The sequence below is a fragment of the Marinomonas sp. CT5 genome, assembly GCF_018336975.1.
Classification (GTDB): Bacteria; Pseudomonadota; Gammaproteobacteria; order Pseudomonadales; family Marinomonadaceae; genus Marinomonas.
Genome location: NZ_CP025572.1, coordinates 2,576,593 through 2,620,638, shown reverse-complemented (window position 1 = coordinate 2,620,638; position 44,046 = coordinate 2,576,593). Strand labels below are relative to the sequence as shown.

Annotated in this window: 45 protein-coding genes, 1 other RNA gene and 1 pseudogene (1 of these 47 only partly in view); 17 read left to right on the top strand and 30 right to left on the bottom strand. The window is 43.4% G+C overall.

All coding sequences use genetic code 11. The features are described 5' to 3' along the window. Nucleotides 1-201, top strand: a pseudogene (locus C0J08_RS12330) (IS110-like element ISSpi6 family transposase); the annotation flags it as partial. A 265-nt stretch (nucleotides 202-466) separates the two neighbouring features. Here C0J08_RS12330 and csrA read toward each other — a convergent pair. Then, on the bottom strand, nucleotides 467-679 hold the full coding sequence (gene csrA / locus C0J08_RS12325; protein ID WP_212652265.1) for a carbon storage regulator CsrA: 213 nt from the start codon (nucleotides 677-679) through the stop codon (nucleotides 467-469). A gap of 110 nt (nucleotides 680-789) precedes the next feature. Further along, the gene (locus tag C0J08_RS12320; protein WP_212652264.1) at nucleotides 790-1,440 is read right to left on the bottom strand and encodes a LexA family protein; all 651 of its coding nucleotides are present in this window, start codon (nucleotides 1,438-1,440) and stop codon (nucleotides 790-792) included. A gap of 83 nt (nucleotides 1,441-1,523) precedes the next feature. On the opposite strand from C0J08_RS12320, the gene C0J08_RS12315 reads away from it, so the two are divergent. Next, complete coding sequence (locus C0J08_RS12315; RefSeq protein WP_212652263.1) at nucleotides 1,524-1,721, top strand: helix-turn-helix domain-containing protein; 198 nt, start codon at nucleotides 1,524-1,526, stop codon at nucleotides 1,719-1,721. A 225-nt stretch (nucleotides 1,722-1,946) separates the two neighbouring features. Here C0J08_RS12315 and C0J08_RS12310 read toward each other — a convergent pair whose 3' ends face one another. Beyond that, nucleotides 1,947-2,162, bottom strand: a complete 216-nt coding sequence (locus C0J08_RS12310) for a DUF1127 domain-containing protein (protein WP_212652262.1) — start codon at nucleotides 2,160-2,162, stop codon at nucleotides 1,947-1,949. Nucleotides 2,163-2,604: 442 nt separating this feature from the next. On the opposite strand from C0J08_RS12310, the gene C0J08_RS12305 reads away from it, so the two are divergent. Continuing rightward, nucleotides 2,605-3,159 (top strand): YaeQ family protein, encoded by a 555-nt coding sequence (locus C0J08_RS12305; protein WP_212652261.1) that lies wholly within the window; start codon nucleotides 2,605-2,607, stop codon nucleotides 3,157-3,159. Between the two features lie 27 nt (nucleotides 3,160-3,186). Here the strand turns inward: C0J08_RS12305 and C0J08_RS12300 are convergent, their stop codons facing one another. Continuing rightward, complete coding sequence (locus tag C0J08_RS12300) at nucleotides 3,187-3,930, bottom strand: dienelactone hydrolase family protein (RefSeq protein ID WP_212652260.1); 744 nt, start codon at nucleotides 3,928-3,930, stop codon at nucleotides 3,187-3,189. A 119-nt stretch (nucleotides 3,931-4,049) separates the two neighbouring features. Between C0J08_RS12300 and C0J08_RS12295 the strand changes: the two genes are divergently transcribed. From C0J08_RS12295 to C0J08_RS12275, 5 genes are all read left to right on the top strand, one after another. Continuing rightward, the gene (locus tag C0J08_RS12295) at nucleotides 4,050-5,168 is read left to right on the top strand and encodes a tRNA-queuosine alpha-mannosyltransferase domain-containing protein (RefSeq protein ID WP_212652259.1); all 1,119 of its coding nucleotides are present in this window, start codon (nucleotides 4,050-4,052) and stop codon (nucleotides 5,166-5,168) included. 565 nt (nucleotides 5,169-5,733) lie between these two features. Next, nucleotides 5,734-7,053, top strand: coding sequence for a YjiH family protein (locus C0J08_RS12290; RefSeq protein ID WP_212652258.1), 1,320 nt, complete (start codon nucleotides 5,734-5,736; stop codon nucleotides 7,051-7,053). A gap of 161 nt (nucleotides 7,054-7,214) precedes the next feature. Further along, on the top strand, nucleotides 7,215-7,670 hold the full coding sequence (locus tag C0J08_RS12285; protein ID WP_212652257.1) for a carboxymuconolactone decarboxylase family protein: 456 nt from the start codon (nucleotides 7,215-7,217) through the stop codon (nucleotides 7,668-7,670). 39 nt (nucleotides 7,671-7,709) lie between these two features. Beyond that, nucleotides 7,710-8,486 carry a helix-turn-helix domain-containing protein gene (locus C0J08_RS12280; protein WP_212652256.1) on the top strand — a complete coding sequence of 259 codons (777 nt, stop codon included), beginning with the start codon at nucleotides 7,710-7,712 and terminating at the stop codon, nucleotides 8,484-8,486. 31 nt (nucleotides 8,487-8,517) lie between these two features. After that, nucleotides 8,518-9,276, top strand: a complete 759-nt coding sequence (locus C0J08_RS12275) for a hypothetical protein (protein ID WP_212652255.1) — start codon at nucleotides 8,518-8,520, stop codon at nucleotides 9,274-9,276. A gap of 47 nt (nucleotides 9,277-9,323) precedes the next feature. Here C0J08_RS12275 and C0J08_RS12270 read toward each other — a convergent pair whose 3' ends face one another. Both C0J08_RS12270 and C0J08_RS12265 read right to left on the bottom strand, forming a co-directional pair. Next, entirely contained in the window at nucleotides 9,324-9,857 is a 534-nt protein-coding gene (locus tag C0J08_RS12270; protein ID WP_249344268.1) for a glutathione peroxidase, read from the bottom strand. A 93-nt stretch (nucleotides 9,858-9,950) separates the two neighbouring features. Then, complete coding sequence (locus C0J08_RS12265; RefSeq protein ID WP_212652254.1) at nucleotides 9,951-11,264, bottom strand: alpha/beta fold hydrolase; 1,314 nt, start codon at nucleotides 11,262-11,264, stop codon at nucleotides 9,951-9,953. Nucleotides 11,265-11,580: 316 nt separating this feature from the next. Between C0J08_RS12265 and C0J08_RS12260 the strand changes: the two genes are divergently transcribed. Beyond that, nucleotides 11,581-12,138 (top strand): CBS domain-containing protein, encoded by a 558-nt coding sequence (locus C0J08_RS12260; protein WP_212652253.1) that lies wholly within the window; start codon nucleotides 11,581-11,583, stop codon nucleotides 12,136-12,138. 125 nt (nucleotides 12,139-12,263) lie between these two features. Here the strand turns inward: C0J08_RS12260 and C0J08_RS12255 are convergent, their stop codons facing one another. From C0J08_RS12255 to C0J08_RS12205, 11 genes are all read right to left on the bottom strand, one after another. Next, nucleotides 12,264-13,991 carry an ArnT family glycosyltransferase gene (locus C0J08_RS12255; protein WP_212652252.1) on the bottom strand — a complete coding sequence of 576 codons (1,728 nt, stop codon included), beginning with the start codon at nucleotides 13,989-13,991 and terminating at the stop codon, nucleotides 12,264-12,266. 332 nt (nucleotides 13,992-14,323) lie between these two features. Further along, complete coding sequence (locus C0J08_RS12250; RefSeq protein ID WP_212652251.1) at nucleotides 14,324-15,715, bottom strand: NAD-dependent succinate-semialdehyde dehydrogenase; 1,392 nt, start codon at nucleotides 15,713-15,715, stop codon at nucleotides 14,324-14,326. Nucleotides 15,716-15,727: 12 nt separating this feature from the next. Then, nucleotides 15,728-17,005: an ectoine hydrolase gene (doeA, locus tag C0J08_RS12245; RefSeq protein ID WP_212652250.1), complete on the bottom strand. Its 1,278-nt coding sequence runs from the start codon at nucleotides 17,003-17,005 to the stop codon at nucleotides 15,728-15,730. Then, nucleotides 17,002-18,261, bottom strand: coding sequence for an aspartate aminotransferase family protein (locus C0J08_RS12240; RefSeq protein ID WP_212652249.1), 1,260 nt, complete (start codon nucleotides 18,259-18,261; stop codon nucleotides 17,002-17,004). The genes doeA and C0J08_RS12240 overlap by 4 nt, the downstream gene beginning before the upstream one ends. Before the next feature lie 54 nt (nucleotides 18,262-18,315). After that, nucleotides 18,316-19,500 (bottom strand): N(2)-acetyl-L-2,4-diaminobutanoate deacetylase DoeB2, encoded by a 1,185-nt coding sequence (gene doeB2 / locus C0J08_RS12235; RefSeq protein ID WP_212652248.1) that lies wholly within the window; start codon nucleotides 19,498-19,500, stop codon nucleotides 18,316-18,318. A 523-nt stretch (nucleotides 19,501-20,023) separates the two neighbouring features. Beyond that, entirely contained in the window at nucleotides 20,024-20,719 is a 696-nt protein-coding gene (locus C0J08_RS12230; RefSeq protein WP_212652247.1) for a DUF4336 domain-containing protein, read from the bottom strand. A 156-nt stretch (nucleotides 20,720-20,875) separates the two neighbouring features. Next, nucleotides 20,876-21,361, bottom strand: a complete 486-nt coding sequence (locus C0J08_RS12225) for an acyl-CoA thioesterase (RefSeq protein ID WP_212652246.1) — start codon at nucleotides 21,359-21,361, stop codon at nucleotides 20,876-20,878. A 162-nt stretch (nucleotides 21,362-21,523) separates the two neighbouring features. Beyond that, on the bottom strand, nucleotides 21,524-22,060 hold the full coding sequence (locus C0J08_RS12220; RefSeq protein ID WP_212652245.1) for a nucleotidyltransferase family protein: 537 nt from the start codon (nucleotides 22,058-22,060) through the stop codon (nucleotides 21,524-21,526). After that, on the bottom strand, nucleotides 22,053-22,466 hold the full coding sequence (locus C0J08_RS12215; RefSeq protein ID WP_212652244.1) for a lysozyme inhibitor LprI family protein: 414 nt from the start codon (nucleotides 22,464-22,466) through the stop codon (nucleotides 22,053-22,055). Before C0J08_RS12215 ends, C0J08_RS12220 begins: the two co-directional genes overlap by 8 nt. A gap of 43 nt (nucleotides 22,467-22,509) precedes the next feature. Then, entirely contained in the window at nucleotides 22,510-22,860 is a 351-nt protein-coding gene (locus C0J08_RS12210) for a hypothetical protein (protein ID WP_212652243.1), read from the bottom strand. A 118-nt stretch (nucleotides 22,861-22,978) separates the two neighbouring features. Next, nucleotides 22,979-23,461, bottom strand: a complete 483-nt coding sequence (locus C0J08_RS12205; protein ID WP_212652242.1) for a DUF2867 domain-containing protein — start codon at nucleotides 23,459-23,461, stop codon at nucleotides 22,979-22,981. 312 nt (nucleotides 23,462-23,773) lie between these two features. Here C0J08_RS12205 and C0J08_RS12200 point away from each other — a divergent pair, with 312 nt between their 5' ends. Then, nucleotides 23,774-24,373 (top strand): hypothetical protein, encoded by a 600-nt coding sequence (locus C0J08_RS12200; protein ID WP_212652241.1) that lies wholly within the window; start codon nucleotides 23,774-23,776, stop codon nucleotides 24,371-24,373. A gap of 212 nt (nucleotides 24,374-24,585) precedes the next feature. On the opposite strand, the gene C0J08_RS12195 is transcribed toward C0J08_RS12200, so the two are convergent. From C0J08_RS12195 to C0J08_RS12175, 5 genes are all read right to left on the bottom strand, one after another. After that, nucleotides 24,586-25,026, bottom strand: a complete 441-nt coding sequence (locus tag C0J08_RS12195; protein ID WP_212652240.1) for a GNAT family N-acetyltransferase — start codon at nucleotides 25,024-25,026, stop codon at nucleotides 24,586-24,588. An 8-nt stretch (nucleotides 25,027-25,034) separates the two neighbouring features. Next, the gene (locus tag C0J08_RS12190) at nucleotides 25,035-25,517 is read right to left on the bottom strand and encodes a DUF2867 domain-containing protein (protein ID WP_212652239.1); all 483 of its coding nucleotides are present in this window, start codon (nucleotides 25,515-25,517) and stop codon (nucleotides 25,035-25,037) included. Nucleotides 25,518-25,580: 63 nt separating this feature from the next. Then, a complete protein-coding gene (locus C0J08_RS12185) occupies nucleotides 25,581-26,219 on the bottom strand; it encodes an ATP-binding cassette domain-containing protein (protein WP_212652238.1) in 639 nt (212 codons plus the stop codon). Then, nucleotides 26,207-27,943 (bottom strand): ABC transporter permease, encoded by a 1,737-nt coding sequence (locus C0J08_RS12180; protein ID WP_212652237.1) that lies wholly within the window; start codon nucleotides 27,941-27,943, stop codon nucleotides 26,207-26,209. The genes C0J08_RS12185 and C0J08_RS12180 overlap by 13 nt, the downstream gene beginning before the upstream one ends. A gap of 107 nt (nucleotides 27,944-28,050) precedes the next feature. Continuing rightward, nucleotides 28,051-29,274 (bottom strand): ABC transporter substrate-binding protein, encoded by a 1,224-nt coding sequence (locus C0J08_RS12175; protein WP_212652236.1) that lies wholly within the window; start codon nucleotides 29,272-29,274, stop codon nucleotides 28,051-28,053. A gap of 177 nt (nucleotides 29,275-29,451) precedes the next feature. On the opposite strand from C0J08_RS12175, the gene C0J08_RS12170 reads away from it, so the two are divergent. Genes C0J08_RS12170 through C0J08_RS12160 form a run of 3 tightly spaced genes read left to right on the top strand, consistent with a single transcriptional unit; the run spans nucleotide 29,452 to nucleotide 33,905 of the window. Continuing rightward, entirely contained in the window at nucleotides 29,452-30,594 is a 1,143-nt protein-coding gene (locus C0J08_RS12170) for a succinylglutamate desuccinylase/aspartoacylase family protein (RefSeq protein WP_212652235.1), read from the top strand. Nucleotides 30,595-30,624: 30 nt separating this feature from the next. Further along, nucleotides 30,625-32,931, top strand: a complete 2,307-nt coding sequence (locus tag C0J08_RS12165) for an ATP-dependent helicase (protein WP_249344266.1) — start codon at nucleotides 30,625-30,627, stop codon at nucleotides 32,929-32,931. A 17-nt stretch (nucleotides 32,932-32,948) separates the two neighbouring features. After that, nucleotides 32,949-33,905, top strand: a complete 957-nt coding sequence (locus tag C0J08_RS12160; RefSeq protein ID WP_212652234.1) for an isopenicillin N synthase family dioxygenase — start codon at nucleotides 32,949-32,951, stop codon at nucleotides 33,903-33,905. Nucleotides 33,906-34,005: 100 nt separating this feature from the next. Here C0J08_RS12160 and C0J08_RS12155 read toward each other — a convergent pair whose 3' ends face one another. From C0J08_RS12155 to C0J08_RS12135, 5 genes are all read right to left on the bottom strand, one after another. Next, nucleotides 34,006-34,764 carry an SDR family NAD(P)-dependent oxidoreductase gene (locus tag C0J08_RS12155; RefSeq protein WP_212652233.1) on the bottom strand — a complete coding sequence of 253 codons (759 nt, stop codon included), beginning with the start codon at nucleotides 34,762-34,764 and terminating at the stop codon, nucleotides 34,006-34,008. Nucleotides 34,765-34,902: 138 nt separating this feature from the next. Then, nucleotides 34,903-35,688: a class II glutamine amidotransferase gene (locus C0J08_RS12150; RefSeq protein ID WP_212652232.1), complete on the bottom strand. Its 786-nt coding sequence runs from the start codon at nucleotides 35,686-35,688 to the stop codon at nucleotides 34,903-34,905. Between the two features lie 77 nt (nucleotides 35,689-35,765). Further along, nucleotides 35,766-36,212, bottom strand: a complete 447-nt coding sequence (locus C0J08_RS12145; protein ID WP_502711630.1) for a methyl-accepting chemotaxis protein — start codon at nucleotides 36,210-36,212, stop codon at nucleotides 35,766-35,768. 33 nt (nucleotides 36,213-36,245) lie between these two features. Continuing rightward, nucleotides 36,246-36,650, bottom strand: a complete 405-nt coding sequence (gene hisI / locus C0J08_RS12140; protein WP_212652231.1) for a phosphoribosyl-AMP cyclohydrolase — start codon at nucleotides 36,648-36,650, stop codon at nucleotides 36,246-36,248. A gap of 28 nt (nucleotides 36,651-36,678) precedes the next feature. Then, nucleotides 36,679-37,557: a 6-carboxytetrahydropterin synthase gene (locus tag C0J08_RS12135; RefSeq protein ID WP_212652230.1), complete on the bottom strand. Its 879-nt coding sequence runs from the start codon at nucleotides 37,555-37,557 to the stop codon at nucleotides 36,679-36,681. A gap of 220 nt (nucleotides 37,558-37,777) precedes the next feature. Between C0J08_RS12135 and ffs the strand changes: the two genes are divergently transcribed. The 3 genes from ffs (at nucleotide 37,778) to C0J08_RS12120 (ending at nucleotide 39,621) form a co-directional block, all read left to right on the top strand. Further along, nucleotides 37,778-37,874: signal recognition particle sRNA small type (ffs, locus tag C0J08_RS12130), an RNA gene on the top strand. A 371-nt stretch (nucleotides 37,875-38,245) separates the two neighbouring features. Then, nucleotides 38,246-38,764, top strand: a complete 519-nt coding sequence (locus C0J08_RS12125) for an energy transducer TonB (RefSeq protein ID WP_212652229.1) — start codon at nucleotides 38,246-38,248, stop codon at nucleotides 38,762-38,764. A 497-nt stretch (nucleotides 38,765-39,261) separates the two neighbouring features. Further along, nucleotides 39,262-39,621 carry a hypothetical protein gene (locus tag C0J08_RS12120; protein WP_212652228.1) on the top strand — a complete coding sequence of 120 codons (360 nt, stop codon included), beginning with the start codon at nucleotides 39,262-39,264 and terminating at the stop codon, nucleotides 39,619-39,621. Between the two features lie 105 nt (nucleotides 39,622-39,726). Here the strand turns inward: C0J08_RS12120 and C0J08_RS12115 are convergent, their stop codons facing one another. Then, nucleotides 39,727-39,984: a hypothetical protein gene (locus C0J08_RS12115; protein ID WP_212652227.1), complete on the bottom strand. Its 258-nt coding sequence runs from the start codon at nucleotides 39,982-39,984 to the stop codon at nucleotides 39,727-39,729. 267 nt (nucleotides 39,985-40,251) lie between these two features. Here C0J08_RS12115 and C0J08_RS12110 point away from each other — a divergent pair, with 267 nt between their 5' ends. Next, nucleotides 40,252-41,271: an IS110 family RNA-guided transposase gene (locus tag C0J08_RS12110; RefSeq protein WP_212652226.1), complete on the top strand. Its 1,020-nt coding sequence runs from the start codon at nucleotides 40,252-40,254 to the stop codon at nucleotides 41,269-41,271. Nucleotides 41,272-41,626: 355 nt separating this feature from the next. On the opposite strand, the gene C0J08_RS12105 is transcribed toward C0J08_RS12110, so the two are convergent. Together C0J08_RS12105 and C0J08_RS12100 are read right to left on the bottom strand one after the other, a co-directional pair. Beyond that, the gene (locus C0J08_RS12105) at nucleotides 41,627-43,348 is read right to left on the bottom strand and encodes an OTU domain-containing protein (RefSeq protein WP_212652225.1); all 1,722 of its coding nucleotides are present in this window, start codon (nucleotides 43,346-43,348) and stop codon (nucleotides 41,627-41,629) included. A gap of 629 nt (nucleotides 43,349-43,977) precedes the next feature. Next, a protein-coding gene (locus tag C0J08_RS12100) for a methionine-R-sulfoxide reductase (RefSeq protein WP_212652224.1) crosses the window boundary here: on the bottom strand, nucleotides 43,978-44,046 show its 3' end. Its footprint extends 297 nt past the window's final position; the window shows 69 of its 366 coding nt (coding positions 298-366); the start codon falls outside the window, past its right edge; it ends in the stop codon at nucleotides 43,978-43,980.

Below are 44,046 nucleotides of genomic sequence, written 5' to 3'. Positions count from 1 at the left end.
ATCCCTCAGGACACTGTTTATTCATGGAATCAGAGCGATTTTATCGAGGTTAGATAAAGCCGAACTTGTTTTGGGAAGTGGATTGTTGCGTTGCGAGCAAAGAAACCTTTTAACATTGCCGTGGTGGCATTGGCGAATCAGTTAGTACGAATAGCTTGGTCAGTATTAAAGACACAACAAGCGTTTGAAATAAGAGTATAACCCGAGTTTGCAGATGATAAAAAAGATGACAGAACAGTCAGACCACTAGATTGAAGGCCTGACATAAAAAACAGCAGAAAATGCTATGGTTTTTTTGAAGACGATCTAACGCAGATCTCATCGTGGAGCGAGGCGAAGCCTAATATCGACTCCGAATACATTAACGCAAACCAACCTCGTTATCGAAAATATCATTTGTAATAATGAGGCGGACCATACATACATTTTGTAGGGATATTTCTTGAGGAGACTGTAATTAACATGATTACACTGGCTCAGTCTCTTCGAGAGAGTGGTTTTGTGTCTCTTTTGGTTTTTCTGCCTGAATGCGTTTGTAGATTTCTTCTCGATGAACACTGATTTTCTTTGGGGCTTTAATGCCAATGCGAATTTGAGTTCCTTGAATCCCTAATACTGTTACTTCAATATCGTCACCGATATTGATGGTTTCACCTGGGTGTCTAGTAATGACGAGCATAATTCCTATCCTTTGGTTGTGCTTTTTTTAAAATACAACTTATATTGTTGGTGTGTCAACAATGTAAGGTGTTTTTACGTTATCTCGTGGGGGAAGTTGTTGTATATAGTCTAAAGCAAAAATCGAGCTTGAGTGACAACTCCTATGATCTCAGGGGCGCTGCTAACCTCTATTGGTTTATAGTTCGGGTTTAGTGGGGTTAAATAGATTTGGCCTGCATCAATGAAAAGCTTTTTGAATGTGGCCTCATTGCTTCTGGCTAACTTTGCAATAACTAAATCGCCATTATTTGCCGAGAGACTCGGGTCAACTAAAATAAAGTATCCTTCTGGAATGCTAATACCTGAGCTTGCATTCATGCTATCCCCTGATACTTTTAGCCAGAAAGCAGAGACTGGGGTCGATTCTGGGGCGTCTAACCAATTTTCATATTCGATTGTTTTCGTATTGTGTTGAGACCATTTGGCTGCTTGTTCAAAGGTAACAATTGGTCGTAGGTTTGTCTGCTTTGAGCTTAGTTTACTATTGGTGTTGTGATAGTTAGATGGTGGTTCATTCACTTCTGAGATTGACCCCATGAGCAACCATTCTGGATTGCAGTGTAGCTCTTTGGCCAGATTAATTAACTTGCGTGGGTTTTGAGTTCTGCCATCTTCTATCTTCTGTAGCGACTGTTGGGTGATGCCAACGCGCTTCGCTAACTCAGCTTGAGTCAGTTTAAGGTCGATTCTTTTTTGTTTAACGCGGTCTGCAATAGTCATAAATGAATAATTACAACTTTATCTGTATTTGACAAACAATAAAAACTGTCATCAAATACAATTAAGGTTGTTAAGGAGGTCATATGTCAGCCATTGCAAAAGCAGTCGAAATTGTAGGAAGTCAAACGGCACTTGCACAAATTTTAGGTGTTAAACAAGCTCATGTTTGGAATTGGTTACATATTCATAAACGCTCTCCAGCAAGATATATACGCCGTATTTCGCAAGCAACTAAGGGACAAGTTAGCGAAAGTGACTTGTTGAAGGATCATGAGCTGTAGTGTATAGGTTCGTGTTCTACTTTTTTATTATGCGATTGTCCCACAAGGTGAATAATATCAGTGGGTATTAGTAATGACATGCTGCATTTGTTAGGAAATGAATAATGTTTCTGGTGGCTTTATAGGATAAAAAACGCCTTTCATTACCGAATAATGAAAGGCGTTGTTGGCCGTCCGGCCTAATAGTTTACCGTCACCTCAAAGCCATCTAAGGCGACGATCTTATTACCCGTCACTCGGCTGCTCTCCCGGTGGCATTGGTGTTTTCTCATGGCTTGGGCTTTCTAAGTCGTTTTTGCCAGACAAAGGGCGAATCTGTCCATTTTCGCGGTAAAAACCAATATCTTTTAAGTAATGATCATCAAGTTGACGAAACATTTGATGGGTGCGACGAGCTTCGAAGTATTCTTTAGCAGCGTTGAAAAGGGCGATAATACTCATAAGTTTTCTCCAAAATAATGATTTTGGCGGAACTTACGGGGTGATTTCTTACAGAGGTGACCGCGTAAATTCCGCGGTCAATGGTGTATTACACAGGCATTGAACGCGTGCACAAAGTTGTATTTACTCGAGATTTGCATCGAGTAATCATGGAAGAAGTAGAATGATTCAGCGTATATGTTGTCATTTTGCTTCTCCTTAACTTTGGGTTTTAATCGTTGCGTACTGCATTGTGTAATAATTGCTCGTTTGAGCGCCTTTATTGAGCCTTTTTTTTAGACTTATGTCAATAACTTATATAAAAATAACTTTTGTTTTTTTGAATTGATAAATGTCACTTTAATTCTTAATAAAACAATGATTTTGCATCGCTATTATTGTCACTTTTTGCTGTACAATTCCTCGCAATTTTCCTTTAGCTAATAATGTAGTAAGAGATCTCATGGCGATAAAAGCAACAGTTTATAAAGCATCGGTTCAAGTGTCTGATATGGATCGAAACCATTACCAGAGTTATGAATTAACCTTGGCATTACATCCATCGGAGACAGAAGAACGCATGATGGTGCGTTTGGCGGCATTTGCTTTATTGGCTGATGAAAAAGAAGGTGGCGAACAACTTAGTTTCACCAAAGGTATCAGCACTGAAGATGAACCTGATTTATGGCAGAAAAATTATTCAGACGAAATTTTGCTTTGGGTAGAACTTGGTCAGCCAGATGAGAAGCGTCTTCGTAAAGCCTGTGGTCGCGCTCAGCAGGTGGTTGTAGTGAACTACAACGACAAATCTGACATTTGGTATGAGCAAAATAAAGGTAAAAACAGCCGATTCGATAACATGCGAGTGTTGCAATTCCCTGAAGCACAAGTGGAAGCGCTGTCAAAAATCTGCGCACGTTCGATGCAATTGAATGTGACAATTCAAGACGGGGAAATGTGGATCTCTGGTGAGCTAGGCGAATGCGCTCTGACACCAACATGGCGAGATGAGCAATAAGTTCATCTCGCTTGTGATTGTGCTGAATTAAGCCTTGTGCAAAGTGCGCTGAAACAAGGCAACGGCTTTGTTATAGCATTCTAAGGCGAGGGCAGGGTCGTAGCGATCACCTTCGTCACGCATAAACGCATGTTGGCCGTTGAACTCATGCCATGTGAATAAACGGTCAGTATCGATCAATTGCTGATAAATTTTCTGGCGTCCCTCTGTTGGTACATGAGGATCTTGCTTACCCCATACCATGACCAACTCGGCTTGAATTTCCTTGGTGCGGGTAAAAGAATCGTTGCCTTCGTCGCAAGGAATCGTATTGGAATGAATGTCTGTAGCGTATAAACAGAAAGCCGCTTGGATCCGTGGATTCAGTGCTGCACGATACGCCAAATGACCACCTAAACACACACCCATGCTACCAAATTGCCCTGTGCAGTAATCTTGTGGTTCGAAATACTCCAGCATGGCTTGGGTATCACTGTCATGAGCTTCTAGGGTTTTAGTGAATTTGTCAGCGTTGCCTTTGTCTTTACCCGCATCATCATAGCCAAGCACTGTGCCGATCGGATTAAGTTCATGGAAAACTTCTGGCACGATGACCACAAAACCATGACCGGCCATAATGGCGGCAGATCGCGCAATGGGCGCGGTTTGTTGAAAGATTTCAGAATAAAAGAAGATACAAGGAAAGCGTCCTGCAGCCTGAGGGCGATAAACGGTGCAGCGCATAGTGCCTGTTGGCGTGTTAATATCTTGATCGTGACGTTGAATGATCATGTGTTTCCTTAAAGCAGTTCGTAATTTTCCTCCATGATATTCGACCCCATCCCGATGAGCCAGTCGCAAAGTTCAAATAAAGACAAAAGCCAAATATAACCAGTGAGTGAAAAGAATCAGTGCGAATTTTATTGATAAGTGCTTATGAAGCCAGCAGCCATAAAGCATGGGCCAATACCTTGATGAATGGCTTGGGACAACATGAGTGGAGCTATTTGTCACTTCCGCCCCGACATTTTGCTTGGCGTATTCGCGGTAATGCGATGAGTTTTGCCTTTGATCCGAAGTTTAAAGCGATCTTAGAGAAACCGTATGATCTGGTGATCGCCACATCAATGACTGACTGTGTTGGTTTAAAAGCGTTTTGCCCTGACTTGCAAAATTTGCCATGGCTGCTGTATTTCCATGAAAACCAATTTGCCTATCCCGCAAGTGATAAGCAGCAAGGCTTGATTGAAATTCAGATGGTCACTTTATACAGCGCGTTAGCGGCAGATTTGTGTATGTTTAATAGTGAATTTAATAAAGCTACATTCTTTATGGGGGCTCGTGCGTTATTAAAGAAGTTACCGGATTATGTTTCTCCCGACTGGCTCAATGACACCGAAGGCAAAGCGAAAGTGCTTCCTGTGCCTTTGGACTTATCGGTTGCTTTGAAAGAGAGCATCTCTCCTGATGTGACAGGAATTGCGGCTCATGGCGTTAAGCGAGTTAAGTTAGTCTGGTCGGCTCGTTGGGAATTCGATAAGGGGCCAGATCGGCTATTAGCCATTTTACAGGCGCTGGAAAAGCGTAATGTAGATTATGAGATAGCCATTTTAGGGGAACAATTTCGTTCTATTCCCAAAGAGTTTGATCAAATTAAAACTCAGTTTTCTCATCGAATTACGCAATTTGGTTTTGCGCCGAGTCGAGCCGATTACCTCGAGTTTCTTGCCTCGTCAGACATAGTGTTATCCTCGGCTCTGCATGAATTTCAAGGTCTTGCCGTACTGGAAGCCGTGGCTCTGGGCTGCGTGCCAGTATTGCCTAATCGACAGGTGTATCCCGAACTGTTTGGTGATCAATATCTTTACTCAAGTGATTTAATAGATATCGGGCAAGAGGCAGAGCGGGCTGTGGATTTGATTCAGGCAATCATGGAGAACGGCATGGCCGTGCCAGAGGTAAGTGGCTATCAGTCAACTAACTTGTTAACTGGTTATGACACGCTCATTCATAAGTACGGCACGACATAAAGGTGAGAGGTTTGTTATGCCTGTTCGTGAAGGAGGGTGAAAATGAATGACTACCGCTTTTGGTCAATGAAAATAGCTTTTTCTTTCACCACAATGGCTATCAGGTATTGTTGAGTGATTATGTAAGCGACGACATGGAAGTCTCACTAAACGTGCGCTCTGTCACAGTGATGCATGAGGACAAAACAATTTCATTGTTATGCGATGAGTTCGCTGTTAGCCGTTTAACCAACCTGTATAGCTCATCTAATCCAGAGTCTGATCCTTTCCAATTTTCTCTTTCAATTGTATATACAATTTTTCGTTTTTTATTGTTTTTGTATTTTCTATTGGTGAGAAAAAAACTCACATCACATTTGAGTTTGATTCAAATTGGCGCAAATCTCTTTAAATCGCCCTTAATTTGTGCAATATTCTAACCTTTAGTGTTTAAAAATAAAAATAACCCTATTTTAATCTTAGGCAAAAGTCGCTTATTTATACCTCTTTTATATGTATATACATGTTGGTATGTATGTTGCTTTTAGTCTTATGATTAATAATCTTCTCATTAGGAAGTTCTCATATGAATGCTACAGATTTAAAGCGCGGTACTTCGTCTCCTTGGTCTCTATGTAAACTCATTGCGTACAGTTGTATTGGTATTTTTGTCTTTTTTGTTCCGATAACGATCGGTGGGAAAGAAACCATACCACTTGATCACATCGTGTCTTGGCTTAGGAGTGACTTCGGAGAAATGGCAAAGGTTTATGCCATTTTGGTTGTCTTGGCCGGTGGTGTTTATCCTTTTATATCGGGTAGTTGGCGTACCAGTACGACTCAAGTTGTATTGTCTCTTTTTAAAGTGTTGGGTGTTATTACCGCGTTAATGGCGTTTTTTTCTGTGGGGCCTGCCTTTTTGTTTGAAAAAGACATGTTGCCTTTTTTGTTTGGAAAACTCGTTGTACCGGTGGGATTGATCGTACCCATTGGTGCGGTGTTTTTGGCTTTTTTGATTGGCTATGGATTGCTGGAGTTTGTCGGAGTTCTGCTACAGCCTATTATGAAGCCTTTATTTAAAACACCCGGTAAGTCAGCGATTGATGCGGTGGCGTCTTTTGTTGGGAGCTATTCAATTGGTTTGCTAATCACCAATCGAGTATACAAATCAGGCCAATACTCCGCGAAAGAGGCTGCGATTATTGCCACAGGGTTTTCGACTGTATCGGCTACTTTTATGGTGATAGTGGCAAAAACATTGGGATTAATGGAGGTTTGGAATGTATTCTTCTGGGCGACCTTGTTAATTACCTTTGTGGTCACAGCCATCACTGTCCGTTTGTTTCCGCTAAGTAAAATGGACGATTCAGCAGAGAACCGAGAAGTTAATGTGTTTCCACATTCTCGCTTTAAGCAAGCGGCGATAGAAGGACTCCATGTGGCGAATAATGCCCCTTCGATCTGGCGCAATATGCTGCAAAACATCAAAGAGGGCATGTTGATGGCGATGAGTATTTTGCCTTCGATTATGTCAGTAGGCTTGTGCGGTTTGTTATTGGCGAAATATACGCCAGTGTTTGAATGGATTGGCTATTTGTTTTATCCATTTGCTTGGATTGCTCAATTGCCAGACCCTATGATGGTGGCGACCGCATCCGCTACGGGTTTAGCGGAAATGTTCCTTCCTGCCCTGATCGCGGCGAAAAGTGTTTTTGTGGTGAAGTTTGTGGTTGGCGTTGTGTCTATCTCGTCGATACTTTTCTTTTCTGCATCGATTCCTTGTATTTTGTCGACCGAGATTCCATTGAACATTAAACAAATGTTGATTGTCTGGTTTCAACGGGTAGCGTTGACGATTCTTATTGCTTCACCAGTGGCGTTTTGGGCCGAACAATTCATTCAGTAAACGATTTCATTGAGAAAGCGAAATAAAACACGCTGAGCTGATACCCTCTCATCAGTTTGGTGTGTTTTATTCTTTTCTTGTCGAATGTCGAATTCCTTCAATAAATACAGCTTTTCGATCGTTAGGATTGAACTTCAAATGTATTCTTTGGAGATCTCGTTATGTTAAAACGTATCAACTATTATGCTGCTGCACCGCAAGCGATAGAGCTTTTACTGAAGCAAGAAGACATCTTAGGCAAGCAATTCGCACAAATACAAAGCTTAGGTAAGATGACTTTAGAGCTAGTGAAGCTTCGTGTGTCACAAATAAACCAATGTGCTTTTTGTTTGGATATGCATAGCACACAAGCTCTCGAAATGGGGGAAAAGCACGAGAGAATAATTGCCTTAAGTGCATGGCAAGACTCGCCACTATTTTCAGAGCAAGAGCGTCAGGCTTTGGCTTGGGCAGAGCACATTGTTGCCGGTCGTTCTGTTGATGACGTATATTACGAAGAAATGTTAGCCAATTTCGGTGAATCTGGATTAACCTATTTAACGATTGCGATAAATGCTATTTCTAGTTGGAATCGAATTGTAAAAGTGTTTAAACCTGAGGTCGGCAGTTTTCGCTAAATTAAGGCGTTTCTGTTCACCGTGAGTGAGAGGATTAACATGTCATCGCCCTTGTTGTTTGATATCTATTTTCCTCAAGGGCTTCTTTCTTTGTGGTTGCAAGCCATTTGGTCTGCACAAGTCCCAATAGATAAACAAGGTGTTACTCGCCGTTTGGTAGCGGATGCGGGTAGTGGCATCTTGTTTAATCTTGGCGGAGTGCCAGTAAAGATCGATCAGCAAGCCCTCCAAGATCAGGTGATGTTCCAAGCAACGAATCAACATGCTCATCTTATTCATTTGCCATCTGGAACGGATTTAGTTGGTGTGCGTTTTCAGCCTGGAATGGGGCGCTTATTCCAGACAAAATTGGTAAAACAACAAGGCACGACTGACTCACTGGAAGCGTCTGAATTTATTCAATCTTTATTGATGCAATTAAAAGAAGGTTTGAGTTTTCAAGAACGTATCGATTTGTTGAATAAAGCTTTTTATCAGAGAGTTGTTAGCATGACCGATGACCATGATCCTGTGCTGAAAGCGGTAGATTTGTTGCAGCAATCTTCTAGGGTAGATTTATTAGATATGCTCCCACTTAGCCAGCGTCAAATAGAGCGTCAGTTTCAATGCCGTTTGGGTATGTCGCCAAAATACTTTCAGCGATTGCGAAGAGTGCGAGCCGTTTTGTTGGCTTTAAAAAATGTAGAAAATCATAGGAAGTTGGCTGAGCTTGCTATCGAATTCGGCTTTTCGGATCAAGCGCATATGACGCGTGAGTGTCAGTTAATCGCGGGAGTTACCCCAAAGCATTATATTCATCGCAAGCAATTAACATAAGCTGTGTGTATTTTTAGTGGTGCCATGCGCCATGTTTCCTTATCATTCAAACATGACTTCAAAACTGCAATTTACCTCTATTTATCTTCCCGTATTGCTAGTGTTATGGCTCGGGCTGTTCATTGACAGCAAAACAGTGGCTGCGCAAGTTTACTTTAACCAGTGGATTACCAATGGCTTAGTATTGCTGTTTTTTGCGTGGGTGTATTTACGCGTGACCCGTAAAATTAAAAAGCTGATGCTGTACGGTGTTGTCATGGCATTGCTTGGTGAGGTGGTGTTCTCTCTGCTTTTGGGAATGTACGAATACCGACTTGAAAACGTTCCTTTGTATGTGCCGCTTGGTCATAGTTTGGTCTATGCGGCTGTGTTTTATATTCAAAAAGAAAAATGTATCCAAGCAAACAAAGCCCGTGTGGTGTCGTTGCTGTATTGGGGGATGATTGTCTATTCAATCCTATGGTTGGTGTTTGATAAAGACGTGTTTGGCTTTCTTTGCATGTTGGGCGTAGTGTATTTTTTAAGAAGAAAACCAGATAACGAGCTGTTCTTTCTTATTATGTTTTTCATGGTAGTGTATTTAGAATTGCTTGGCACTTATTACCAGTGTTGGCTGTGGCCAGATACTTGGTTTTCGAAAATTGATTTTATCACCAGCAGTAACCCACCTAGTGGTATTAGTGTTTTCTATTTCGGCTTTGATATTGGCTGTTTGTGGATTTATAAAAAGTTGAATGGCAAGAAATGGCGTCGTATGAAAGCCATTCGGCAGTTAAGAATGACTCAGTAGGAAAGGGCAGCAAGCCACTGCACTAACAATGGCTTGCTTGAAAAGACTTATAGATCGGCTTCAATAGCCGCTACTAATGCATCATCTTTCGGTGTGACATCTGGAGAGAAACGTTCTACTTTGCCATCTTTTGTGACTAGGAATTTTTCAAAGTTCCAAACCACTTCTGGTGCTTTGGTCGCTTCGATTTTATGTCCTGCCAGCATCTTCTCCATGGCTTCGCGGTTTGGTGTCACTGGAGCCGCCTCAATCAAGCCTTTGTACAAAGGGTGCTTGTCTTCACCGGTTACCACAATCTTACTGAACATTGGGAAGGTCACGTCGTAAGTTAGGCTACAAAACTCTTGGATTTCGGCATCGCTACCCGGTTCTTGTCCAGCGAAGTCATTCGCAGGGAAGCCAAGAATTTCCAAACCTTGTTCGTGGTACTTCTTGTACAAAGCTTCAAGACCTTCGTACTGTGGTGTTAAACCACATTTTGAAGCCACATTCACAATAAGAACGGTTTTGCCTTGGTATGTGGAGAGGTCGACGCTCTCGCCTTGAATGTTGTTTACGCTTAAATTCAGTGGGTGACCCATAAAAAACTCCTAATTAATGTGTGAGCAATGTTCTGATCTTAGCGCTTTGAGGCGGTAGAGAATGGGGAACAATTGCATAATTGTCTGCGCAATTTATTTTTTGGCTTTTAACGGACCTCCTTGATCTAGCAGTAACTCGCGTAGTTTGCAGAACACTTCGGGTGATTGTCGTACGCCATCGTGCTCGTAGCTGTTGGTAATCCATACTTGGGTGTTGGCTACTTGCTTGGCGGTTTTTAAAGACAGTTCTCGTGGCACATACATATCGTTGTGATATACCGCTGCGACTACAGGTACTTTATTTTGTGCAAGCTTTTCCAGATCGTATAAAGGCGCATAATCTTGATAATCGGCGAGGGCAATTGCTGCACCAGCAAAAGGACGCAAGGATGAGATTTGTTCAAACATCCATGGATACATCATTTCGCCCGTTAGCATAAGCGGCGAATGGGACGCATCAAACTCACTGAATTGTTCACGCAGTTGTTGAGCGGCCCAGCCAGTTTTCTTGTTGGCTTGACCATAAATGCTTTCATGGATGACGGCGAAAAGTGGTCCTTCATGATAGTTGGTATGATTCATCACTTGTTCTAAAAATACATCACTGAGTGTGTTCTTATCACTGCCTGCAAACGCTTCATCGATTAACCAATGCACTTGATCAATCCCCGGTCCCATGCCCAACAAAATACCAATGCTTTGGAATCGTTCTAAGGTAAGTTGATCACCATCAGGTAATAGCACTTTGTCGTCAGTTAAGCACTTTGCAATCTTTGCCATGACCTTGGCGTCTTCTGGGTAGCGAGCGTAGTACTCTTGGTTTTTCTCGATCACGCGCTGGTACGTTAACTGGTACACCTCTTGCGCCGATTCCTCTAAACCTGCTAATCCACCAGTGACATAGCACGCCGCTAGACCTTCAGGTGCATATGATAAATACGCCAAGGTGATAAATCCGCCGTAGCTTTGCCCTAAGGTTTCAAATAATCGTCCGCCATACACGGTTTTGCGTAAATGTTCGCAATCGGCCACTATGCTGTCAGCGCGGAATTTCAGTAGATAATCACGGCCTTCTTCAGCAGACAATTTGCTGATGAGATTGGTATCGATGCGGCTACTGCGGCCTGTGCCACGCTGGTCAATTAAAATGACACGGTGCGTTTTTAGTGCTTCTGCCATCCAGGGTGGTGAGCCTGGCATGGGGCGAGGGGACTTACCACCAGGGCCACCTTGCAAAAACAGTAGTAACGGCAGCTCTTCATCAGCGCGGGTGACATCCACCACCTCACGAGCAAACAACGTAATTTTGTCGCTATGGCTAGATGAATGCCAATCCAAAGGAACTTCCAGTTCATGATTGGTAATGAGCATTCCTTTCATCTTGTATTGTTGGCTGATTGTGTTCATTTTTACCCCGTTATCATGGCCTAGCAATTTAAATAGTGCGTCACTTTACCATTGCCAGATAGCGCTGTTCGAATATTTTTGCGTTAACCTAAAGATAAAAAAACGAATACAAACAATTAGATCCGCCCATTGGGTATGTTTTTGTCTTGGTGTATGCTGAAAATAGCAGGAGGATACGATTAGTATTGCTCTTGAAATTTGCAATTGTTATTTTTAGTAGCAATCTATTACTCTAAACAAAATGATTAGTTATGATTATGGGTAGATACATTCCATATTAGATTTATGATTTGACCGCGCTACGGAGTGCCTTTATATGAAAAAACTAGACTTTTACCCAACAACCGACATTGATGAATTGGCTTGGCCTGAAGAGAATTTCGATCTTACAATAGAATCTTCTGCATTACTTTTTTTCACTGATTTCCAAGACAACAAACCTTTGGTTGTTGAGTCCACATTACCAGTACTTACCGCCAAAGAACTTATGCAAAAAGAACACGTGCGTTTGAAGTTTGTGATCGATGATAAGAAACAGTTTATTGGAGTGGTCAGCTCTGATGATATTATCGAACGCAAAATTGTACAGAAAGTGTCTGAGGGCATAGAGCGGTCTGAAATTGTCGTCGCTGATCTTATGACGGCTAAAAAGAACCTAAAAGCATTAGATTGGCAGGACATTTCCAAAGCGAGCATTTCAGATGTAATTAATGCCTTGAAAAACAACGGTGAACGCCACTGTTTGGTTCTCGACCGTGAAAATCATAAGATCCGTGGTATTTTCTCTGCCAGTGATATTTCTCGCCGATTGCGCCTAAATATCGATATTCAAGAAAAAACCAGCTTCTCTAAAGTATTTACTGCAACTCTCTAACGTTCAAATAGGGCTCGTGTATGTGCCTTATTTTCTCCATAGCCTTTTATCTGCTCATTTCGATACGCTTAATAAAAGGTTATGGAGTCCTCTCGACCCTTTTCTCAAATCGGAAAATAGCTGTTTTAGTTAACACTTCCCTTTAGCCAAAATACGGCATCTTTGACTTTATCACTACGAGGATGGCCAATGACCAGTACTTCATAAGGTATATCATTGGACAAACCAATATAGCTTAATGGTTCTTGTAACGTGTTGTTTCGGTCAATAAGTAAATATTCATAGTCTTTATCTTTGCCTTCTAGAATGCGTTTTGCACGCTCTTTATCGACTAATGGAACGGGCCACTCTTCATAAAGATAAAAGATGGAAGACATGGTTTCTGTAAATCGAATGCCTGCAGTGCGAGCGCGTTTTTCATCCGGAATTTGTTGCACGAGTGTATGTAGGTCTTTTTTCATATCTTTGGCAATGTCTATAGCGACAAACAGATGATAAAAATTAGCAGTAAAAAATAAACTGGTAATGAGGGCCAATTTTGTCCAGTTAGGCCAACGAGTAGCTTCTACTTTTATCATCAGGGCAATGGCCAATATGACCCAAAGTGCGGTCATTTGCCAGGTGCTGAGCCATTCCATCAGAGCTGTTGGAATTTTATCGCTTGGCAAATGCTTAACCCATAAAGGTGTTACCGCAAAGATGGCTAGAAGTAATAGCATTATGGTTAAGCAAAGACGCCGATACCAAGTTACCCAGCTTCCTTGTATTTTCATTGCGACATCTGCTGCTAATAATGCAAACAAAGGCGTCAAAGGTGCTAGATACATAGAACGTTTGGTAGATGAATAAGATAAAATCACTACGGCAAATATAAACCAGAAAAATAGAAATGCTTCGACCCAATGTATATGAGATCGTGTGATCAGTTTTTTTGCCGAAATAATTAAGCTGATAGCTAAAAATATTATCCAAGGAAAGCTGTATTCAAAAATACCACTGACATAAAAAAATGGCTCGCCTTGATGATTATGACCTAATGTTCCTGTCGATGCTCCTGTCATGCGACCCACTTGATTTTCCCAGAACCAAGCATGCCAAAGTTCAGGCGACGCCTGCAGATAAAAAGGGTAGACCCAAGCACCAATCACCAAACACATGATGAGCAGAGCGGTAAAATGATAAAGAGCAACCGTTTTCCAAGGTGGGGATTGATAAGTGTTTTCATGCTTTCTTAAATACACATAGCGCATAAAAAGCGCTAACCAAGCCGGTGCGATGCAAATAGCAATCGCAATAGGGCCTTTGCTTAAAAAAGCAAGTCCAGTTAATGCCCCAGCTAATAACAGATAGCGCATCTTTAAATTGAGATAGGCTTCGGCAAAGGCCCAAATAGCCGCAATAGAAGTAAACACCAGTGCAGCATCAACACGTAACCAATGAAAATTTACGATAAAACCTTCTAATGTTGCTAGCACGCCAAGGCTGACCCAAGCGTATTCTCGGTTTCTGATCAGACATGCTAGACGAAAGGTAACCGCTAAAGAACCCAAACAGAATACTGCAAGGCCTAGTCGTCCTGCCATCACTGGATCTAAGCCCGTTAAGTGCATTAGAGAAACAGCAAAGATAAAAAATAATGGAGGCTTTTCAACGAAGGGAATGTCTGCAAATTGGGGAATAATAAAATTACCAGAAAGGTACATATTTTTCACGATGGCCGCTACACGGGGTTCATCAGGCGTCCAGACATCGTGGTTGAATAACCCGCTGAAGACAACCAAGGCAATAGAAATCAGTAAAATTATTTTCCAAGGAGCAGAGGCATACCACTTTATTAAATTGACATCACGCAATTTGAACTCCAAAAATAAATGAATAGCTGGTTAGAATATGAATTCTTTGTGAACCTTTAGAGACATTTTCTAGGTTATGTGACAATTTTTTAGAAAAAAATTTATTGAGTTAACTTCTCAATATTATTATTTATTCTGTATAAAAAAAGTGAATTGAACAGAATACCTTGCTTATTTTCTTGCACTTTTATTCCTTTATTCAAACAGATTACATAGAGATCATAAAGAGATGAATGAATTAGTTTTTTAGTAGAGGCAGGCAGTGGTTTTATCAGCAGGATAAAATAGAGCCTCGATTGAGGCTCTTGAGAGGGAGATTACTAAGTAGATTTTTAAGCGATCCAGACTTGTTGAACATTCACAAATTCGCGTATGCCTTGTGGGCCAAGTTCACGGCCATAGCCTGATTTCCCAATGCCACCCGATGGCAATCTTGGGTCACTTTTAACGATGCCATTGACGGCGATTTGACCGGATTGCAGTGTTTCAACCGCTTGATCAATGTCGGTTTGGCTTTGAGTCCAAATACTGGCACCGAGTCCATATTCGGTGTCGTTAGCCAGTTCCAATGCATCATCAATGGCGTCAATCGGCGTCACGCTGAGTACAGGGCCAAAGGTTTCTTCTTCAAACACGGCCATGCCCGGTTTTACATCGACCAACAGGGTTGGAGGATAAAAGAAGCCAGAACGAGAAGGTAGGTCGCCACCGGTTAAACAGCGGGCTCCAGCATCAATGCTTTGGCACACTTGATGATGTAACTGATCGCGTAGGTCTTCCCTTGCTAATGGACCAAGGTTATTGCTTTGATCTCTTGGGTCACCGCATTTTAGCTTGCTAAAGCGTTCTCTCAGTCCGTCACAAACTTCGCTATAAATAGACTTTTCGACGAATAAACGTTTCACGGCAATGCAGGATTGACCCGCATTAATCATGCGCGAGAGGGTGATAATATCCAGCGCTTTTTCTAGATCCGCATCGGCCATCAGAATGCAAGGGTCAGAACCGCCCAATTCCAATACCGCCGGTTTTAACCCAGCGGCCGCTTGTGATGCAATAAATTGTCCCGCTTTACTTGAGCCGGTAAAAGAAACCGCTTTGACTTTTGGGTGGTCGATCATTTTACTGGCGACCGAATTGGCCACGGCTAAGTTCGCCACCACATTTTCAGGAATCCCCGCGTGATAAAAACATTCAACCAGTTTGTTTGCTGTCGCAGGGACATTCGGATCGGCCTTTAATACACAAGTATTGCCCGCCATCAAAGCGGGCGCCAAAAAGCGTAAAGCCAACCAGACAGGGGCATTCCAAGGCAAAATGCCCAAAACCGTGCCAAGCGGAGGGTACTGCACATAGCTGTGGCTGGCATCCGACTCTAGGGTTTCTGGCGTTAGGAAGGCCTCACCGTTATCCGCATAATATTCGGCACACCATGCACTTTTCTCGACTTCCGCCACACCTTCTTTGATGGGTTTGCCCATTTCCAGCGCCATTAAATCCGCCAGTTCGTGTTTGTTATCCCGCAGTGAAATGGCAACCGCTTTTAGGAATGCGGCACGTTTCGCAAAACTTTGTTTTTTCCATTCAAAGAAGCCATTGGCGACTTTATCGATGACAGTTTGTGCTTCATCGAGTGTGAGCGCGACATAAGAAGGTAGCGCTTCGCCTGTTGTAGGGTTCACACTGTCTAATGTCGCACTTTCTAACTTGGCTGCTGTTAACATTGTCACCTCCTGTTAGCTTGCCGCTTTTTCGGCTTGCTTGGTGTTCGATTTCGTTTTCTTGGTGTTTTCTTTAACAGGTGCCGTGCTCGACAGATCTATGGTGTTGCTTTCTTGAGCTTCCATTGCTGCGGCCTTTACAGTGAAGTCTCGATCCAAAGTAAAGAAAGAACGGCAACCATCTTCGGTAATTTCGATAGTATCAGAAATACCACAGGTTTTATCACCTTCGATGCCCCACATCCATGGGATCATATGAAAGGTCATGCCCGGTTTTAGCACGGCAGAATTGCCTTGTTTTAAACTGATAATGTAGCCTTCGTCCCAGCTGGGTGGAAAGGCGATACCAATAGAATAACCTGAGCGAGTAATTAAACTGGCGCCTACTTGGTTGTCCATGATGATGTTTCGTACCATGTTATCCACGTCTGACACGGTCATGCCCGGTTGGACTACGCGATGGATTTCATTGAGCGCACGCTTCATGATTTCTTGGGACTGATACATGGCATCGGACAATTCGCCTAGAATCACGGTGCGCATCATGGCGGTATGGTAGCGTCGATAACAGCCGCCGACTTCTAAGAACACATGTTCGCCCGCTTGGACTTTGCGTCCTTCAAACGTCGCGTGGCCAATCATGGTTCGTGGGCCAGAAGTGACATAGGGCATAACGGCTGGGGTTTCGCCACCAGCGCGAAACATGGCGGCCGCGATTTCTGCACCAATTTCGTTTTCTGTGATGCCCGGATGACAGGCTTCTATGCCTGCTTTCATGCCCGCTTCAGTCGCAAGCGCAGCGCGGCGCATGACCATGATTTCTTCTTGAGATTTACAGATCCGACCTTCTTCCACAATGCCGAAACAGTCCATCAACTTCGCGTTTTTCAGTGTGGTATGAATGCAATCCTGTTGATAAGCCGGGAAGAAGTAGCTATTGCGCTCATAACCAATGCGTTTATCCGCCAAACCAAACTCGCGCAGTGCATCCACCAACATTTGGATCGCATCACCCGTATCTGGGTAGGGGCGGGTTAATTCCACCCATGTTCGAGCGAAAATATTGGATTCCTCCAGTGCTCGAGTGATCATGAAAGGTTCTTTTTCGAGCGGAATCACCAACGCCTGAAAGAAGGAATAGCCCGTTGTTTGGTAATCGGTTAAATAGGCAATGTTCTCTGGATCGGTAATCACAATAGCGTCCAGCCGACGCTCGGCAATCCGAGCACGCAACTCATCTAAACGGCGCTGATATTCAGCGAAAGTAAATGTCATATCATCACGTTCAATCATGCTGCTTTCTCCATTACAAAACGTACTGCGCTTTTCAGAATATCCAAGCCTTCCGCTAAATCGGCTTCTGGAATAGTCAAAGGTGGAATGATCTTCAATACTCGACCACCGCTACCGCATGCGCCTAACATCAAACCTTTTTGGAAACAGCGTTGCACCACTTTCGCTGCGACTTCGCCACTGCCCATGTCTAAGCCAAGAATCAAGCCTTTACCGCGTAGTTCTTTGGCGCTTTTTTCGCTCACTAAAGGTTCCAGTGCATCGCGTACGGCTTTTACTTTTTCTGAGACTTCAGACATGAGTTTGTCATCTTCAAAGTAATCTAAGGCCACTTCACCTGCGACGAAGGACAAGTTTTGTCCTCGGAAAGTGCCAGTGTGCTCACCGGGCGACCAGTGCTTGTCTAAGTCAGGGTGTACCAAGTTCATTGCCATGGGCGTACCTGCGCCACCAATACCTTTGGCTAGGGTAATAATGTCCGGTTGGATGCCCATGTCATCAAAGCTGAAATACGAGCCCGTGCGGCCGCAGCCCACTTGAATGTCGTCGACGATCAACACAGAGCCAAATTCTTTGGCGATTTTCTCTAGTTTCTGCATCCATTCTTTGCTGGCAACGTTGACGCCACCTTCTGCTTGGATGGTTTCGACCATGAAGGCGGCAGGTGGCTTGATACCGCTTGAAGGGTCACGGTATTGGCTTGCCAAGGTATCTAATGCCGCTAGTGAGGACGCATGGTCGTGCTCTTGATCAAACAATTCGTGACTAACGTGCAGTAGTGGAACACCAGACGCTTGTCGGAAATATTCGTTTGCGGTTGCAGCCAGTGCGCCCAGCGTCATACCGTGGAAGCCTTGGCTAAAGGCAACAATGTTATGTCTTCCGGTTGCTTTGCGTGCCAGCTTCATCGCGGCTTCGACGGCGTTAGTGCCAGTGGGTCCCATGAATTGCATGCGATGAGGCATGTTTCTCGGTTTTAGAATGACATCGGTGAATTTTTGCATGAAATGGGCTTTTGCTTGGGTTTGCATGTCCAAGCTATGGAGTACGCCATCTTTTTGCATGTAGTCGATCATGGCGTCTTTCATTTTTGGGTTATTGTGACCAAAGTTCAGTACCCCAGCGCCAGCGAAGAAGTCGATGTATTCTTTGCCACTTTCATCGGTCTGACGAGCGTTTTTTGCCGTAACAAAAACCGTTGGGTACGTGCGAGCGTACGCTCGAATGTTGGATTCTCGTTGTTCGAAAATAGTCATAACGTCTCCTATCAATCTTATTGGTAAAGATTGCTGGTTAGTGTTTTTGGGTTGTTACTCTTGTAGTGAGTGCTTGGGTAGTGATTGATCGGCAAGGCCAGCAAGTTGGCAAAACCATCGGCAGACATCGGCAATCAATCGGTCATTGAAATCGTAATGTGGACTGTGGCAAGCCACGTTGTGCCCCTCGCCGTCATCACTGCCTATCAGAGCAAAAGCGCCGGGAATGGCTTGGAGATAGTAGCTAAAGTCTTCCGAGGCCATGATAGGAAGGGCTTGTCCATGTTCGAGAGCCTGATCGCCATAAAGTGATTGCCAAACATGGCGTGCATGGGCAGCTTGGTCTTTATGATTGATGGTGGCTTGATAACGCATATCATGTTCTACAACGCATTCCACGCCATACGCGGCGGCCGTTTGCGTCGCTACTTCGGTAATGTGCTGATTAATGTTTTGACGTGTTGACTCATCAGGTACACGAATGCTGCCGCTTAACGTCGCGGTTTCTGGAATCACGGTGGGTGCCGTTCCGCCGTGTATTTGTGTGACACTGATGACGGCAGTGGCTTGTGGGGCAATGCGTCGACTGACGATCTGTTGTAACGCCAGATTCACGGCGCTGGCCGCAAGAATGGGATCTGCGCACAATTCCGGCTGGCTAGCGTGACCACCGCGACCTGTAAATTCGATCGTAAAAGTACCGTTGCCGCACATGACAATATCATCTGGGCAGGCCAGAGTACCGTAGGGGAGAGCTGGCCAGTTGTGCCAACCATAAATTGCACCAACGTTATCTAATGCCCCATCCTTGATCATTTCACGGGCACCATGAAATCCTTCTTCCGCAGGCTGGAAAATCAATACCACGGGTTGAGGAAGGTCCGCTTCAAATTGCTTTAACCATCGTGCTGTTGCGAGCAAGGTGGCGGTGTGGCCATCGTGGCCGCAAGCGTGCATACAGCCTTGGTTGACGGATTGCCACTCTTTCCCTGTTTGCTCGTCAATGGGTAGGGCATCCATGTCACCGCGTAAAGCGATTGCTGTGCCTTTAGCCTCTTTGTTTAACCACGCGATCGTGCCAGTATCGGCACAAGCACGCCATGGGATATCCATCGCATCCAGTTGGCTACGCACGAGTTGAGCCGTATTTCTTTCTTGCCAGCTTAGCTCGGGATGAGCATGCAATTGCTTACGCAAGTTTTCAGCAAAGATAATATTGTCTTGCCATAAACTCTGCATAATACCTCCCTGAAATATATTGGAATAAATCGCCTGCGATTTAAATGGCTTACTACAGTAGTAATTAAATAATGACAGGGTTGCAAGTGGTGGGAATTAAAATAATGTTAACGTTTTATCCATTTTTTAATAAATTTAAACCAAATAAAGTCAAAAAAAACGCTCAAAACAAACACATAGAGCAATAAGTAAAAAGTTAAAAAAATATTAAAAATTCACATTTCTGCCAAGAGTGTTAGTGTCTTTTTGTGCGCCAAAAATGCGCGTAAACGCCCTAAAATTAAGCGTTTTATTGAAAATTGGTTCTGTTTATCTCTAATGATTAGTTATATAAGTTTTTTACTATTTAAATTTAGAGGTCTAATGGTGTTTGTGGTTATTTATTTGTTCTCAAAGTTAATTATTGTTAATGAGGTATTTTTAATTTAAAAATATTAGTGTGAATGTATTTTATGGCTGGATAAATAGATTGGCTAAAAATGTTTTGGCGCCATATAAAAATATAGCGCCAAAATAATGAGGTTTACTGTAACCAGTGAAAGGATTTTTTTAAAAAACTGACGGCGTTTTTCTGAATCCATTCTCCATGAGCAAGAATGATTCTGTCTGGCTGCCAATTGATCATGGTTTGTAGGCAGTCTCTTGCTACTTCTTTTCGCCCAATAAAAGTCATTCGCCAATCGATGGGCATTTTGCCATTTGGGCTTACGATGCCAGTCATTTGGGCTAGCAACTTCTTAATGCCTTTGAAGTGATTCGGGTGAAAGTTTTCAATCAGATCAGTGACAATCAATGTCTTTGATTCTTTATGGAAAAAAATCACTTCCTCCATGACCTTGCTGCCTTTAAAAATCAATTGGTCTATTTCTTCTTGCCACGCCAATTCAGGTGAATTTTGCAAGGCGCTATCAAAGTCTAAGTCTGGACGCTTTTCTTCTAACCCTGGCGGTGCGTAGGATTTCGCTTCAGGGTATTGTGTCATCCATTCTTGCATAAACAGATGATGAATTTTATTCGGAGAGACAAGGTAAGATACCTTGCCCAGTTCGTTCACATCCTTGATGAGCTCATCACTGATTTTTGCTGGTGAATGAATCCATATCTCCCCAGAATTTAAGCGAATAACGGTCATTCTAGTGGTGTAGGGCATGGTGTACCAAGAAACAGTGGCACCATCATGGATCCAAATATTGTCTCCAATTTGTTGTAACGTCTTCATGATTATCCTTATCAAAACAAGTAGTAGATGAGTAACTCGTTGTTTTCACACGCCACTAAAATACCACATGAATTATGTGGTCAATAGCTAAGGAATGTGAAAAAAAGTTTAAAACTTGAACAGTCTCAAAATACTAAAAGCTTTGTTTAGATGGCATCAGTTATTGTGTCGGTGTTGTTTGACTTTGAGTCTATCGGTTACTGTTTTTATAACGTCATCAGGGGGAATGGTTCCAGTTTTACTAATGATACAGCCTTGGGAAGTGCCTTCTGCCATGACTCTATCACCCACGCAAAAAGTATGTACCATGAAGAATCGCTTATCGTCCCATCCTGTGATTTCCATTGTGACTCGGTATTTTTGGAATGGTTTTAGAGAGCGTTTGTATTTCATTGTGTGCTCGGCAATAACAGGAAACCAACCTTCTTTTTGCATGGTTCTCGCCAAGCCAGTACGAATAAACATATCAATTCTCGATAAATCACAGATGGTCAAATAGCGACCATTATTCATGTGTAAATTGATGTCTAAATCGTTAGGGAGTACTCGTAATGTCAGGGTGTTTTTAGGATACATAATGGGTAATCGTGGTTTGAATTTTGAGGCGATCAATAGCATGATTATGCGAAAAATTAAGCTCATCCTGAGTTCCTTTCTTGTATTTATTAGTAAACCGACTGGGTAAGTCGTTTTTGTATGCTAATGGCTTTTTTTAGGAAAACTAGAACAAAAAAAGCCAACAATACTAACAAATTTGCTTGTGAGTAAGAGGGGGGACATGATTTGCGTGGCGGAGGAGATATGCTAAGAAATAATAATGAGTTTTGGCCACCGATCAAGCCACTGCTTTGATGTTAATCGGTCCTCAAATACTGCTTTTGTGCGCCTAGGGTTGTGGCTCACCTTTAAGTCAAATAGCGTATCAAAACCGAAGGCTGATACGCATTCATAGTCGTGATTATCGAGTTTACGAATCGCTACCGCAGTTTCTTTTTCAGGCCAGTAGCTCATTGCATCGATCAAGTTTAAATAAGGGTCATCACCGTTTCTCAAGTGCATTTTTGCTTGATTACGAACTTGCCAATTCAGATCGGGCATTAGAGATGATAACTGTGATTCATACTTTAGATAGGCATTCTCGTTGCTTTCGTTAGCGTCATAGTAGATTACGTCCACATCGTTTAATGCAGTTGGTATCTGTTTATTGTGTAAAGAATCCCAGACCAGATTTCTAACAAATCCTGCCGCGATATAGCACTGAGGTAATCTTAGAGAATTGACGCATTCTAGTGCTGTTATGCGAACTTGATCTTTTTCAATCAGCTGAATGATTTTATTCATCTTTTGGCTCAGGCAAGACGGGTGGCGTGCTGTCCATATAAGTTAAAAAGTTTTGCCAGATCTCATGCGTTCTTTGTTTTGTGAGTTTGGTTTTACAGGAAATCGCCATCACACCGCGGATAGTGCCATCTCGCCACTGGGTGTAGACCGAATCACAATGGGACTCCATGTAGTTTTGCCAATCTTTCTGGGCGACTTTGATCGCTTTTATGAGCGTTGGATCATCATCGTGATGTTGGTAGCTTTTTTCTAGGTACGTTAGCATTTCGGTATTGGCCGCCTTCAGTTTGATGGCGGAGCATTGATTAATATCCAAGGTGGTAATGGCATTCTCGCAGTCTAACGTTGGCTCAGAGGCCGATACCGAAAGCGAGAAAATAGCGGCAAGCAAAAGGATGTACTTCATAAACATCGTCCTATATGGGTGCTGTGATCTTCCTTGGTGCCTATTAGTGAACTCTGGATTCGTTAATATACCAAGTACCGTTTTTATGGTGGATACCAATGGTGATAAGTGCTTCGCGTTTTTCGTAAATACCTTTCCAGACAAAGCGAAAGCAACCGTCATGATTATCGTCTCGATATCCTTTTAAAGAGCCAAAATACTCGTAACCTAAGTTCCTACCGTTGCTAGCTTGCATATGTTTGATATCTTGCTCAAAACGTTCTGGTGAAAAGCCGACTAAATCCTTCTCTTCGTAATGCTTAACAAATAACTCATAGTTTCCTGTGTCATCGGCTTCCAACATTTCTTTAAGGAATTTTTCCGCGATGGCCTGTTCATTTTTGAGTTCAGACATAGTTTTCTCCTTGTAAACTGGCTGATTAGTTTTCTTTTAACTCTCTAGTCGATGATAGCAAACCTGAGGTCATATTCTTCTGGCAGGATAGGATGTAACGTCATTGGCATCGCGGTATTTACCCTAGAGGATCGGTTTTTATCTCATTATTCACGGCATGAACTCGAGCCAATGCATTACGAACGATCAAAATGTGAAAGGGGAGAATGGTGTTAAGGTAAATTCTGCCGCCAATATTGTGTGGATGCACCCATGTCGATAAAAATACTCGACCATCTTTAGATATGACCGAGATTCTAAAGTCTAAATGTTTATCATTAAATCCAGCGATTAATTCTTGATCGGTTTCAGACTCAACTGGAAAAAAGCCAACTTTATCAGAAGCGTCGGGTACATCTTCCAATAGGCCGAATTTGGTCACAACGGCATTGCGAATTTTAACCAAGAAACGCGCCCAGTCTGGAAAGTCCGCAATAATATTCGCCGCTTGGCGAGGGGAAAGCTGTGATTCAACAGCATAGCAATCGACGAAGTCTGACTGCTGAATACGGTCAGTGAGCTGGCTAGAGTGAGGAAGTGTTGCTTCTATTACTTTGCCCATAGTGAATCATCCAGTTTTACTATTGCAGACAGTGTAGCCTGTTTATTGCGCAACGCTAAAGCACTATTTAATCAGAGGTTCCAGCGTCAAACATTCCCCTTCCATGGCCTTGGCATCTTCTGGGTCATGGGTCACCAGCAGCGCAGAAGATGCATTTTTATTTCAGTCAATAATTGACTTATTGGAGGTGTAATAATTTAAAGTGTTTTTCTTATGTGAAATTTATTTAAGTCAGTAAAAAAACATTCGTAATTTCAGTAAAATATGTTATTTTTTTATTAATTTATCAAATTTCTACAGGATGTATGTGTAATGTATAAAAAAGCCTTATTTCCAGCAATGGTTTTGATCTCAACAAGCTCAATTGCACAGTCGAATTTTCAGTTTGGTATTGGGTACTCTCTGTTTAAGACAGTAGATAGCTATTCAATTGGAGATTACGAAGATTCCATTAATACCCCGCTATTAGATGCAAGATATGTATTTAACGACAATGTTTTGATTGAAGGCTCATACCGCTTGATAAAAGATGACATGTGTACCCAGCCTTCGGGTACGTCATGTAGCTTTGGTGGTGAATATATTAATGTTAGTGGTGTCGATGTAAATATTTTAATTGGACGTCATTTTACAGATAAAAATGCCGTTTATTACTATTCTGGGATTGGTTATTTTTCTGATAGTTGGTCATTTACTGGTAATGGTATTAATGACACTATAAGTGGTATTCAAATTCCAATAGGTGTTGGATATCATTTCGAAAATCTCTCTATTGAAGCTCAATATATGTATCGCTCATCTACAAGTTATAGTAAATCTTCTTTTGACATTAACACTAGTACGAGTGATACATATTTTGGAAGTGATCTAACTGTAGATCTGTATTCTCTAAAGTTAATTTACTCACTATAGAAATAATTGGGATTTTGTAGGGAGTGCAACTCGCTACCCTATAAATCTATTTCTTGCTGCTAATCTATTGGCGGAATTTTAAACGAAAACTGAGTTATATTTATTAATTTCAAGGAGGTTAGCGTAGAATTGGGTCTTTGACTTTTGAGTTCAGACATAGTTTTCTCCTTGTAAACTGGCTGATTAGTTTTCTTCTAACTATCTAGTCGATGTTAATAATATCGAGACAGTGAATAGAAATCTTTCTCGACATGGGTTATTTCGTACCCCAATCTTTTATAAAAAGCTAAGGCTTTTTCATTGCGACTAAAGCTTGATAAGGTGATCGACTTTCGTTGTTCTGCTTGAGCGAGTTGATGAAGATAGTCCATCGTGTTTCTGCCTAGCCCTTGACCTTGAAAATTGGGCAAAATCACTAAAAAATGCACATGGTAAGAGTCATCATAAGGTTTAAAGCAAAATAAACCGACTCTTTGCTCTTCGTGGTAAATCCAATGAAACCAAGTCGGATCGTATTCCTCATTCAACCTTTGGTGCTGAAAATCATCGTCCCAGCCAAAGACAGCATCAACATGCTCAAAAATAGCGTCTTTAATGATAGCAAACCTGAGGTCATATTCTTCTGGCAGGATAGGATGTAACTTCATTGGCATCGCGGTATTTACCCCAGAGAATCGGTTTTTATCTCATGATTCATGGCATGAACTCTAGCCAATGCATTACGAACGATCAAAATATGAAATGGGAGAATAGTGTTAAGGTAAATTTTGCCGCCAATATTGTGTGGATGCACCCATGTCGATAAAAACACTCGACCATCTTTAGATATGACAGAGATTCTAAAGTCTAAATGTTTATCATTAAATCCAGCGATTAATTCTTGATCGGTTTCAGACTCAACTGGAAAAAAGCCAACTTTATCAGAAGCGTCGGGTACATCTTCCAATAGGCCGAATTTGGTCACAACGGCATTGCGAATTTTAACCAAGAAACTCGCCCAGTCTGGAAAGTCCGCAATAATATTCGCCGCTTCGCGAGGGGAAAGCTGTGATTCAACAGCATAGCAATCGACGAAGTCTGACTGCTGAATACGGTCAGTGAGGAGACTAGTGTGAGGAAGTGTTGCTTCTATTACTTTGCCCATAGTGAATCATCCAGTTTTACTATTGCAGACAGTGTAGCCTGTTTATTGCGCAACGCTAAAGCACTATTTAATCAGAGGTTCCAGCGTCAAACATTCCCCTTCCATGGCCTTGGCATCTTCTGGGTCATGGGTCACCAGCAGCGCAGGGATGTTGGCTTTTTGTATTTCACTGAGTACAAAAGTTCGAACGTCTCGTCTTAGTGCTGGATCAAGTTTGCTGAAGGGTTCGTCCAATAGTAAATAATCCGGTTTGGAAAGCAGGGTTCGCAGTAAGGCAACACGAGCCTGCTGACCGCCAGACAGTTCGTTTGGCAGGGCATTGGCTTTGTCTGGAATGCCGAGTTTTTCCAAGGCGTTTAGCGCCATGTGGGTACGTTCTTGCTTATGGATGTCAGCAGGAATAGCGAACATGAGGTTTTCAATGATGCTCATATGCGGGAACAGCAAGGGCATTTGCTGCAATAAGCCAACTTTTCGATCCTGAATGGATTTTGACAGCAAGTCTTCGCCATTTAAAAAAGCCTCGCCTTTGGTGTGCAAATTAGGCGATAAGGAACCGCTTAAAAAATGCAGTAGGCTGGATTTGCCAATGCCGCTTGGGCCCATGATAGACAAAACCTGACCATTGGCGATTTCGAAACTTAACTCGTCAATGAGCGTTTTATCACCCAAGGATAAGGAAAATGCGTTTACACGGAGCACGATGTCTTCCTTCTGCTAAACAAAGTTTTTAATACCAAGCGCCACCTAGTCCAGCGCGGTGGAATAAATTGTGCGAGCCAAAACACCATGATGGGAAAGAAGGCTTGCAACATGGCCATGCTGCCCACTTGCTTTCTATCGCCCGATGCAGCTTGGGCAACGGCTTCGGTTGTTAACGTGTTGTAACGGCCTTCACCCGCAATGAGCGTAGGCAAATATTGGGCGATACTGACAGAAAAACCAATGGCAAAGGCGGTGAAAATAGCGGGTTTCAGCATGGCGATTTTGACCACAAGATAGTTGCGCCAAGGACGATGGTTGAGCCGATTGGCTTGCTGCAAGTATTCCTCTTGATACGCTAAATAGGGGCCTTTTAGGGTCAGATACACATAAGGCAAAACATACATGAGATGCAGGGCAATAATGGCCCGTAGGTCGCCATTGAGATTCAGATAAATCAGCAACACATGCAGGCCAAACAAAAAACCAATTTGCGGCAATAGAATGGGCACGTAAATCAGCCAATCAAATAAATGGGGCGTGTCGCTCTGGACTGAATGTGTCATCTTATGTCGTTTGGTTTCCAACATCACAAGACTGATGACACAAGCCAGCAGCGTGGCTATCAGCGCAATAATGAGCGTGTTGCTTGTGAGTTCCATCAACAGCGGCGTGGCGCGTTCGATATTGTCCCATGTCCATTGACTGGGCAGCGCATCGGGAAAGCGCCAGCGTCGAGTAAGTGACCAAATCGGCAGTACAAGCAGAGCAACAAACGCATTAATTAAAGCCAGCAACCCGAGCATGACACCCATTCGAAGCGCGAAGTCAGTAAGACCCGCACGCTTGCCATTGCTGCGTTCAGCACGTGTTAATCGACTAAACAATAAGTGCGCCACTTCCCAGCCGCCTAGCACGACGACAATCACCAACATTAGGAAAATGGCCCCAGCGTTCGCCATTAATCGCATGGATAAATCGGGATCGTTGAACCAGCGCAATAAGGTGACCGCGAGAGTCGATGGCGTGTTCGGGCCAATCACCAAGGCCAAATCCACGACGGTCAAACTAAAGGCGATGACAATAAAAATCGGCAATCGGATGATAGGGTAGAGTTGAGGAATGAGCACCTTGCGCCACAAGGTGAAACGACTGTATCCCAATGCTTGGCCGACTTGCAGGCTTTCTCGTGCCTTGATGCTTTTCATCGTCGCCAGCATGACAAATAACAGATAAGGCATTTCTTTGATAACCAGCGCCAGAATCAGCGATACGCCCAGCGGATCTTGCACCGTAATCCAATTGGGCGGGCGATCAAAGCCAGTGAGCCAAGGACTAAAGAGCCGCATCAACCAACCTGAAGGGCTTAATAAGAACAACAAACCAATGGCAATGGCTGCATGAGGAATAGCAAGAATGGGCGCGAGCACAGCTTCAATTTTACGAAAAAATGGCCGTTGGTAACCCCAAGCCAATAATGACATTGCCAACCAAAGAGCCAGTAATGGCGCGCCAATGCCTGTTATCAATGTGAGTTTTAAACTGGCGTAGAATTCACCTTGGGCAAACAAATCGCGCCAAGGTGTGAGGGAGAAATGGTATTCATCCAGTGGTGGAAAGTAGGCAAACGCGGGAAGCAAGGTGCCGACCAAGCCAATGATAATGGGGACGATCAACAAAAGAGAAATGACTCCCGTGATCCATTTAGCGTGTTTTATCGGCATCTTACTTCTTATTTAGCAGTTTGTTTGCGTGTATTGATTTCACACTACGTCATGAGCACTTTGACGCTATTGTTAACAAAGTGTTGGCAAGCGTAGTCGTCGTGTCATTACTGAGCGTAACGCTTACGCCACTCCGCTTCTAACGCGCCCATCCAGCTGCTATGAGGTTCAGGCAAGGTTTTACCCAGTTCCTCAATGCTCAACGTGGCGATACCACGTGGCAAGGCGTCAAACTTGGCTTGCTCATCAGCAGGGAGCTTGGCGTAAGACAGCACACTCAAATCTCCCCACACCGTTGGGGTTTGCTTTTTGATTTGCGCTTCTGGCGACAACATAAAATTCGCCACCACTTTGGCACCGGCTTTGGCGCTACTGTTATAAGGAATCGCTAAAAAGTGTGTGTTGCCAATGGTGCCGCCAGTGAAGACATAAGAGCGCACGGTGTCTGGCAAGTTGCCTTTGTCGATTTGCACAGAAGCAGATGAGATATCAAAACTCAAAGCAATGTCGATTTCTTGGTCATCCAGTAAGCGAACCATTTCGGCCGAGCTAGATGGAAATGTTTGTCCATTGCGCCATGCCACTTTATGCAGCTGATCTAAGTAGTCCCACAGTGGCGCGGTAATTTTTTCAAAATCCACTGTGTCGACTGGTTGCGACAAGGCTTTGCGGTACGGTGTTAACTCGTATAAAGCTTGTTTCAAAAAGGTGGAGCCAAGGAACTGCGGTGGCTCAGGATAGGTGATTCGGCCAGGATGGGCTTTGGCATAAGTGAGCAGTTTGGCAATGGACTTGGGCGGATTGTCCAAGGTCGCGGTGTCGTACATAAAGATGACTTGCGCCATGCCCCAAGGGGATTCCATGCCATCGACAGGAGTACCGAAATCTTGGGTTAGACTTTGGCGGGCGTTTTCATCGACGAATGCTTGATAGTTAGGTAACGACTGGCTAAACGGCCCGAAGAGCAGATTGTTGTCTTTCATGGCGCGGAAGTTTTCACCGTTGATCCAGATCAGATCGATGGAACCCTCGCTGTTTTTGCCTGCGGTTTTTTCTGCCAATACGCGGTTTACCGCATCCGATGTATCAGTCAATTTCACTTGTTTAAGGGTGACATCGTATTTGTCTTGAATGCGATCAGCGGCCCACTGAATGTAATCGTTAATGTTGTCGGCTCCGCCCCACGCGTTGAAGTACACAGTCTGGCCTTTGGCTTGTTGCAGTGTTTTTTGCCATACACTGGCATTGTCTTGGTCAGATGCCGCGACAGTCGCCATGCTTGATAGGGCTAGTGAGGCCGCGATGGAAGCGGCAACAAACGATTTTTTCATTCCTTTCTCCTGATAGTCTTTATTTGTTTTTAACCTGTGTGAAAGCTTAGACGTAAACGCGGCTACGTTTCTTACACCTTTTTATTTAAGGAATTGTTTTTTATTAAGAATCGGTTTTAGCGTACCATGTTGCAAGTTCAAATTGGACGAATGTTTTACGGCTTTTTTCGAGGTGTTATGTCTTACCAAATTTACTCTCATGTCTTACCGAGCGCGACACCCGGTACGCAGCGTATTCTAAAAGCGCATCATTTTGGTGAAGCGGGTGCACGACCTAAAGTGTATTTTCAAGCGGGCTTGCACGCGGATGAGTGGCCGGGTTTTTTGGTGCTTAACACCTTGCTGAGAAAACTGAAGAAAGCCGACGAAGCCGGGCTGATTCAAGGTGAGATAGTCATTGTGCCTGTGGCGAATCCAATTGGCTTGGCGCAAAACTTTCACGGTTATATTCCTGGTCGCTTTGCGTTTTCTGACGGGGGCGGTAATTTTAATCGCAATTGGCCGCAGTTAGGCGCAAAAGTAGAAAAACGTATCAAGGGCGATGTGACGGGAGATATTGAAAGCAATATCGATCTGGTTCGCCAAGCCATACACGACGAACTGGCCTTGTTGCCTGAGACCACAGAACTGCAAGGAATGAAGAAAACCTTGTTGGCCTTGTCTATGGATGCGGATGAAATCATCGACCTGCATTGTTCTGGGGAAGCCAGCATGCACGCCTATGTCGCGCAAGAATTTGAAAGTCATTTTAAGCCTCTATTGGCTTTGTTAGGCGCTAAGGTTGGTTTGTCTGAACTGGAAACGGGCGCCGCGTCTTTTGATGAAACCAATGTGAGTGTTTGGCGTGATTTAAAAGCCCATTATGCCCATTTGATTCCTTGGGGAAGTCGCTCTTTAACGGTAGAATTGCGCGGCGAAAATGACATTTCCAACGCGTTTGCCGAGCAGGACGCGCAAGCCTTGTTTGATTACCTTGTTTTGCGAGAAGTGATTGCTGGAAAAGCGCCTGCCATTGATGACAGTAACGTTGAATATTACCCGCTGGATGCGATGGATTTAGTTAAGGCACCGTGCGCTGGTATTGCCTGCTATCACATTGAGATTGGTGAAGAAGTGGAAACAGGGCAGGTGATTGGCGAAGTGGTGAATCTAATGGACGACGATGTGGAAACGTCCAGTTACCCACTGATTGCACGTACCAATGGGGTGTTTTTCGCCCGTGTCCAGCGCCGTTTGGTGGTATGTGGCGAATCCATTGCTAAAATCGCCGGTAGAGAACATCTTGCGTTTCGTGAAATTGGCCATCTATTTGAAGACTAGCGCGTTGACGTTTTACAAGGCAAAACTATTTTGATTCAAGCACAACCCAATACTGAGGTGTCCACCTCGTTAACCGATGAACAAACGCGCGTTGTACATCATGATCTTGCCTCCCCAGCGAAAGTCATCGCGGTGGCTGGGGCAGGTAAAACCACGACGCTCATTTCTCGGATTGAACATTTACTGGTTCAGGGTGTGGATCCGTCTCAGATCGGCGTCTTTATGTTTAACAAAAGCGCCCAAGAAGAGTTTTCTGAGCGTTTGAGTAAACGACTGATGGCCGCTGGGCATTTGCGTTCTCCTAGTGTGATGACTTTCCATGCGTTTGGTATGAAGTTTTGTCGTCGCTTGGAGCAACAAGGCTGGCTACCCGCGGCGAAGCTTGTGACCGATGATTTCAGTTTGGTGAAAATGTTACGGGAAGCCTTGCAACGTCTGGTGCGTAATGGTGAGAAAATCGCCATGCTGGACGAGAAAGACTGGCTGGAAGATGTGTTGCTATTTATCGATCAGGTGAAAGCATCCGACCAAACTGCCCAAATCGTATTTGAAGCCTTGGGCTGGTCCAGCGAACGCAAGTTTTTCCCTGCGCTTTACGATGAATTAGAAAAACTGCGCAAGCGTAACAACATTCGCTTTTTTGCCGACTTGCTCAGTGATCCCTATGAATTAGTCCAAGCCTTGGAAGAATCGGAACGAGTTCGAATCCGTGGTTTGGTGCCAGACTTTCGTTACCTGCTGATTGACGAATTCCAAGATATTAACCCTTGCCAATATGAACTGCTCAAATTGCTGTATCCGTCTCCTTGCCAATGGATGATAGTGGGTGATGTTCAGCAGTGCATCTACGAATGGCGTGGCGCTAGTCCAGAGATTATGGCGAGTCAATTTGATAAAGATTTTAGCCATGTGGTGACTTACCCGTTAAGCACCAGTTTTCGTTTTGGTCATGCGGTGGGGTTAATGGCATCGAGCGTGATCAGTGAAAACGATCCTGATTCCTTGGTGATTGGCGCAGGAGAACGCACACGTGTGTCGTTTGCCCGTGCGCCAAAGACCGGCAAAGCCTTGTTGAGCGAGTTAAAATCTTGGGTGGAAGAAGGGCGCGCATTAAGTGATACCGCAGTGCTGGTGCGTTTGTACAGCGATATGGTACCTGTGCAATTGGCCTTGATGCACAAAGGCGTGCCGTACCAACTTCACGGTGACTCTCCATTATTGGAAAACCGCCAAATCCGTATGCTCATGGCGTACCTTGCGGTGATTGCTGGTGGCTTGGAAACGCCCAGTGTGTTTTTTCATCCCGATGACATTGAATACTTGTTAACGACACCGAGCCTTGGTGGTTCTCTAGCGCAGCGCAAAACCTTGATTCTGCAAGCCAAACAATCGCCGCAATTGTTACCGCAAATTATTGAAACGGTTGCCGATGCTAGCGACGGTTGGCGAGCGAAAAAGCTCTATGAGCGTGCTGACTGGTTGCGCAGTTTAGGCATGTATCGCACCGATCCAGCGCAAGGTTTGGCTCACACATTAGAAAAGCTGGGGATTTACCGTTATTTCGAAAGCACCAGCAGCAAAGACATTCAAACCCAAGAAAAAATCGCCACCTGCGATGCCTTCATGGCGTATGTGCGGGGCGTGGGCGGTGATGCCAAATCCATCTTGGAGCAGCTCGCCACATTGAATGAGAAACAAACGGACGATGTTCATGGTGTGCATTTGATGACGATACACAAGTCGAAAGGTTTGGAATTCGATCAAGTGTTATTGTCCGGTTTGCAAGAAGGCCGCTTTCCTTATTACGACGAAGATTTAAGTGCGATCGATAAACAAGCTGCGACAGATCTAGCGTCTGAGCGCCGTTTGTTTTATGTGGCGATTACCCGCGCGAAACAGAAGCTCGTTATATTGGAAACGCCGACAGCGGATGAAAGTAAGCGCATGAAACAGGGGGACATTCCTCGCGCCGCTTTGAAAAGTTTGTCTTTGTCCCGTTTTGTGTTTGAAGCCCAACCCTATGCAGTCAGTCAAATATGTGAATCTTGGTATGTGGAAAATGTTGGCACGCCAATTGATACAGAAAAAGGTTCGGTGTTTCAGCGTTATTTAAATGCGGTGGATCCTTCGCCGTCATTGACCTTCCGTCATCGTGTTGAAGGAAAAAGTCTGTTACAGCCCGGCGACAAAGTTCGCCATGATCAATTTGGTCAGGGGGTCGTTGTACGCCAAGAACAAGATGCGAAACAAATGATTTTTGTGGATTTTGGCGAAGTAGGACTTAAACGCTTTAATCCCAAGCATACACAGTTAATTAAATTGTCTACCAGAGCATAAGGAACAAGGAACACGCAATGTCTATTCCATTGATTGATTTATCTAAGCTGACTCATGAAAGTGAATCGGTTCGTCAGACAGAAATAAACGCCCTAGATAAGGCGTGCCGAGAAATTGGTTTCTTTTATTTAGTGAATACTGGACTTCCTAAAGCGCTAATGGACGCCTTGATGCGTGAAGCCAAACGCTTTTTTAACCAGCCTCAAGATGTAAAAAACGCGATCGATATTAGAAACAGTATCAATCACCGTGGTTACGGCAACATTGGCGAAGAACAGCTTGATGAAATCGGCCATGCGGATTGGAAAGAAACTTTTGATATGGCGTTGGATTTCCCGAAAGACCATCCTTTGGCGCTTAAATACCCAACGGCCTATGGTCCTAACCAGAATCCAAGTGATCCTGTGACATTAGAAGTGCTACAAGAATATTATGTGCAAGCTTTCCAAGTGGCGCAAAAGCTACTAACGGCCATGGCACAAGCCTTGTCTTTGGACGATGACTTTTTCACCCGTTGCTTTAAAGACCATGTGACGGTTATGCGCATGATTCATTATCCGCCACGTCCTGCCAATGACCATGATAACGGAGCCGGGGCGCACACGGATTACGGTTGTGTGACCTTGTTGTTGCAAGATCAAACGGGTGGGCTACAAGTGAAAAACCGCCAAGGTGAGTGGGTCGATGCGACACCAATCGATGAAGCGTTAGTGGTCAATATTGGTGATTTGATGCAGCGCTGGACCAACGATGAATACGTTTCGACAGCGCACCGTGTGAGAGCATCCATGCCAGATGTGCATCGTTATTCCTTCCCATTCTTTGTGGAACCAGATTATGAAACCAGCGTAGCTTGTGTACCAAGTTGTGCTACAGAAGAGAAACCCGCCAAGTATGAGGCGATTCTAAGCGGCGACTGGATTCAGTCACGTTTTGACGCGACTTACGCTTATCGAGAGAAAGAAAGCGCATAACGTGTTTGGTCATAAAAAAACCGTCACTTCATTTTGAAGTGACGGTTTTTTGTTTTTATAGCTCAAATAATCATAATTCAAACAAGTGTTTGCTCGGTACTTATTGCGCTAGGTAACCACCGTCTATTGGGTAATAAGACGCTGTCACAAAAGACGAGGCATCACTGGCTAACCAAGCAACAAGGTGGGCGACTTCTTCTGGTTTGCCCAGACGTTTTAGGGCGTGCTTTTCAGCCAGCATGTTTAGGGTGTCTGCATCCATGTGTTGATCAACCAATGGCGTATGGATAAAGCCAGGACCAACCACGTTGACACGAATGTTGTCTTCTGCGTGCTCCACCGCAGCGGCTTTAGACATACCGACAACCCCGTGTTTAGCGCTGACGTAAGCGGGGGCATTTGGGAAAGTCACTTGGCCAAGAATGGACGCCATATTGATAATGCTACCAGAGCCGTTTTTACGCATGGCCGCAATGGCTTCACGTTGACAATAGAACACGCCATTAAAGTTCACGTCTATGACTTTTCGCCAATCGTCATCTGAGTAATCGCCTGATTTGCACGCTGGGCCACCGATGCCAGCATTGTTGACCGTAATATCTAAGCTACCGAGTTGTTTGACGGTTTCGTCCATAGCGGCTTTCACGGATTCTGGATTGCTCACATCGACTTTTACCGTAATGCATTTCACATCGTATTGGCTAATATGCTGCTTGGCTTTTTCCAGCGCTTCATCATGCAAATCCCAAATCGCTACGTCAGCACCAGAGTAGGCCAATAATTCAACGCAGGCCAAACCTATGCCAGAGGCTCCACCGGTCACCATGGCTTTTTTATTGTTTAGTTGGTAATTGATCATGCTAGCTCCTTTTAATTGAATCAATACGATTGAATGCTTTACTCATTCAGGTTACCAGCCAAAAAGGTAAATCGCATGATGTAGATCAAAGGAAGTAGGAAGGCAAAGTGGCAATAATGTGGAAGATAAAAATGACCGCTAGGCAGTCATTTTTAATAGCTCAGGCAAAGGCTGAACTTGGTAAGTTTGGTCTTTTATTTTGGCGATGTGTCCAGCCGGCACTTGATTCCAACTCTGACTAGAGTGATCGAGAGGTTCTGAGCCAATCACAATATGGTCATCAAATTGTTTGTAGTACAGACTTGGAGCGAGTGCATCACTGGAAAAACGAATTGCCGTGATTTCTACTCCATCGGAAAACACGGCGGTGAATCGTAAGGGCTCTTCTATGTTCTTCTGTTTCATCATATGGAGGATTTGTGCCAGAGTCACTTCAATGGCTTTTTCTGGGTCGCTTTCTAATCCATTCGCCAACATCAATAAGAAAATAACTTCGGAGTCGGTTGCCCCATGACGATGACCATAAAGATGCTCTGGAACCATGCGATCCAGTTGCCAACGCAAAGACTCGTAACCACCAATTTGGCCGTTGTGCATGAATAACCAATTTTTATAACTGAAAGGATGGCAATTGGAGCGATTGGTTTCTGTGCCTGTGGAAGAGCGAACATGGGCGAAGAAAAGCCCACTTTTAATGTGTCGCGCTAAGCTTTTTAAGTTGCTGTCACTCCAAGCGGGTAATATTTCATGATAGAGACCGGGCTCTTCGCGCTCATCGTACCAACCTAAACCAAAACCATCGGCATTGACCGTCACTTCGGATTTTCTCGCGCTTAGACTTTGGTGAATTAAAGAGTGTTCTTGTTTAAAGAGTAATGACTCAAGGTAAACAGGGTCACCTTGATACGCCATCCAACGACACATGATTTTCTCCTAGGAATGAAGGGGAAGCGAATGGCTTCCCCTTAGATCTTAACTTAGAAGATCATACAGCGTTAGGTCTAGACATTGAAGTAGCTGATTTTTGTCGACAACTGAGTGGCTAATGAAGCCAGCTGCTCTGCGGAATGACTGATTGAGTGAATGGATTTTGTGGTGCGTGAGGCAATCTCGTTAATGTTTTCCACGTTGCGGCTGACTTCTGCGGTGACCGAGGCTTGCTCTTCAGCGGTGGCAGATATTTTGTCGTTCATATCACGAATGGTATACACCGATTCTGTGATGTTACGCAGCGAGGCTTCTTCATGCTTCACTTGTTCGACGGCTTCGGTAGAACGCTTGTGACTTGAAGACATGGCTTTAACTGCTGAGCTAGTGCCAGTTTGCAACAAGGCGATCATTTTTTCGATTTCTTGTGTGGCATTTTGTGTGTTTTGAGCAAGATGTCTTACTTCGTCAGCCACGACGGCGAATCCTCGACCTTGCTCCCCAGCACGTGCGGCTTCAATCGCAGAACCTTTATTTTTGTACGTTTTTCTGCTTTATATTGGTGCGCTGTCAATCACGACTTTGTCACCATCGACTTTGAAGAAGAAACAATCCCGACGATTGGTGTGGCAAGCCGGCCCTTTTTGGTCGACTTGCAATAAAATAGCGTCGCCGTCGCAGTCAAAAGACATAGACACCAAGCTTTGGCGATGTCCTGAACTTTCGCCTTTACGCCAGTAGGTTTGGCGAGAACGAGACCAATAACACACTTGACCTGTTTCTAACGTTTCACGAATGGACTTTTCGTTCATGTACGCCAGCATCAAGACTTCGCCGGTATCATGTTGCTGCGCAATGGCCGCGACTAAACCATGTTCGTCTGTTTTCAGATTTGCTAAAACCGTATCAAGAGAGAGGGTTTCGCCTTTGGCGAGGTTTTCATATTCTTTTAAGCCCATGATGCTGCCTTTATTGAGAGAAACAGTGTTAAAGAGAAACTTTCTTTTCGGAAATCGCGCCTTTGCCGATTCCTTCAAATCCGTGCGCTTCAATATGCACGCCAGGATGTTCATGCGCCAATGTGTCAGCAACATGCTCTGAAAGGGATTCTACGGTCGTGTCGCAGTTCAGCATGTAAACTTGTTTGCTGTCTATTTTAAGTTCGAACAAACCTTGCTGGCTGGTGTAACTAAAACAGTGGTAATCCACGCCGTTTTCTGTGACTTGGCGAATTAAGTCTTCTTGCGTGCCAAGATAGATGTCTTCCCAACGATTCGCCCAGTCTTGCTCCATCTCTGCATTACGAACGCCATCGGCGTAAATCTCAATCGTAGAGCGGTGACCGTGGGCAATACGCTGACAATTCCCTGAGTGTTTTTTCAAACCATGGCTGTATTGATACTGAGCGCCAGATATTGGTTCAGGTGAAAAACGTACGCTGACTTCGGCTAATTCTGCGGGTAATAGATTAAGAATCTTTGACTCTACCCATTTTGCTGCCGCTTCGGGAGTGATCTCCGCCATGGGCAATACGCAAATGGCTTGCGCTGGTGCATCGCATTGAAAGACGCGCTTGTCGTCTGCCGCGACTTTACTGTGATCGAACTGAAAGGATACGCGATCGTTTGCTAATGGCGTGAGCGTAGCACCGTCATGCTCGGCAGGGATCGCCAGCATGTGATCGATATTCTCATCCAACCATTTCTTGATTTGTTTTTTCACGATACTGAAATCACAAATCATGCTTTCATCGTTTAGCTTGCCTGTCAGCACAATGTCTGTCTGCCAGCTTTCACCCAACAAACCGCGTGTGGCATCAAAGTAGGAAAAATCTACGTGGGTTAGGTTTTTTACAAATAGCTTCAACTCGCTACTCCTATGATTCTGAATGGCGCGTATCTTACCGTAAATAGCCCCAGCGTTATAGCTTGGCACGAAAAGCAAAAGCGTAAAGAGGAAGTAGAAAAGGGCGGTGGTAAACGACAATTTATAAGTATTTGAAAATACATAAGAAAGGCGGTTGATATTTCAATTTGGCTGCGTATAATTGCGCCCCAAGGTCAACAGGCCTCCTTTATGGTGTCTCTGCTGGTCCCCTCGCAACGATAAACCGTTAATCTGGTCAGGTCCGGAAGGAAGCAGCCACAGCGGTGGACTTGTGTGCCGAGGTGCGGCTGGTGGAGATGCCACCTTAATCTCCCCCTATTGATTGAACCATAAGTTGACAAATTTGCAGTTTACTGTGACAAATTTGCACTTTAGCATCGTCAAATCCATGCAGATACAAAGCGACCCCGTTGTCCTACCATCTAAAAAAAATCGTCGAAATGGTACAAGCTATCCGCACTTTCCTAACAAAGAAAGCAACAGCAAATAGCACGACTCCAAACACCAGACTGGATAAACGACAACATCACCCGCGTCAAAGACTTCGCCCAACGCAACTTTGTAGACTTCTAATTGGTAGACAACTAAAGTCTGCTTAAGTGGGCTTTAGTTGTAGTTTTTATTATAGTAAAAAGATAAGTTTATATTTTTATAGTAAGGAAACTATATGCGATACATTATTCTATTCACACTATTTATAATGATTTCTGGGTGTGTGCATAATGCTCAACCTAATAAGATTGACACTAGTAAGATTGAAGCTCAAATTGCTAAAGATTATGAAAGGTTGAATAAAAATCGTAAGTCTACAAAACCGCATCCATATAGCCTTATAAGGAATAAACCGTGCTTTACTGTTCAGGAGTGCGCGAACTATCTGTATAAATCTATAAGCTATAATTGGCACTCTCCATCCCCGGAATATGCTTATAAAGGAATGCAAGCATCTGTTAAAATAGAAATAAAGCATACAGGGGAGCTTGTAAATGTTGAATTTACTAAGTCTAGCGGTAATGAACTTTATGATAAAAGCGCTTTAAATGCCATTAAAAGAGCCGCTCCATTTTTAGGAATTCAAGCATTAGACAGTGAAGTATTTGAGAAAGAATTCAGTTTTTTTTATATGGATTTTAACCTTGGCGCTTCGAGTTTGGAGCCAGACAAAAAACAACCCAGAACCTCTTAATATAACCACCCCCCAAAGCCCATAAATTTGGGGTCAGATGAAAAATAGCACCTAGTTTTCATCTACTCCAAAACAGCTCCATGAGCAAAACCAACCACAGACAATCTAGCGCTAGCGGAAACGGACAGCTATTCCCTCAAAGAAGGCAACTGCTCAACAACATCGTCAAATCCATGCAGATACAAAGCGACCCCGTCGTCCTTCCATCTAAAGAAGTCGTCGAAATGGTACAAGCCATCCGCACTTTCCTAACAAAAAAAGCAACAGCAAATAGCACGACTAGCTTTTTAATTCAGGTAAACAGACTGGATAAACGACAACATCACCCGCGTCAAAGACTACGCCCAACGCAACTTCGTAGACTTCTAATTGGTAGACAACTAAAGCCCAATGTGGGCTTTAGTTGTTGTTTGGGCTGGTAGGAAACGAGAAAGTCTTTTAGTATCAATGAACCTTTAAACGCGCATGCGCACTATTAAGATATTAACTGACGAAATATGAAAGAACTTACCTCTGAAGAATTAAGAAGTGAGCTACTGAATCTAGATAGTAGTAATGGCTGGGGTGTTGACTGTAGGTTAGGTGTTTGTGTTCGTCGCAAAAAGCTAGTGGCTGAAATTGAAGGTTTAGTTGAGGAGTTCGGATCATTTCCAATAAACCAAACTCTCGAATCAGAATACGACACCATTATCGCAAGAAATAGTGATGGGAGTTATACATACGGAATACGTTACGAAGTCAGTATGCTAAATTATCAGAAATTTGAGGAGTCTGGAGAGTCTCTAAACAGTTATGCTAATCAGCTTGCAACATTCTTTTTTAGTAATCACATAAACAAAGTTAAGGTTCTCGGCTAGTGGCACAGTTAACAAAGTGAATTTGGGATCAGATGAAAAATAGCACTTAGTTTTTATCTACTCCAAACAGCTCCACGAGCAAAACCAACCACAGACAACCTAGCACTAGCGGAAAAAGACAGCTATTCCCTCCAATGAAGGCAATTGCTCAACAACATCGTCAAATCCATGCAGATACAAAGCGACCCCGTTGTCCTTCCATCTAAAGAAGTCGTCGAAATGGTACAAGCCATCCGCATGTACCAACAGCAAATAGCACGACTCCAAACACCCGACTGGGTAAACGACAACATCACCCGCGTCAAAGACTACGCCCAACGCAACTTCGTAGACTTCTAATTGGTAGACAACTAAAGCCTGCAAAAGTGGGCTTTAGTTGTTGTTTTGGCTGGTAGGAAACGAGAAAGTCTTTTAGTATCAATGAATAAGAATCCTCAGAGAAAAAATAACACGCATGCTCGTTTTCCAGTTTTCACTTTTGTGAATAGCTTTATAAAACTTTTACTATTCAATTGCTTATAAGGTTTTTTAGATAGTTTTGAAATTGTCTAAACGCGCATGCGTATTATTAAAATAATGAAATGGACACCCCCTTCTATACTGAGTAGGTCAGTTTAAAAGGAGGATGTTATGGATACGATTTATACAGTTGGTATTGATTTAGCCAAGTCAGTTTTTCAAATATGCGCTTTTAATCGAGCTGGGAAAAAACTTATTAATAAGGTATTACGTCGAAACCAAGTTCTTAAATTTTTAAGCAACATAGGGCCTTTTTTGATTGGAATGGAGGCGTGCGGTAGCTCTCATTATTGGGCGAGAGAGATAAAGAAATTAGGCCATACTGTGAAGTTGATGCCACCACAATATGTAAAGCCCTATGTTAAAACGAATAAGAATGATGCAGCAGATGCCGAAGCCATTTGTGAAGCGGTTAGCCGACCAAATATGAGGTTTGTGTCTGTCAAAAGTGAAGAGCAACAAGCTTTACTTTTGCTCCACCGGGAGCGTGATGGAGTGGTTAAAGAAAGAACCGCTTTGATTAATCGAATCAGAGCAAGTTTACAAGAGTTTGGGGCGATTATTCCTGCAGGAAGGTTTCGCTTACAAATATGGTTTAGAGAAGACTTTTTTGTAGTCGAAGAAAGCTTACCTAGGATTTTGTGTCATCATGTTAAATCTATGCAGTCTCGCTTGATGGACATAGAAAACTATATTGAAAGTCTAGACAATCAGATTAATAGTGCGAGCAAAGAAAGCAGTCAATGCCAAGCAATTAGAGAGATCCCTGGCATTGGGCGCTTAACATCTTCAGTCTTAGTCGCTAGTGTTGGCGATGCAAAAGAGTTTGAATCTGGTCGTCAGCTATCCGCGTGGTTGGGTCTGGTACCGAGCCAGCATTCAAGTGGAGGAAAGTCACTTTTGTTGGGGATTAGTAAACGATGTGATTCGTATTTAAGGCGATTGTTTAGTCATGGAGCTAGAGCAGTAATAAGGCATTCAAAACCGGGAAAGCCTTATTATGAATGGATTACGAGTTTGCTATTAAGAATGCATAAAAACAAAGTCATTGTTGCATTAGCAAATAAATTGGTAAGAGTTGTTTGGGCGATACTGGCACGAGATCAAAAATATCAGGCTCAAACGATCTAAATTTTAAAGAGTGATACACCAAGTTTTGCTTAGTAAAAAAGAGTGATGACAATATAGGTAAGACCGTGACTAGGAAATTCTGGGACTAACATCGTTTCTTTGAAAACGCCAAAATGATTAGAACCAAGTCAGCGGAGTTCATCAGGGATAAAAGCCAAAAGAGCTTTAACAAAAATCCGAATAGATGGCTGCAAAACGACTCTTGTTAGATCTTGATTTTGCTTGCAAAAAACGGGGTGTCCATAGATGTTATGCGATAAAGCGAGATTGATACTCAGCTGTAGTAATTCAGACTTAATCTGACAGTTACCCATGCAGTGTGATGCCTGTCAGGCCTTTCCTGCCTTAATAGGGCCTATGGAATATCATAATGATTCAGTTGGCCCAGGTTGTCTCTATCTTGCCAATTACAATGCACTATCGTTAATGTCGGCAGGTTACTGTCCAAAATCACTGAGGCTCCTGGGATGGGCTCGCCGTGAGCATTAACGACGCTAATGTTTGTGTTTAATACAATCGCCGTAGCTCTAATGGCAATAGGACCAGCCCAGCCTCCGTTTCTTATTGATTGAACTTCAGTCATCAATGCTTGTTGTGAAGTAAAAAAAGCAATGAATTCTTCTTGGTGGTCAGTAATGAATTGTGCTATCGAATTTCTTAATGTCTCCTGGCCATCAACCCTGATTTCAAAATGACCTGAGTTATCTGCTTTTGCCTGATGTTGAACACTGCGGTAAAAACAATGTCCATCCCCAGCTATTTGATGTCTGGTATCACCATTGCCTTGGCCACTGATCAACTTCTGTATTGTATTCACTTGTCTATCGTAGTGTTCGACTAAAAGACTCGAGGCCAATATGATGCTTGATTGAAACGCTATATCGTTAATATCTTGAAAACTCATGCTGCTGTCGGTATACATCCGTGACAATTGTCCCTTTTTTAATGGTGATATTTCAGGTACACCGTTTTCTTTTAGCCATTGAATGATATCGGCCATGTCGAGATGTTCTTGTTCATTAATATATTTTTGCAGGCCTTCTCTTACACTGCCCCATCTCATGCCTGACTTATCGGCACGTTCAAACATGAAAGCGTTCATGGTGTTATTTAATAACGAAGTATGTTGGGGGTTTATTTTGTTTATCGAGGTACTGTTGTTATTCAAGCCCAAGTACTTTGTTAAGTCAGTCGGTACACCCATGAATAGTTGTGAAGTCACTATATTCTGAGACTTCATTTGCACCCAAGTTTGTTCATTCACTTTGGACTCATAGCGTTTCATAATGGCTTGCGTGAAAGTATGTACCAGTTTATGACTCTCACCTTGTTTATCGCCAAACAGTACGTTCGGATCTAGACAAAATTCCCCTAACACAAACAAGTTGGGTTCTGGTAGATATCCGCCGCAGCTTCTTACTGCTATATCTCTTGCGAGCATATCTGTTCTGATTTGTTGCAACAAAAGTTGTTGGCGTGTGTCTTTAGAGACTTCTTGCAAGTTGGCTTGGCTGGGAGTGTAACCAAAACTAACTATGGGAGGATATTGGTACAATGTTGCCAAGACGACATCATCGTATATATATTCGGGTTGATATTGTTCCATGGATTGTCTGATAAAATCATACAGATAGTTAAATACATTTAGGCTGACTAATTCTCCGCTACGTAAATCTGTAACTGTCCGCAAAGAATCATCAGAGTCTTGGAAGCTGATATAAGGGATTAACCCAAGTTTCAAGTCGTTATTTATCGCCGTTTGGGTAATATTGTGTTTCATCAATGCGTTGCGAACCTTGCCATAGGGAAAGGACTCGCCTGTAAATTCGATAAGGCAGGATTGGATTACGACATTATTTTCCTCATTTTCCACGAGAAGAGTTTTCAGTTTGTCATTCAACTCTTGATAGATGCCTTGGACACCTAGAGTTCCTTGCCTGTAATTGAAGCCTAAACAAATAGTTAGGCGAATATCTTGGTTCAAATACGCTGTCAGTGCATTGATGAGCGCTGTAACTGATTGCCACGTAATGTTAACAGGCAAAATGATATTAACTATGATGCTAGGGTTTAGCATGCTATTTCTCCTAAGTTGACTTGCTGTTATTTTATTGGATAAGTTCTTGATAAAATCGTTGAAAACAACTGTAGAGTTGGTGGAACATATTGAAGGAGCACAAAAAATACACTTAAATCATATTTTGACGAATTTTCTGAATAAATCGCATAACAATCGCATTAAGAAGGACTCAAAAAGCTTGGCTTGGATCCTTCGTCGAAAAGTGTAACTAAGCTTTTAAATTTAGGCTCAGACAAGCAACACCCCTTAACCTCTCAAACCAAACCCTAAGCCCATCCCTCGATGGGCTTTTTCGTTTCTGTCCCTCCATTTTTATCTAAGGAGTAATCATGCGTCAGATGATGTCGCTCGGTGGTTTTGTGTTTTAGCTGAGCGAAGGCACGCCATACGAGGGTTTGCAGCGCACGAGCGACGGCGGTTGGGTCGCGGTGGCGCGATACGGTCAAAAGCCGATGAGCGAGAATTCAAACCAACCCTGTATGGGGTGAGCAAGCCATCGAACGTGTCAAAAACGCCATAGGTAGACACTTTGGGGAAGGTTTGTGCTGGGAGGAATACAAGGAGCGAAAGCCTCTAACCAGATTGGTTAGGGGCTTTCTTTTGTCAAATAGAGGAAGGTTTGTTTACTACTGGCTAATGAACTTCATCGAGATGGAGTTGACACAATGTCGAATGTTTTTGTCGGTGAGTCTTTC

What these genes read in the sequence shown, in the direction of transcription:
- csrA (WP_212652265.1), bottom strand. Translation starts at nt 679, where the DNA reads ATGCTCGTCATTACTAGACACCCAGGTGAAACCATCAATATCGGTGAC.
- C0J08_RS12320 (WP_212652264.1), bottom strand. Translation starts at nt 1,440, where the DNA reads ATGACTATTGCAGACCGCGTTAAACAAAAAAGAATCGACCTTAAACTG.
- C0J08_RS12315 (WP_212652263.1), top strand. Translation starts at nt 1,524, where the DNA reads ATGTCAGCCATTGCAAAAGCAGTCGAAATTGTAGGAAGTCAAACGGCA.
- C0J08_RS12310 (WP_212652262.1), bottom strand. Translation starts at nt 2,162, where the DNA reads ATGAGTATTATCGCCCTTTTCAACGCTGCTAAAGAATACTTCGAAGCT.
- C0J08_RS12305 (WP_212652261.1), top strand. Translation starts at nt 2,605, where the DNA reads ATGGCGATAAAAGCAACAGTTTATAAAGCATCGGTTCAAGTGTCTGAT.
- C0J08_RS12300 (WP_212652260.1), bottom strand. Translation starts at nt 3,930, where the DNA reads ATGATCATTCAACGTCACGATCAAGATATTAACACGCCAACAGGCACT.
- C0J08_RS12290 (WP_212652258.1), top strand. Translation starts at nt 5,734, where the DNA reads ATGAATGCTACAGATTTAAAGCGCGGTACTTCGTCTCCTTGGTCTCTA.
- C0J08_RS12285 (WP_212652257.1), top strand. Translation starts at nt 7,215, where the DNA reads ATGTTAAAACGTATCAACTATTATGCTGCTGCACCGCAAGCGATAGAG.
- C0J08_RS12280 (WP_212652256.1), top strand. Translation starts at nt 7,710, where the DNA reads ATGTCATCGCCCTTGTTGTTTGATATCTATTTTCCTCAAGGGCTTCTT.
- C0J08_RS12275 (WP_212652255.1), top strand. Translation starts at nt 8,518, where the DNA reads ATGTTTCCTTATCATTCAAACATGACTTCAAAACTGCAATTTACCTCT.
- C0J08_RS12270 (WP_249344268.1), bottom strand. Translation starts at nt 9,857, where the DNA reads ATGGGTCACCCACTGAATTTAAGCGTAAACAACATTCAAGGCGAGAGC.
- C0J08_RS12265 (WP_212652254.1), bottom strand. Translation starts at nt 11,264, where the DNA reads ATGAACACAATCAGCCAACAATACAAGATGAAAGGAATGCTCATTACC.
- C0J08_RS12260 (WP_212652253.1), top strand. Translation starts at nt 11,581, where the DNA reads ATGAAAAAACTAGACTTTTACCCAACAACCGACATTGATGAATTGGCT.
- C0J08_RS12250 (WP_212652251.1), bottom strand. Translation starts at nt 15,715, where the DNA reads ATGTTAACAGCAGCCAAGTTAGAAAGTGCGACATTAGACAGTGTGAAC.
- doeA (WP_212652250.1), bottom strand. Translation starts at nt 17,005, where the DNA reads ATGATTGAACGTGATGATATGACATTTACTTTCGCTGAATATCAGCGC.
- C0J08_RS12240 (WP_212652249.1), bottom strand. Translation starts at nt 18,261, where the DNA reads ATGACTATTTTCGAACAACGAGAATCCAACATTCGAGCGTACGCTCGC.
- doeB2 (WP_212652248.1), bottom strand. Translation starts at nt 19,500, where the DNA reads ATGCAGAGTTTATGGCAAGACAATATTATCTTTGCTGAAAACTTGCGT.
- C0J08_RS12230 (WP_212652247.1), bottom strand. Translation starts at nt 20,719, where the DNA reads ATGAAGACGTTACAACAAATTGGAGACAATATTTGGATCCATGATGGT.
- C0J08_RS12225 (WP_212652246.1), bottom strand. Translation starts at nt 21,361, where the DNA reads ATGAGCTTAATTTTTCGCATAATCATGCTATTGATCGCCTCAAAATTC.
- C0J08_RS12220 (WP_212652245.1), bottom strand. Translation starts at nt 22,060, where the DNA reads ATGAATAAAATCATTCAGCTGATTGAAAAAGATCAAGTTCGCATAACA.
- C0J08_RS12215 (WP_212652244.1), bottom strand. Translation starts at nt 22,466, where the DNA reads ATGAAGTACATCCTTTTGCTTGCCGCTATTTTCTCGCTTTCGGTATCG.
- C0J08_RS12210 (WP_212652243.1), bottom strand. Translation starts at nt 22,860, where the DNA reads ATGTCTGAACTCAAAAATGAACAGGCCATCGCGGAAAAATTCCTTAAA.
- C0J08_RS12205 (WP_212652242.1), bottom strand. Translation starts at nt 23,461, where the DNA reads ATGGGCAAAGTAATAGAAGCAACACTTCCTCACTCTAGCCAGCTCACT.
- C0J08_RS12200 (WP_212652241.1), top strand. Translation starts at nt 23,774, where the DNA reads ATGTATAAAAAAGCCTTATTTCCAGCAATGGTTTTGATCTCAACAAGC.
- C0J08_RS12195 (WP_212652240.1), bottom strand. Translation starts at nt 25,026, where the DNA reads ATGCCAATGAAGTTACATCCTATCCTGCCAGAAGAATATGACCTCAGG.
- C0J08_RS12190 (WP_212652239.1), bottom strand. Translation starts at nt 25,517, where the DNA reads ATGGGCAAAGTAATAGAAGCAACACTTCCTCACACTAGTCTCCTCACT.
- C0J08_RS12180 (WP_212652237.1), bottom strand. Translation starts at nt 27,943, where the DNA reads ATGCCGATAAAACACGCTAAATGGATCACGGGAGTCATTTCTCTTTTG.
- C0J08_RS12175 (WP_212652236.1), bottom strand. Translation starts at nt 29,274, where the DNA reads ATGAAAAAATCGTTTGTTGCCGCTTCCATCGCGGCCTCACTAGCCCTA.
- C0J08_RS12170 (WP_212652235.1), top strand. Translation starts at nt 29,452, where the DNA reads ATGTCTTACCAAATTTACTCTCATGTCTTACCGAGCGCGACACCCGGT.
- C0J08_RS12160 (WP_212652234.1), top strand. Translation starts at nt 32,949, where the DNA reads ATGTCTATTCCATTGATTGATTTATCTAAGCTGACTCATGAAAGTGAA.
- C0J08_RS12155 (WP_212652233.1), bottom strand. Translation starts at nt 34,764, where the DNA reads ATGATCAATTACCAACTAAACAATAAAAAAGCCATGGTGACCGGTGGA.
- C0J08_RS12150 (WP_212652232.1), bottom strand. Translation starts at nt 35,688, where the DNA reads ATGTGTCGTTGGATGGCGTATCAAGGTGACCCTGTTTACCTTGAGTCA.
- hisI (WP_212652231.1), bottom strand. Translation starts at nt 36,650, where the DNA reads ATGGGCTTAAAAGAATATGAAAACCTCGCCAAAGGCGAAACCCTCTCT.
- C0J08_RS12125 (WP_212652229.1), top strand. Translation starts at nt 38,246, where the DNA reads ATGCGATACATTATTCTATTCACACTATTTATAATGATTTCTGGGTGT.
- C0J08_RS12120 (WP_212652228.1), top strand. Translation starts at nt 39,262, where the DNA reads ATGAAAGAACTTACCTCTGAAGAATTAAGAAGTGAGCTACTGAATCTA.
- C0J08_RS12110 (WP_212652226.1), top strand. Translation starts at nt 40,252, where the DNA reads ATGGATACGATTTATACAGTTGGTATTGATTTAGCCAAGTCAGTTTTT.
- C0J08_RS12105 (WP_212652225.1), bottom strand. Translation starts at nt 43,348, where the DNA reads ATGCTAAACCCTAGCATCATAGTTAATATCATTTTGCCTGTTAACATT.